Origin of the sequence: Pseudomonas sp. M1, assembly GCF_022760135.1 — a bacterium.
GTDB lineage: Bacteria > Pseudomonadota > Gammaproteobacteria > Pseudomonadales > Pseudomonadaceae > Pseudomonas > Pseudomonas citronellolis.
In genome coordinates, this window is the sequence record NZ_CP094343.1 from 6,341,637 (window position 1) to 6,396,602 (window position 54,966).

Annotated in this window: 52 protein-coding genes and 1 other RNA gene (2 of these 53 running past the window's edge); 23 read left to right on the top strand and 30 right to left on the bottom strand. The window is 68.5% G+C overall.

Translation table 11 applies throughout. The features are described from left to right. Nucleotides 1-451: the 5' portion of a TetR/AcrR family transcriptional regulator gene (locus PM1_RS28230; protein ID WP_009615187.1), read on the bottom strand. 221 nt of this gene lie to the left of the window's left edge; only the first 451 of its 672 coding nucleotides appear in the window; it begins with the start codon at nucleotides 449-451; its stop codon lies off the left edge, out of view. A gap of 244 nt (nucleotides 452-695) precedes the next feature. On the opposite strand from PM1_RS28230, the gene PM1_RS28235 reads away from it, so the two are divergent. From PM1_RS28235 to ggt, 6 genes are all read left to right on the top strand, one after another. Beyond that, nucleotides 696-2,126 (top strand): coniferyl aldehyde dehydrogenase, encoded by a 1,431-nt coding sequence (locus PM1_RS28235; RefSeq protein WP_009615184.1) that lies wholly within the window; start codon nucleotides 696-698, stop codon nucleotides 2,124-2,126. A 33-nt stretch (nucleotides 2,127-2,159) separates the two neighbouring features. After that, nucleotides 2,160-2,705: a twin-arginine translocation pathway signal protein gene (locus PM1_RS28240; RefSeq protein WP_009615182.1), complete on the top strand. Its 546-nt coding sequence runs from the start codon at nucleotides 2,160-2,162 to the stop codon at nucleotides 2,703-2,705. A gap of 42 nt (nucleotides 2,706-2,747) precedes the next feature. Next, nucleotides 2,748-4,343 carry a GMC family oxidoreductase gene (locus PM1_RS28245; RefSeq protein WP_009615181.1) on the top strand — a complete coding sequence of 532 codons (1,596 nt, stop codon included), beginning with the start codon at nucleotides 2,748-2,750 and terminating at the stop codon, nucleotides 4,341-4,343. A gap of 185 nt (nucleotides 4,344-4,528) precedes the next feature. Continuing rightward, complete coding sequence (gene coaD, locus PM1_RS28250) at nucleotides 4,529-5,008, top strand: pantetheine-phosphate adenylyltransferase (protein ID WP_009615178.1); 480 nt, start codon at nucleotides 4,529-4,531, stop codon at nucleotides 5,006-5,008. Nucleotides 5,009-5,131: 123 nt separating this feature from the next. Next, nucleotides 5,132-5,383 carry a YfhL family 4Fe-4S dicluster ferredoxin gene (locus PM1_RS28255; RefSeq protein WP_009615176.1) on the top strand — a complete coding sequence of 84 codons (252 nt, stop codon included), beginning with the start codon at nucleotides 5,132-5,134 and terminating at the stop codon, nucleotides 5,381-5,383. A gap of 144 nt (nucleotides 5,384-5,527) precedes the next feature. Then, a complete protein-coding gene (gene ggt / locus PM1_RS28260) occupies nucleotides 5,528-7,231 on the top strand; it encodes a gamma-glutamyltransferase (protein WP_009615174.1) in 1,704 nt (567 codons plus the stop codon). 1 nt (nucleotide 7,232) lies between these two features. Here ggt and PM1_RS28265 read toward each other — a convergent pair whose 3' ends face one another. From PM1_RS28265 to nudE, 7 genes are all read right to left on the bottom strand, one after another. Then, nucleotides 7,233-9,098 carry a Na/Pi cotransporter family protein gene (locus PM1_RS28265; protein WP_009615173.1) on the bottom strand — a complete coding sequence of 622 codons (1,866 nt, stop codon included), beginning with the start codon at nucleotides 9,096-9,098 and terminating at the stop codon, nucleotides 7,233-7,235. A gap of 42 nt (nucleotides 9,099-9,140) precedes the next feature. After that, complete coding sequence (locus PM1_RS28270; RefSeq protein ID WP_009615170.1) at nucleotides 9,141-9,482, bottom strand: hypothetical protein; 342 nt, start codon at nucleotides 9,480-9,482, stop codon at nucleotides 9,141-9,143. Nucleotides 9,483-9,567: 85 nt separating this feature from the next. Continuing rightward, nucleotides 9,568-10,146, bottom strand: coding sequence for a lysophospholipid acyltransferase family protein (locus PM1_RS28275; protein WP_009615168.1), 579 nt, complete (start codon nucleotides 10,144-10,146; stop codon nucleotides 9,568-9,570). Nucleotides 10,147-10,290: 144 nt separating this feature from the next. Next, nucleotides 10,291-11,103, bottom strand: a complete 813-nt coding sequence (gene mutM / locus PM1_RS28280) for a bifunctional DNA-formamidopyrimidine glycosylase/DNA-(apurinic or apyrimidinic site) lyase (RefSeq protein WP_009615165.1) — start codon at nucleotides 11,101-11,103, stop codon at nucleotides 10,291-10,293. Between the two features lie 756 nt (nucleotides 11,104-11,859). Then, nucleotides 11,860-12,918, bottom strand: a complete 1,059-nt coding sequence (locus PM1_RS28285) for an IS110 family transposase (protein ID WP_024128808.1) — start codon at nucleotides 12,916-12,918, stop codon at nucleotides 11,860-11,862. A 252-nt stretch (nucleotides 12,919-13,170) separates the two neighbouring features. Next, nucleotides 13,171-13,989: a 3'(2'),5'-bisphosphate nucleotidase CysQ gene (cysQ, locus tag PM1_RS28290; RefSeq protein ID WP_009615161.1), complete on the bottom strand. Its 819-nt coding sequence runs from the start codon at nucleotides 13,987-13,989 to the stop codon at nucleotides 13,171-13,173. Next, nucleotides 13,989-14,555, bottom strand: coding sequence for an ADP compounds hydrolase NudE (nudE, locus tag PM1_RS28295; protein WP_009615159.1), 567 nt, complete (start codon nucleotides 14,553-14,555; stop codon nucleotides 13,989-13,991). The genes cysQ and nudE overlap by 1 nt, the downstream gene beginning before the upstream one ends. 114 nt (nucleotides 14,556-14,669) lie before the next feature. Between nudE and yrfG the strand changes: the two genes are divergently transcribed. Then, nucleotides 14,670-15,332, top strand: a complete 663-nt coding sequence (gene yrfG / locus PM1_RS28300) for a GMP/IMP nucleotidase (RefSeq protein WP_009615157.1) — start codon at nucleotides 14,670-14,672, stop codon at nucleotides 15,330-15,332. A gap of 127 nt (nucleotides 15,333-15,459) precedes the next feature. Here yrfG and lysM read toward each other — a convergent pair whose 3' ends face one another. Continuing rightward, nucleotides 15,460-15,897: a peptidoglycan-binding protein LysM gene (gene lysM, locus PM1_RS28305; RefSeq protein WP_009615155.1), complete on the bottom strand. Its 438-nt coding sequence runs from the start codon at nucleotides 15,895-15,897 to the stop codon at nucleotides 15,460-15,462. Nucleotides 15,898-16,138: 241 nt separating this feature from the next. On the opposite strand from lysM, the gene fdhD reads away from it, so the two are divergent. The 4 genes from fdhD to PM1_RS28325 all read left to right on the top strand — a co-directional run bounded on the left by fdhD (nucleotide 16,139) and on the right by PM1_RS28325 (nucleotide 20,652). Next, nucleotides 16,139-16,981: a formate dehydrogenase accessory sulfurtransferase FdhD gene (fdhD, locus tag PM1_RS28310; RefSeq protein ID WP_009615153.1), complete on the top strand. Its 843-nt coding sequence runs from the start codon at nucleotides 16,139-16,141 to the stop codon at nucleotides 16,979-16,981. Continuing rightward, entirely contained in the window at nucleotides 16,978-19,299 is a 2,322-nt protein-coding gene (locus tag PM1_RS28315; RefSeq protein WP_009615151.1) for an FdhF/YdeP family oxidoreductase, read from the top strand. Before fdhD ends, PM1_RS28315 begins: the two co-directional genes overlap by 4 nt. A 333-nt stretch (nucleotides 19,300-19,632) precedes the next feature. Further along, nucleotides 19,633-20,121 carry a hypothetical protein gene (locus tag PM1_RS28320; protein ID WP_009615150.1) on the top strand — a complete coding sequence of 163 codons (489 nt, stop codon included), beginning with the start codon at nucleotides 19,633-19,635 and terminating at the stop codon, nucleotides 20,119-20,121. A gap of 111 nt (nucleotides 20,122-20,232) precedes the next feature. Further along, nucleotides 20,233-20,652 (top strand): glycine zipper domain-containing protein, encoded by a 420-nt coding sequence (locus tag PM1_RS28325; RefSeq protein ID WP_009615147.1) that lies wholly within the window; start codon nucleotides 20,233-20,235, stop codon nucleotides 20,650-20,652. A gap of 512 nt (nucleotides 20,653-21,164) precedes the next feature. Here the strand turns inward: PM1_RS28325 and PM1_RS28330 are convergent. The 4 genes from PM1_RS28330 to PM1_RS28345 form a co-directional block, all read right to left on the bottom strand. After that, nucleotides 21,165-21,992, bottom strand: a complete 828-nt coding sequence (locus PM1_RS28330; RefSeq protein ID WP_242935541.1) for a hypothetical protein — start codon at nucleotides 21,990-21,992, stop codon at nucleotides 21,165-21,167. A 136-nt stretch (nucleotides 21,993-22,128) separates the two neighbouring features. Further along, nucleotides 22,129-22,572, bottom strand: coding sequence for an acyl-CoA thioesterase (locus PM1_RS28335; RefSeq protein WP_009615144.1), 444 nt, complete (start codon nucleotides 22,570-22,572; stop codon nucleotides 22,129-22,131). Nucleotides 22,573-22,579: 7 nt separating this feature from the next. Next, complete coding sequence (locus tag PM1_RS28340) at nucleotides 22,580-23,743, bottom strand: iron-containing alcohol dehydrogenase (RefSeq protein ID WP_009615142.1); 1,164 nt, start codon at nucleotides 23,741-23,743, stop codon at nucleotides 22,580-22,582. A gap of 516 nt (nucleotides 23,744-24,259) precedes the next feature. After that, nucleotides 24,260-25,054 (bottom strand): thymidylate synthase, encoded by a 795-nt coding sequence (locus PM1_RS28345; protein ID WP_009615140.1) that lies wholly within the window; start codon nucleotides 25,052-25,054, stop codon nucleotides 24,260-24,262. A gap of 230 nt (nucleotides 25,055-25,284) precedes the next feature. On the opposite strand from PM1_RS28345, the gene PM1_RS28350 reads away from it, so the two are divergent. The 5 genes from PM1_RS28350 (at nucleotide 25,285) to PM1_RS28370 (ending at nucleotide 31,562) form a co-directional block, all read left to right on the top strand. Beyond that, on the top strand, nucleotides 25,285-25,785 hold the full coding sequence (locus PM1_RS28350; protein WP_009615138.1) for a sugar dehydrogenase complex small subunit: 501 nt from the start codon (nucleotides 25,285-25,287) through the stop codon (nucleotides 25,783-25,785). Between the two features lie 2 nt (nucleotides 25,786-25,787). Then, on the top strand, nucleotides 25,788-27,371 hold the full coding sequence (locus tag PM1_RS28355) for a GMC family oxidoreductase (protein WP_009615136.1): 1,584 nt from the start codon (nucleotides 25,788-25,790) through the stop codon (nucleotides 27,369-27,371). 2 nt (nucleotides 27,372-27,373) lie between these two features. Beyond that, nucleotides 27,374-28,654, top strand: a complete 1,281-nt coding sequence (locus PM1_RS28360) for a cytochrome c (protein ID WP_009615134.1) — start codon at nucleotides 27,374-27,376, stop codon at nucleotides 28,652-28,654. Between the two features lie 120 nt (nucleotides 28,655-28,774). Then, nucleotides 28,775-31,144, top strand: coding sequence for a tetratricopeptide repeat protein (locus tag PM1_RS28365; RefSeq protein WP_009615132.1), 2,370 nt, complete (start codon nucleotides 28,775-28,777; stop codon nucleotides 31,142-31,144). A gap of 100 nt (nucleotides 31,145-31,244) precedes the next feature. Beyond that, nucleotides 31,245-31,562, top strand: coding sequence for a DUF2388 domain-containing protein (locus tag PM1_RS28370; RefSeq protein WP_009615130.1), 318 nt, complete (start codon nucleotides 31,245-31,247; stop codon nucleotides 31,560-31,562). Nucleotides 31,563-31,631: 69 nt separating this feature from the next. Here PM1_RS28370 and PM1_RS28375 read toward each other — a convergent pair whose 3' ends face one another. Both PM1_RS28375 and PM1_RS28380 read right to left on the bottom strand, forming a co-directional pair. Beyond that, complete coding sequence (locus PM1_RS28375; RefSeq protein WP_009615128.1) at nucleotides 31,632-31,997, bottom strand: helix-turn-helix domain-containing protein; 366 nt, start codon at nucleotides 31,995-31,997, stop codon at nucleotides 31,632-31,634. Nucleotides 31,998-32,003: 6 nt separating this feature from the next. Beyond that, a complete protein-coding gene (locus PM1_RS28380) occupies nucleotides 32,004-32,306 on the bottom strand; it encodes a type II toxin-antitoxin system HigB family toxin (RefSeq protein ID WP_009615126.1) in 303 nt (100 codons plus the stop codon). A gap of 121 nt (nucleotides 32,307-32,427) precedes the next feature. On the opposite strand from PM1_RS28380, the gene PM1_RS28385 reads away from it, so the two are divergent. Continuing rightward, nucleotides 32,428-32,754, top strand: coding sequence for a DUF2388 domain-containing protein (locus tag PM1_RS28385; protein ID WP_009615124.1), 327 nt, complete (start codon nucleotides 32,428-32,430; stop codon nucleotides 32,752-32,754). Between the two features lie 732 nt (nucleotides 32,755-33,486). Here PM1_RS28385 and gcvP read toward each other — a convergent pair. From gcvP to PM1_RS28435, 10 genes are all read right to left on the bottom strand, one after another. Further along, a complete protein-coding gene (gene gcvP, locus PM1_RS28390) occupies nucleotides 33,487-36,363 on the bottom strand; it encodes an aminomethyl-transferring glycine dehydrogenase (protein ID WP_009615122.1) in 2,877 nt (958 codons plus the stop codon). Between the two features lie 100 nt (nucleotides 36,364-36,463). Then, the gene (gene gcvH / locus PM1_RS28395) at nucleotides 36,464-36,853 is read right to left on the bottom strand and encodes a glycine cleavage system protein GcvH (protein WP_009615120.1); all 390 of its coding nucleotides are present in this window, start codon (nucleotides 36,851-36,853) and stop codon (nucleotides 36,464-36,466) included. 51 nt (nucleotides 36,854-36,904) lie between these two features. Further along, nucleotides 36,905-37,987 (bottom strand): glycine cleavage system aminomethyltransferase GcvT, encoded by a 1,083-nt coding sequence (gcvT, locus tag PM1_RS28400; RefSeq protein WP_009615117.1) that lies wholly within the window; start codon nucleotides 37,985-37,987, stop codon nucleotides 36,905-36,907. Between the two features lie 73 nt (nucleotides 37,988-38,060). Then, nucleotides 38,061-39,701, bottom strand: a complete 1,641-nt coding sequence (locus PM1_RS28405) for an ABC transporter permease (RefSeq protein ID WP_009615114.1) — start codon at nucleotides 39,699-39,701, stop codon at nucleotides 38,061-38,063. A gap of 95 nt (nucleotides 39,702-39,796) precedes the next feature. Then, nucleotides 39,797-40,798, bottom strand: coding sequence for an extracellular solute-binding protein (locus PM1_RS28410; RefSeq protein ID WP_009615112.1), 1,002 nt, complete (start codon nucleotides 40,796-40,798; stop codon nucleotides 39,797-39,799). Nucleotides 40,799-40,915: 117 nt separating this feature from the next. Then, nucleotides 40,916-42,133: a 2-octaprenyl-3-methyl-6-methoxy-1,4-benzoquinol hydroxylase gene (locus tag PM1_RS28415; RefSeq protein ID WP_009615110.1), complete on the bottom strand. Its 1,218-nt coding sequence runs from the start codon at nucleotides 42,131-42,133 to the stop codon at nucleotides 40,916-40,918. Nucleotides 42,134-42,155: 22 nt separating this feature from the next. Continuing rightward, nucleotides 42,156-42,638 (bottom strand): DUF4442 domain-containing protein, encoded by a 483-nt coding sequence (locus PM1_RS28420; protein WP_009615108.1) that lies wholly within the window; start codon nucleotides 42,636-42,638, stop codon nucleotides 42,156-42,158. A 9-nt stretch (nucleotides 42,639-42,647) separates the two neighbouring features. Continuing rightward, nucleotides 42,648-43,832 (bottom strand): 2-octaprenyl-6-methoxyphenyl hydroxylase, encoded by a 1,185-nt coding sequence (gene ubiH, locus PM1_RS28425; RefSeq protein WP_009615106.1) that lies wholly within the window; start codon nucleotides 43,830-43,832, stop codon nucleotides 42,648-42,650. A gap of 1 nt (nucleotide 43,833) precedes the next feature. Continuing rightward, nucleotides 43,834-45,168, bottom strand: a complete 1,335-nt coding sequence (gene pepP, locus PM1_RS28430; RefSeq protein WP_009615104.1) for a Xaa-Pro aminopeptidase — start codon at nucleotides 45,166-45,168, stop codon at nucleotides 43,834-43,836. A gap of 9 nt (nucleotides 45,169-45,177) precedes the next feature. Beyond that, nucleotides 45,178-45,732: a UPF0149 family protein gene (locus tag PM1_RS28435; RefSeq protein ID WP_009615102.1), complete on the bottom strand. Its 555-nt coding sequence runs from the start codon at nucleotides 45,730-45,732 to the stop codon at nucleotides 45,178-45,180. A 172-nt stretch (nucleotides 45,733-45,904) separates the two neighbouring features. Between PM1_RS28435 and PM1_RS28440 the strand changes: the two genes are divergently transcribed. From PM1_RS28440 to PM1_RS28455, 4 genes are all read left to right on the top strand, one after another. Beyond that, on the top strand, nucleotides 45,905-46,114 hold the full coding sequence (locus PM1_RS28440) for a TIGR02449 family protein (RefSeq protein ID WP_009615100.1): 210 nt from the start codon (nucleotides 45,905-45,907) through the stop codon (nucleotides 46,112-46,114). After that, nucleotides 46,111-46,425: a cell division protein ZapA gene (locus PM1_RS28445; protein ID WP_009615099.1), complete on the top strand. Its 315-nt coding sequence runs from the start codon at nucleotides 46,111-46,113 to the stop codon at nucleotides 46,423-46,425. Before PM1_RS28440 ends, PM1_RS28445 begins: the two co-directional genes overlap by 4 nt. Before the next feature lie 31 nt (nucleotides 46,426-46,456). Then, nucleotides 46,457-46,635: non-coding RNA, 6S RNA (gene ssrS, locus PM1_RS28450), on the top strand. Nucleotides 46,636-46,645: 10 nt separating this feature from the next. Continuing rightward, a complete protein-coding gene (locus PM1_RS28455) occupies nucleotides 46,646-47,254 on the top strand; it encodes a 5-formyltetrahydrofolate cyclo-ligase (RefSeq protein WP_009615097.1) in 609 nt (202 codons plus the stop codon). Nucleotides 47,255-47,288: 34 nt separating this feature from the next. Here PM1_RS28455 and PM1_RS31195 read toward each other — a convergent pair whose 3' ends face one another. Beyond that, a complete protein-coding gene (locus PM1_RS31195) occupies nucleotides 47,289-47,420 on the bottom strand; it encodes a hypothetical protein (RefSeq protein ID WP_009615095.1) in 132 nt (43 codons plus the stop codon). A 186-nt stretch (nucleotides 47,421-47,606) separates the two neighbouring features. On the opposite strand from PM1_RS31195, the gene PM1_RS28460 reads away from it, so the two are divergent. After that, entirely contained in the window at nucleotides 47,607-48,062 is a 456-nt protein-coding gene (locus tag PM1_RS28460) for an EVE domain-containing protein (protein ID WP_009615093.1), read from the top strand. A 344-nt stretch (nucleotides 48,063-48,406) separates the two neighbouring features. On the opposite strand, the gene PM1_RS28465 is transcribed toward PM1_RS28460, so the two are convergent. From PM1_RS28465 to PM1_RS28480, 4 genes are all read right to left on the bottom strand, one after another. Then, entirely contained in the window at nucleotides 48,407-49,531 is a 1,125-nt protein-coding gene (locus tag PM1_RS28465; protein ID WP_009615090.1) for an ABC transporter permease, read from the bottom strand. Between the two features lie 3 nt (nucleotides 49,532-49,534). Continuing rightward, the gene (gene rbbA / locus PM1_RS28470; RefSeq protein WP_009615088.1) at nucleotides 49,535-52,279 is read right to left on the bottom strand and encodes a ribosome-associated ATPase/putative transporter RbbA; all 2,745 of its coding nucleotides are present in this window, start codon (nucleotides 52,277-52,279) and stop codon (nucleotides 49,535-49,537) included. Continuing rightward, nucleotides 52,276-53,349 carry an HlyD family secretion protein gene (locus PM1_RS28475; RefSeq protein WP_009615086.1) on the bottom strand — a complete coding sequence of 358 codons (1,074 nt, stop codon included), beginning with the start codon at nucleotides 53,347-53,349 and terminating at the stop codon, nucleotides 52,276-52,278. The genes rbbA and PM1_RS28475 overlap by 4 nt, the downstream gene beginning before the upstream one ends. Nucleotides 53,350-53,486: 137 nt before the next feature. Beyond that, a complete protein-coding gene (locus PM1_RS28480) occupies nucleotides 53,487-53,891 on the bottom strand; it encodes a flagellar basal body-associated protein FliL (RefSeq protein ID WP_009615084.1) in 405 nt (134 codons plus the stop codon). Between the two features lie 157 nt (nucleotides 53,892-54,048). On the opposite strand from PM1_RS28480, the gene PM1_RS28485 reads away from it, so the two are divergent. Continuing rightward, nucleotides 54,049-54,966: the 5' portion of an NADPH:quinone oxidoreductase family protein gene (locus tag PM1_RS28485; RefSeq protein WP_009615082.1), read on the top strand. Its footprint extends 63 nt past the window's final position; only the first 918 of its 981 coding nucleotides appear in the window; it begins with the start codon at nucleotides 54,049-54,051; the stop codon falls past the right edge of the window.

Genomic DNA, 54,966 nt, shown 5'->3' on the forward strand with positions numbered 1-54,966 from the left:
GGGCCTCCAGCTGGATTTCGTCCATCCGCAATATCCCGGCCTCGACGAAGCCGCGGTAGATGGCCTTGGCGTTCACCAGCGCGCGGCGGGCGAAGGCGCGGTAGGCCGCGGCCAGCTCCGCGTCGCTTTCCAGCAGGTGCTCCAGGTCGCGGTGCAGGAAGCGGTAGCGCCACATGGCCGCCAGCAGCGCCTCCAGGTAGAAGGTCTTGTCCTCGATGGTCAGCCCGCGGCCTTCGGGCAGGCGCAGGAAGTCGTCGACGCGCGCCTCGTACTCGGCGAACAGCTCGGCGATGATCGCCTGCTTGTTGCGGAAGTGGTAGTACAGGTTGCCCGGGGACATGCCCAGGTGCGCGGCGATGTGGTTGGTGGTGACGCTGCGCTCGCCCTGGGCGTTGAACAGCGCCAGGCTCTCCTGGACGATGCGGTCGCGGGTCTTGATGCGTGGGGCCATGCGGGGACTCGGAATCACTCTTCTACGGCAAGGGGCAAAGGTACACGGATTGCTACGTGCGATGCAGCCGGCGTAACACTCCGGGCGGCCGCCCAGCTTTTCGTTGGGTGGGCCGCGCAGCGCTGACGCGGCATGCTATTTGACACTTTAGAGTAATTGCTCTAAAAATCCAGCGACAAGCACAACGCGAAGCGCCCCACCCACTCGGAGCGCTTCCCCCAGCCGGTCCGCCGAGGAGCCCGCCATGGTCGCCGACATCGCCTACCTGCAGCAGACGCAGCAGGACATCAACCAGCTTCAGAGCCTGTTCGAGCGCCAGCGCCAGGCCTACCGCGCCAACCCGCAGCCCAGCGCCGGCCAGCGCCAGCAATGGCTCAAGAGCCTGGCCGACCTGCTGGTGCGCGAGCAGCAGCCGATCATCGAGGCCATTTCCCGCGACTTCAGCCACCGCTCCGCCGACGAGACCCTGCTCGCCGAGATCATGCCCAGCCTGCACGGCGTGCACTACGCGCGCAAACGCGTGGCGCGCTGGATGAAGCCCTCGCGGCGCAGCGTCGGCATCCAGTTCATGCCGGCCTCGGCCAAGGTGGTGTACCAGCCGCTGGGCGTGGCCGGGGTGATAGTGCCGTGGAACTACCCGCTGTTCCTTGCCATCGGCCCGCTGACCGCCGCGCTGGCCGCCGGCAACCGGGTGATGATCAAGATGAGCGAATCCACCCCGGCCACCGCCCAGGCGCTCAAGGAACTGCTGGCCAAGGTCTTCCCCGAGGACCTGGTGGCCGTGGTCCAGGGCGAGGTGGACGTCGGCGTGGCCTTCTCCAGGCTGCCCTTCGACCACCTGCTGTTCACCGGCGCCACCAGCGTCGGCAAGCACGTGATGCGCGCCGCGGCGGAGAACCTCACCCCGGTCACCCTGGAACTGGGCGGCAAGTCGCCGGCGCTGATCTCCGAGAACGTGCCGATGAAGGACGCCGCCGAGCGCATCGCCTTCGGCAAGTCGCTCAACGCCGGGCAGACCTGCGTGGCGCCGGACTACGTGCTGGTGCCGCAGCAGCGCGTCGAGGAGTTCGTCAGCGCCTACCGCGACGTGGTGCAGGGCTTCTTCCCGACGGTGGAGAACAACCCCGACTACACCGCCATCGTCAACGAACGCCAGCTGGCCCGCCTCAACGGCTACCTGAGCGATGCCCAGGCCAAGGGCGCGCAGGTCATCCGCCTGCTGCCGGAAGCCAGCGGGCGGCGCCTGCCCCAGGCGCTGCTGCTGAACGTCGACGACGACATGAAGGTGATGCAGGACGAGATCTTCGGCCCGCTGCTGCCGGTCGTCCCCTACCAGCGCCTGGACGAGGCCCTGGCCTACATCAACGACCGGCCGCGGCCGCTGGCCCTGTACTACTTCGGCTACGACAAGCGCGAGCAGGAGCAGGTGCTGGCGCAGACCCACTCCGGCGGCGTGTGCCTGAACGACACCCTGCTGCACGTCGCCCAGGACGACATGCCCTTCGGCGGCGTCGGCCCCTCCGGCATGGGCCACTACCACGGCCACGAAGGCTTCCTCACCTTCAGCAAGGCCAAGGCGGTGTTCAGCAAGCCGCGCTTCAACGCCGCCCGGGTGATCTACCCGCCCTACGGCAAGGCGCTGCAGAAACTGGTCTACAAGCTGTTCGTCCGCTGAAACCGCGTATTCCACCCAGGTGAAACAACAACAATGACAGACACCTCCCTGAGCGCGCCGGGACTCTCCCGGCGCGGCGTGCTCAAGATCGGCCTGCTCGGCGGGGCCTTCCTGGCCACCGCCGGCGTCACCGCCACCCTCAGCGGCTGCTCGGCCAGCACCCCGGCCAGCGGCATGAAGGTCATCCGCGAGTCCGACCTGCCCTTCCTGCGCGCCCTGATCCCGGTGATGCTGGCCGGCGCCGTGCCGGCCGAGCGCATGGCCGAGGCGGTGCAGGCCAGCCTCGCCGGCCTCGACCACACCCTCGACCACCTCTCGCCGGAAATGCTCAAGCTCACCGTGCAACTGTTCGACGTGCTGGCCCTGCCGATCACCCGCGGCCCGCTCACCGGCATCTGGGGCAGCTGGGAGAAGGCCGGCGCGGACGACGTGAGGCATTTCCTGGAGCGCTGGCAGAACAGCTCCATCGGCCTGCTGAAGATGGGCCACAGCTCGCTGCTGCAACTGGTGATGATGGCCTGGTACGGGCGCCCGGAATCCTGGGCGCACTGCGGCTACCCCGGGCCGCCGAAGGTCTGAGCCCCGCCACTCCCATAACAAGAATTCCCGAGAGTACCCCTGATGCCCGTACCCGATCTGTTCGCCGAGGGCCTGGCCCGCGGCTGGAAAGTCCACGATGGCTCGCGCCTGGACAACGACCTGACCCTGGAAGCCGACGTGGTCGTCATCGGCTCCGGCGCCGGCGGCGGCACCACCGCGGAAATCCTCAGCGGCGCCGGCTACAAGGTGCTGCTGGTGGAGGAAGGCCCGCTCAAGACCAGCTCCGACTTCAAGATGCAGGAGCCGGAGGCCTACTCCAGCCTGTACCAGGAAGGCATCGGGCGGATGAGCAAGGACGGCGCCATCACCATCCTCCAGGGCCGCGCCGTGGGCGGCACCACCCTGGTCAACTGGACCTCCAGCTTCCGCACCCCCGACGCCACCCTGGAGCACTGGGCCAAGGAACACGGCGTGAAGGGCCACAGCCCGGCGGAAATGGCCCCCTGGTTCGCGAAGATGGAAGAACGCCTGGGCGTGGCGCCCTGGATCATGCCGCCGAACTTCAACAACGACGTGATCCGCCGCGGCTGCGAGAAGCTCGGCTACCACTGGAAGGTCATCCCGCGCAACGTGCGCGGCTGCTGGAACCTCGGCTACTGCGGCATGGGCTGCCCGACCAACGCCAAGCAGTCGATGCTGGTCACCACCATCCCGGCCAGCCTGGACAAGGGCGGCGAGCTGCTGTTCCTGGCCCGCGCCAACCGCCTGTTGCACGACGGCGGCAAGGTCAGCGGCCTGGAATGCCTGGCCATGGACGCGCGCTGCGTGGCGCCCAGCGGCCGCAAGATCACCGTCAAGGCGCGCCACTACGTGCTCGCCGGCGGCGGCATCAACAGCCCGGCGGTGCTGCTGCGCTCCAAGGCGCCGGACCCCAACGGCCGCGTAGGCCAGCGCACCTTCCTGCACGTGGTGAACTTCAGCGCCGCGCAGTTCGACGAGGTGGTCAACCCCTTCTACGGCGCGCCGCAGTCGATCTACTCCGACCACTTCCAGTGGGACGACGGCACCGCCGGGCACATGTCCTACAAGCTGGAAGTGCCGCCGCTGCAGCCGGCCCTGGCGGCCACCCTGCTCGGCCGCTTCGGCATCGACAACGCCCTGCGCATGGAGCAGCTGCCGCACACCAACATGATCCTCGCCCTGATGCGCGACGGCTTCCACCCGGATAGCGCAGTGGGCACGGTGAGCCTGCGCGGCGACGACACCCCGGTGCTCGACTACCGCATGACCGACTACACCTGGGACGGCATCCGCCGCGCCTTCCACACCATGGCCGAGGTGCAGTTCGCCGCCGGCGCCAAGAGAGTGCTGCCGCTGCACGCCGACGCCGGCTACGTGAAGACGCCCGCCGAAGCCCGCGCGCTGATCGACGGCCTGAGCCTTGAGCTGTACCGCACCCGCCTGGGCAGCGCCCACGTGATGGGCGGCTGCGCCATGGGCGAGGACCCGCGGCAATCGGTGTGCGACAGCCTCGGCCGCCACCACCAGCTGGAGAACCTGTCGATCCACGACGGCTCGCTGTTCCCCACCAGCATCGGCGCCAACCCGCAGCTGTCGGTCTACGGCCTGACCGCGCAGCTGGCCAGCGGCCTCGCCGAGCGCCTGGCCAAGGCCTGAGCCCCGATCCCGGCGCGAAGGCTCTGCCACGGGCCTTGCGCGCCGGCCGGCGGCTTGCGCCGGGGAAAATCCGGTAGTCCGCGCCGGCGGGCACTACCAAGGTCGCTTGGCCCATCCGGGCTGCTGCGTTACCATCCAGCCCCGCCAATGCCCACGCCTGCCCCTTGAACCACCAGGACGCTGCGATGAACCGAGTGCTGTACCCGGGTACCTTCGACCCCATCACCAAAGGCCATGCCGACCTGGTCGAGCGGGCCTCGCGGCTGTTCGACCAGGTGATCATCGCCGTTGCCGCCAGCCCCAAGAAGAACCCCCTGTTCCCCCTGGAACAACGGGTCGAACTGGCGCGCCAGGTCACCTCGCACCTGCCCAACGTCGAAGTCGTCGGCTTCTCCACCCTGCTCGCGCACTTCGTCAAGGAACAGAACGCCAACATCCTGCTGCGCGGCCTGCGCGCGGTATCGGACTTCGAGTACGAGTTCCAGCTGGCCAACATGAACCGCCAGCTCGCCCCGGACGTGGAGAGCATGTTCCTCACCCCGTCGGAGAAGTATTCGTACATCTCCTCGACCCTGGTGCGCGAGATCGCCGCCCTGGGTGGCGACATCACCAAGTTCGTCCATCCCGCGGTGTCCAGCGCCCTGGCCGAGCGCTTCAAGCGCTGACCGGGCGCCGCCAGGGAAGGCGGCAATTGATCCGGCCGGCGTGCAACGCGCACGCCAATGCGGCAAAATTGCAGCATTCCTGTTGCTGACAGCCTGGCCATGGGCCAAGGCCGGAGTTTTTCGATGTCCCTGAAAATCACCGACGATTGCATCAACTGCGACGTCTGCGAACCCGAGTGCCCGAACGGCGCCATCTCCCAGGGCGAGGAGATCTACGTGATCGACCCCAACCTGTGCACCGAGTGCGTCGGCCACTACGACGAACCGCAGTGCCAGCAGGTCTGCCCGGTGGACTGCATCCCCCTCGACGATGCCCATGTCGAGAGCAAGGACGAGCTGATGCAGAAGTACCTCAAGATCACCGGCAAGGCCTGACCTCGCGGGCTTGACAGGCGGATCGCCGAAATCCCACAGGGCATTCGGCAACCGCGACGCGGCGGGATTGTCTATCCTCCCAATTCGCTCCCGTGGTTTTTCCCGGATGCCAGTCCGGGGCCACCCGACGATTCGTGAGATGCCATGTCCCTGCTGAACCACAGTTTCCGTTCCCTCGCCCTCGCCTGCGGCCTGCTGTTGCTCGACGCCGCCAGCGTCCATGCCGCCAGCCAGCCGGTCGCCCAGGCCACCGTCGCCAGCGCCCACCCGGCGGCCACCGTGGCCGGCCTGGAAACCCTCGCCGGCGGCGGCAACGCCTTCGACGCCGCGGTGGCCATCGCCGCCGCCCTGGCGGTGGCCGAACCCTACAGCTCGGGCCTGGGCGGTGGCGGCTTCTTCCTGCTGCGCCAGGCCGGGCCGACGCCCAGCTACCGCTTCATCGACGCCCGCGAGCGCGCGCCGCTGGCCGCCAGCGCGCAGATGTACGTGCGCAACGGCAAGGTGCAGCCGGAACTGTCGCTGAACGGCCCGCTGGCCGCCGCCATCCCCGGCCTGCCCGCGGCCCTGGTGGAGCTCACCAGCCGCTTCGGCCGCAAGCCGCTGGCCGACAACCTGGTGCCGGCGATCCGCCTGGCCACCGACGGCGTTTCCGTCGACCGCATCTACATCACCCGCGCCGCCGGCCGCCTGGAAGCCATGCGCAAGGACCGCGAGACCTCGCGCATCTTCCTGCAGCAGGGCAACCTGCCCGAGGAATGGGACCTGCTGCGCCAGCCGGAGCTGGCCAACACCCTGTCGCGCCTGGCGCGCTACGGCCGCAGCGGCTTCTACGAAGGCGAGACGGCGGAGCAACTGGTGCAGGGCGTGCGCGCCGCCGGCGGCGTCTGGAGCCTGGAAGACCTGCGCAGCTACCAGGTGGTGGAGCGCCAGCCGCTGCGCTACCCGCTGGGCGACGGCCGCGAGCTGGTCAGCGCCCCGCCGCCCTCGGCCGGCGGCGTGGCCATCGCCCAGAGTCTGGGCATGCTGGCCCAGCTGCCCTGGCAGAAGGCCGAGCCCATCCAGCGCGTGCACTACGTGGCCGAGGTCCTGCGCCGCGCCTACCACGACCGCAGCATGCTCGGCGACCCGGACCGCATCGCCAACCCGGTGCAGCAACTGCTCGCCCCCGACTACCTCAAGCGCCTGGCCGCCGGCATCGACCCGCGCCGCGCCACGCCCAGCGCGTCCCTGCCGCCGGCGCCGAGCTGGCGCGAAGGCGATCACACCACGCACTTCGTGGTGATCGACGAACAGGGCAATGCGGTGGCAGCCACCCTTTCGGTCAACCTGCCGTTCGGCTCCACCTTCACCCCGCCCGGCACCGGCGTGCTGCTCAACGACGAAATGGACGACTTCGCCGCCGACATCCAGGGCAGCAACGCCTACGGCCTGGCCGGCAGCGCGGCCAACGCCATCGCCCCCGGCAAGCGTCCGCTGTCGAGCATGAGCCCGAGCTTCATCGAAAGCCCCGAGGAACTGGCGGCCTTCGGCACCCCGGGCGGCAGCCGCATCCCCAGCATGGTGCTGCTGGCCATGCTGCAGTACCTGGACGGCCGCTCGGTGCAGAGCTGGGTGGGCGCGCCGCGTTACCACAACCAGTACCTGCCCGACGTGCTGGAGCACGAGCCGCGCACCTTCACCGAGGCGCAGAAAGCCGAGCTGAACGGCCGTGGCTACAGTCTCAAGGAAGTCGCCCCGTCCTACGGCAACCAGCAGGTGCTGCTGTGGCGCAAGAAGACCGGGAACGTGGATGCCGCCAGCGACCCGCGCGGCATCGGCCTGGCCGCCGGGACCACGGTGCACTACTGAGTCAGGGCACCAGCAGCGAGGGCGCCCCATCGGCGTCGCGCTCGGGCAGGGCGCCGTCCAGGCCCTGCTCGGCGCGCAGCTGCAGCACGTTGCGCAGGCTCTGCACGATACGGCTGGCGTAGCCCAGGTCGTTCATCAACGAGCTGGTCTGGGCGCCGTCCAGCTCGTGGCGGCGCACCGCGGCGAACAGGCGGTTGCGGAAGGCGCCGTCGAACTCCGCGGCCTGTTCGTCGAACAGCGCCAGGCGCGCGGCCCAGGCGCCTTCCGGCAGCTGGCGGGGGTCGAGGGCGCCGATGGCGCGCACCTCGCGCAACGCGCCCAGCAGGTGGCGGCGCAGCTCCAGATAGCATTCCCGCGCCACCGAAGGCTCGCCCTGCAGCGCCCTCCCCAGGTTCTTCTGCAGGTGCTTGGCGTCCTTCACCGCGTCCACCAGTTGCAGCGCCGCCACCTGGCAGGCCATCCAGAAATGCTGGTGCGCCTCGTCCAGCGGCGTTTCCAGGCGCCCCATGAAGCTCAACAGGTCGCCGTACACGCCCTTGATGTGCTGCTGGTAGAGCGCCTGGGCGTCCATGGCGAAGCGCTCCGGCCCGGCGTGCAGGGCGGCCTCGTCCACCTTCGGCTGGTTGAGCAGGTCCACCGGCAGGTAGAGCGCGTGGCAGATCACCTCGATGCTCAGGCGCCCCAGGTGCTGCAGCTCCTGGGTCACCGCGCTGGCGGCGGCGTCCGCCGAATCCAGGGCGCGCTCGCTGAGGTAGCGCGCATGGGTGCGCTCCGGCAGTTGCACCGCGGTCGCCGGGGCCAGGTCGGTGATCAGCACCGAAGGCTCCTCGACGTCCGGCAGCCAGCGGATCAGCCACTGCGCCAGGCGCGTCTGCAACGGCCAGAACAGCAGCACGCCCATGCCGTTGAACAGGGTGTGGAAGGCCGCCAGCTGGATCAACAGGTTGTCGCCCAGGCCGACCTGGGCGGTCAGCCAGCGCACCAGCCAGGTCAGCGGCGCCAGCAGGACGAAGGCGAGCACCCCGCTGACTACGTTGAACAGCACGTGGGCCAGGGCCAGGCGCTGGCCGTTGCGGTTGCCGCCCAGGGAGCCGACGAAAGCGGTGGTCACGCTGCTGCCGACGTTGGAGCCGATGGCGATGGCCAGGCTCTGGCCCAGCTCCAGTTGGCCGCCGGCCAGCGCGGCGAGGGTCAGCATCAGGGTGGCGTGGCTGGACTGCAGCACCACGGTGACCAGGGTGCCGATGCCGACGAACAGCAGGGCCCCCAGCACGCCTTCGGCCTGCAGGCCGGTCATGTCCATGGCGTCGCCGAAGCTGGAGAAACCTTCCTTGATCTGGTCGATGCCGAGGAAGATGAAGGCGATGCCCATGAGGATGCGCCCGGCGGCCTTGCTCTTGGGCCCGTTGAAGCTGGCCAGCACGCCGAACACCAGCAGCGGCAGGGCCAGCGGGCTCAGGCTGAGGTTCTGCCCGGCCAGGGCCAGCAGCCAGATGCCGCTGGTGGCGCCGAGGTTGGCGCCGAAGAGGATGGCGATGCCGCTGGCCAGCTGGATCAGCCCGGTGCTGATGAAGGCGATGGTGAGCAGCGAGACCAGGGTGCTGGACTGCAGCACGAAGGTGCCGCACAGGCCGAACAGCAGGCTCTTGGACGGCGTCGAGGTGCTGCGTTCGAGCCACAGCTCCAGCTGGCTGCCGGCCAGGTCGCGCAGGCCCTCCTCCAGGCACTGCATGCCGAACAGGAACAGCGCCAGGCCCGCGCCCAGCTGCAGCAGCCCGGCGCTGGACCAGAAGGCGTAGCCGAGCCCGCCCGCCGCCAGCAGCAGGAGCAGCGGGCGCAGGTGCTTCTTCAATTCGCTACGGGCCATGGCCCCCTCGGGAAGGGCGCGCCGGCGTACCGGCGCGCAGGGTCAGTCCTGCTTGTAGCCGCTTTCGGTGCAGCCCAGGCAGCGCACGAAGGTGGCCTTGCCCGGGTCCACCACCAGCGCCTGGCCGGCTTCCTTGACGTTGCCGCCCAGGGCGGTGAACGGCAGGCTGACGACGAAGGCCGCGGTGCCGATCACGGTAGCGCCCAGCAGCAGCGGGCGGGCGATGATCAGGTCGCCGAGCATCTTGTAGAACGGCGGCGAATCGGTGCTGTAGATCGGGTCCCCGCTGGAGGTGTTGCTGATCGCGTCGGAGGCCTGGGCGGTAACGGCCGACAGACCGAAGGTCAGGGCCAGAACGACGGCCAGGGCGCGGAACAGGTTCATGGCGTAAATCCTTTTTTATGCTGGGTTGGCAGGCAGACTGCCATTAACTATATCAGCGCGACAGGGCTTGTCAGCGTGATGGCCATCAACCGCCGAGGAAGGCGTGCTCCGGCTTCCTCGGCACGAAGGGGCGGTAGAAGGCCAGCATCCGCTGCAGGTCGGCCGCCTCGTCGCCGCTCGGCCAGAACGGCTCGCCGATGACGATGCGGCGGTTGCCATAGTCCAGCGCCGCCAGCACCACCGGCACGCCGGCGCCGCGGGCGATGTGGTAGAAGCCCATCTTCCAGCGCTCGACCTTCTTGCGCGTGCCCTCGGGGGAGATGATCAGGATCATCTCGCGGCTGTCGCGGAAGGCCTGCACCGCCTGCTCCACGGTGTTCAGCTTGAGGTGGCGCTGGATCGGGATGCCGCCCCAGCGCCGCAGCAGGCCGCCGAACGGCCAACGGAACAGGGTGTGCTTGGCGAACCAGCGGGCGTTCAGGCGCAGCACGAACTTGGCCGCCAGGAACAGCATGAAATCCCAGTTGGACGTGTGGTGCGCGCCTATCACCACGAACTTGTCGAGGGGCGGCAGCGCGCCTTCTATACGCCAGCCGGCGGCCTTGAGCATGCCGTGGCCGAGCCATTCGGCGAAAGGGTTGCGGGGCAGGTAGTTGCCGGACATCGATGGACCTTCTTGTTGTTATGGGTGCAGGGCAGGGTTCGCGAGCAAGCTCGCTCCTACAGGCGGCCGCTCTTCGTAGGAGCGAGGGGGACGCCTAGTTCTTTCTCGCGAACCGCCCAATAGCAATAGCGGAAAAGCGCCCGCTCAGCGTTGGCAGCGCGGACAGTAGACGCTGGCGCGCTGGCCCAGGCGCACCTCGCGCAGGGTACTGCCGCAGACCTTGCAGAACTCCCCGCCGCGGCCGTAGACGAACAGTTCCTGCTGGAAGTAGCCGGGCTGGCCGTCGCCGCCGACGAAGTCGCGCAGGGTGGTGCCGCCGCGCTCGATGGCGATGGCCAGGATGCGCTTGATCTCCTCGGCAAGCTTCAGGTAGCGCGCCCGCGAAATGCTCCCGGCCTCGCGGCGCGGATCGATGCCGGCGGCGAACAGCGCCTCGTTGGCGTAGATGTTGCCCACCCCGACCACCACGGCGTTGTCCATGATGAACGGCTTGACCGCCATGCTGCGCCCGCGGGACAGCTGGTACAGGCGCTCGCCCTCGAAGGCGTCGGTGAGCGGTTCCGGGCCCAGGTGGCGCAGCAGCTCGTGCTCCAGCGGCGCCTGGCTCCAGAGCAGCGCGCCGAAGCGCCGCGGGTCGGTGTAGCGCAGCGCCAGGCCCGACTCCAGCTCGATGTCCACGTGCTCGTGCTTGGCCGGCGCCAGGCCGCACTCCACCAGGCGCAGGCTGCCGGACATGCCCAGGTGGCTGATCAGCGTGCCCGCCTCGGCCTCCAGCAGCAGGTACTTGGCCCGCCGCGTGACCTGCAGGATGCGCTGCCCGGACAGGCGCACGTCCAGGTCCTCGGGCACCGGCCAGCGCAGGCGCCGGTCACGGATCACCACGCGGCTGACGCGCTGGCCTTCGAGGTAGGGCGCGATGCCCCGGCGGGTGGTTTCGACTTCGGGTAATTCAGGCATGGAAAGTCACGGCGATGATGATCTGTCTGTAGGCGCAAGCTTGCTCGCGAACCGCTTCGCTTGCCAGGGGCAGCTGTCTTGCCGGCTGCGCCGAGATGCTCTTCGTAGGATGGGTTGAGCCTGCGAAACCCATGCGGTTGCGCTGATGGGTATCGCTTCGCTCAACACCATCCTACGGGTGTTTCCCTTGCAGCCCCGTAGGAGCGGATCTTATCCGCGAACCACGCCGGTGTATCCGGCTATCGCGGACAAGGTCCTACGGGAAGCACCATGCCTTATGTTGAACTGTAGGAGCGGGCCCTGCCCGCGATTTCGCGCGCAGGGCGCGCTCCTACATGGGAATGGCGCGGAGGCGTGGCGTAGGAGCAAGCGGATCTTATCCGCGAATCGCGCCGGTGTGTCCGGCTATCGCGGACAAGGTCCGCTCCTACGGGAAGCACCATGCCTCAGTTGAACTGTAGGAGCGGGCCCTGCCCGCGATTTCGCGCGCAGGGCGCGCTCCTATGTATGGACTCACCCCCACCGTCAACCCGCTTTTGAACATGAAAACCCGACTGCATCTATGTATTAGGCCTGTTCGAGGAAGCCACGTCGGGCTTCTGGCCAACATTGGGTAAGCCCGCGGAATGCCGATTACAAAGAGGCCTCGAAGGCCGGTAGGAGCGTAGGCATCGATCCGCGACGGTCTGACCAGGGGTCAATGTTCTTCAGCAAGGGTTGGAGCGACTTGGCGCCCCGTTGGCGGGAACTCGTTGATCAATGGCTCATTTCCATCTCCCGGCAAGCATTCGGCTTGCGCTGGTAGGTTTGTTCGCTGCACAGCAGCACCCAGGCGATACGCAGGTTACGGTTGGCCAGTCGCACTGCCGCGCCCTTGCGCCCCAGGCGTTGTAGCCAGCGCTGCAGGCGCCGATCGTCCGGGTGTTCGGAATCGGGCCGCAGTTGCTTCAACACCGCATGCGAGCCTACGACCATCAGGCTGCGCACATAGGCGTCGCCACGTTTGGTCATCTTGCCCAGCCTTACCTTCTGCCCGCTGCTGTGCTGGTCGGGCACGATGCCGAAGTAGGCAGCGAACTGACGCGCATTGGCGAAACGTTCCGGCTCGACCTGTTTGGCCAGCAAGGCCGTGGCCGTGATCGGACCGATACCACGTACCGTCATCAGCCGTTTCGCTGTCGGGTCGGCGGCGGCACAGGCTTCCAGACGCCCGGTCAGCGCGGCGATACGCTCGCCCAGCCGTTGCCATTCGTTCAGCATCTCGTCGATCAGCTCGCGCAGCAGCGCCGGCAACGGCTGTCTAGCGTCTTCCAGCACCCGGGTGACACCTTGCTTCAAGCCCACATCCCCCTGCGCCAGGGCGATGCCCTGCTCCAGCAGCAGCCCGCGGATCTGATTACCCATGGCGGTGCGCCGCCGCACATAGCCCCGCCGGACACGGTGCCAGGCCTGCATCGCCAGTGCCGCGACGCTCTTCACCGGTACCGACGCGATACTGCTATCCCGGCCCGCCCGCAGAATGGCGTGGGCATCATTGCGATCATTCTTCGCTCCGCTCCGGTGCTCGGCCACCCGCTGGGCCGGCAGGATACGCACCGGGTTGCCCTGCGCCTGCAGCAGCCGGGCCCAGGCTTGTGCTCCAGGACCGGTCTCCATCAGCACCGTCACGCCCTCCGGCAGCTTCTGCAGAAACACCTGGAACGCTTCACGCGACTTGATTCGCTGTTCGTACGCCAGTTGACCCAGGGCGTCTTCCCCCGCCACCTGGAAGACCTTTTTCGCCAGATCCACGGCGACTGTCGTGCACACCGACACATCGGTTGCAGACACCGGCTTATTCATCGTCGTATGCTTTTTCATGGACTCACCCTCACTGTCGGTGGCTTCTTAGACCGCCACCGTGGCGCCTCGACGCCTCGGTGAGGGTGAGTCCATCCAATTACATGGGAATGGCGCGGAGGCGTGGCGTAGGAGCGGATCTTATCCGCGAACCACGCCGGTGTGTCCGGCTATCGCGGGCAAGGTCCGCTCCTACGGGAAGCGATTCCGCGCGCAGGGCGCGGGAAATCAATCCAGCGCGCGGGCCAGCTGGATCAGCTCGTCGCGCCAGGCCGCCGCCTTCGGCAGGGCCAGGAAGGAGCCGTTCAGGTAATCCTCGCGGGCCTCGTAGGTGAAGGCTTCGCCGCGCAGGTCCAGCACTTCGCCGCCGGCGCCTTCCAGCACGCCCTGGGCCGCCGCGGTGTCCCACTGCGAGGTGGGCGCCAGGCGCGGGTAGCAGTCGGCCGAGCCTTCGGCCAGCAGGCAGAATTTCAGCGAGCTGCCGATATTGGCCAGCTCCAGGTCGCCGAAGCGCTCGCCCAGGCCGGCCAGCAGGCGTTCCTGGGCCGGGCTGGAGTGGCGCTTGCTGGCCACCACGGTGAAGGCTTCGGCGGGCGCGGTGCGCACGCTGATCGGTTCGACCGCGCCGCTCGCATCCCGGCGCCAGGCGCCCAGGCCGGCGCCGCCGTAGTAGCAGCGGCCGGTGGCCGGAATGCCGACCACGCCGAACAGCACCTTGCCGTGCTCGATGAGGGCGACGTTGACGGTGAATTCCTCGCTGCCGGCGATGAATTCCTTGGTGCCGTCCAGCGGGTCGACCAGCCACCAGCGTGACCACTGGCTGCGCTCGGCCAGGGCGATGGCGCAATCCTCCTCGGACAGCACCGGCACCTCCGGCGCCAGCGCCCGCAGGCCTTCTTCCAGCACGCGGTGGGCGGCCAGGTCGGCGGCGGTCACCGGCGAGGCGTCGGCCTTCTCGTCCACTTTCAGTTCGCTGCGCCAGAACGGCAGTATGACTTCGCCGGCGCGCTGCGCCAGCGCCACGACGGATGGAATCAGGTCTTGCATCAGAGCTGCAGCTCCCCACGCTGGATCAGGATGTCGCGCACCAGGTACAGCGCGGCCAGGGCGCGGCCTTCGCTGAAGGCGGCGTTCTGCGCCAGGCTGGACAGCTCGCGCAGGTTGATGCGGTCCACCCGCAGCGGCTCGGGTTCGTCGCCCGGCAGGCTTTCGGCGTAGAGGTCGCGGGCCAGGACCACCTGGATGCGCTGGCTCATGTAGCCCGGCGACAACGACAGCTCGGTGATGTACTCCAGTTGCCCGGCGCCGTAGCCGGCTTCTTCCTTCAGCTCGCGGTTGGCCGCGGCCAGCACGTCCTCGCCCGGCTCCACCAGGCCCTTGGGCAGCGACAGCTGGTATTCGTCGACGCCGGCGCAGTATTCCTCCACCAGCACGGCGTGCTCGGCGTCCAGCAGCGCCACCACCATCACCGCGCCATAACCCTGGCCTTTGCCCACCAGGCGCTCGTAGGTCCGCTCGACGCCGTTGGCGAAGCGCAACTGCAGCTCTTCGACTGCGAACAGGCGGCTCTTGGCGACGATCTCGCGGGCGAGCACCTCGGGTTTCTGACGCATGGGACGACTCCTGGGGCGGGTCCGGGTGGGCTATGATACCCGCCTTTTCCGACAATCCGTGCCGATCCTTGCGCCCCGATGGCGACAGGACGGCACTTCGCGACAGGGCAGAATATGCCACGCCTGGACTGGGCCGGGATCGACAGCGTCTTGCTGGACATGGACGGCACCCTTCTCGACCTGCACTTCGACAACCATTTCTGGCTCGAGCACCTGCCGCAGCGCTACGCCGAGCACCACGGCATCGACCGCGAGCAGGCCGACGCCGAGCTGCTGCCGCTGTTCCGCGACAACGCCGGGCAGCTCAACTGGTATTGCCTGGACTTCTGGAGCCGCGAACTGAAGCTGCCGGTCCGCGACCTCAAGCGCGAGGTGGCGCACCTGATCGCCCTGCGCCCGGACGCCGACACCTTCCTCGCCGCCCTGCGCGGCGCCGGCAAGCGCGTGGCGCTGATCACCAACGCGCACCGCGATTCGCTGTCGCTGAAGCTGGAGCGGGTGGAGCTGGCGCCCTGGTTCGACCGCCTGATCAGCTCCCACGACTACGGCTTCCCCAAGGAAGACCAGCAGTTCTGGCAGGCCCTGCACGCCGACTTCGGCTTCGAGCCGGCGCGCAGCCTGTTCATCGACGACAGCCTGCCGATCCTGCGCAGCGCCCGCGCCTTCGGTGTCGGCCACCTGCTGGCGGTACGCCAGCCGGACAGCCGCCAGGGGGCGAAGGACACGGCGGAATTCGCGGCGGTGGAGGATTACCGCGCATTGATCGAGGGCCTGTAGGAAGAACACCGTCGTAGGATGGTGTTGAGCGAAGCGATACCCATCACCACCGCCGCATGGGTTTCGCAAGCTCAACCCATCCTACGAAGAGCGCCGTTACAGGGTATCGATCCCCCGCCTGCCCGCCTTACTCCGGAATCCGCAGCACCTGCCCCGGGTAGATCTTGTCCGGGTGGCTGAGCATCGGCTTGTTGGCCTCGAAAATCTTCATGTAGGCGTTGGCGTTGCCGTACTCGGCCTTGGCGATGGCGCTCAGGGTGTCGCCCTTCTTCACCGTCACGAAGCGCGCCGCCGGCGCCGCCTGGGGCACGCTGATGCTGTCCTCGACGCCGGCCACGCCTTCGACGTTGCCCAGGGCCAGGAGAATCTTCTCCTTCTCTTCCTGGCTGGCCGCCTCGCCGCTGACGATCACCTTGTCGCCCTCGACGCTGACCTGGATGTTCGGGTTGCCCAGGCCGACCTTGGCCACGTGCTCCTTCAGCGACTCGGCGGCCTGCGCCTTGTCGCCCAGCAGGCCGCCCAGCAGCTTCTCGCCGGCTTCCTTAACGAATGACAGAATGCCCATGTCCTTTCTCCTTGCGGTTACGGTTCCAGCGGCCGGCTCCAGGCCGCCCGCGCCGCCAGGAAGTCTAGACGCCACCCGGGGAGACAACGATAGGAGTCGTCCGAAAGCCGGCGGCACCCGACGGAACGCCCCGCCCAGCTTGGTGATAGATGTCATCGATCACGGCATAGGCGCTGCCGATTAGACACCCTCGGCCCCCAGGCTTAGGCTGGGGCCATTATTCGAATACAGTGCCCACCCCATGCCTTGCCAGCCAGATCGCCCGGTGCCTGCGGATGCCGCAGCCGAGGGCGCCTACGCCTATGCCGAACTGGGCAGCGGGCCCGCTTCCGGCAGCGCCGTGCTGGCCGAGGAAGTGGCCCTGGCCATCGCCTACAACGGCCTGAGCCAGGCCGTGATGATGGCCTCGCCCGGCGACCTCGAGGATTTCGTCCGCGGCTTCAGCCTGAGCGCCGGCCTGGTCGAGTCCATCGACGACATCTATGACATCCGCCTGAAGCGCCTCGCCGACGCCGTCAGCGTCGACGTGCAGATCACCAACCGCGCCTTCTGGGCGCTCAAGCGCCTGCGCCGGCGCTTGGCCGGCACCAGCGGCTGCGGCCTGTGCGGCGTGGAAGCGCTGGAACAGGCGCTGCCCGAACTGCGCCCGCTGGAACCGGCGCCGCTGCCGCCTGCGGCCCATCTGCAGGGCCTGCGCCAGCGCATCGAGCAGGCGCAGAGCCTGGCGCAGCGCAGCGGCGCGCTGCACGCGGCGCTGTATGTCGACGGCAGCGGCAGCATCGTCCTGTGCCGCGAGGACATCGGCCGGCACAACGCCCTGGACAAACTGATAGGCGCGCTCAAGCAGCAACGCCTGGACTGCCGCGAGGGCTTCGCGGTGGTCACCAGCCGCTGCAGCCTGGAGCTGATCCAAAAGGCCGTGCGCGCCGGCATCGCCACCCTGGTCAGCCTGTCCGCGCCCAGCGCGCTCACCGTCGAGTGGGCGCGCGGGCACCGGCTGAACCTGGTCCACCTCCCCCACCACAACGCGCCGCGGGTCTACAGCCCGGCGCCGGCCTCCCACCGACACCCGACATCCCGATGAGCCTGCAACCAATCAACCCCCGTTACCAACCCTACAAGGGCCCGGCAGCCGGCTGGGGCGCGCTGATCAGCGTCACGCGCTTCTGGCTGGATAGCAAGCAGCCGCTGAAGAACCTGCGCGCGCTGCTCAAGACCAACCAGAACGGCGGCTTCGACTGCCCCGGCTGCGCCTGGGGCGACTCCCCCGAGGACGGCCGGGTGAAGTTCTGCGAGAACGGCGCCAAGGCGGTGAACTGGGAAGCCACCAAGCGCCGCGTGGACGCCGCCTTCTTCGCCCGCCACAGCGTCAGCGCGCTGCGCGAGCAGAGCGACTACTGGCTGGAGTACCAGGGCCGGCTGACCGAGCCGATGCGCTACGACCGCGCCAGCGACCGCTACGTGCCGGTGAGCTGGGACGAGGCCTTCGCCCTGGTGGCCAAGCACCTGAACAGCCTGGAAAGCCCCGACCAGGCCGAGTTCTACACCTCCGGCCGGGCCAGCAACGAGGCGGCCTTCCTCTACCAGCTGTTCGTCCGCGCCTTCGGCACCAACAACTTCCCGGACTGCTCGAACATGTGCCACGAGGCCAGCGGCGTGGCCCTGGGGCAAAGCGTCGGGGTCGGCAAGGGCACCGTCACCTTCGACGACTTCGAGCACGCCGACGCCATCTTCGTGTTCGGCCAGAACCCCGGCACCAACCACCCGCGCATGCTCGAACCACTGCGCGAGGCGGTGAAGCGCGGCGCCCAGGTGGTGGCCTTCAACCCGCTCAAGGAGCGCGGCCTGGAGCGCTTCCAGCACCCGCAGCACGCCCTGGAGATGCTGACCAACGGCTCCGAGCCGCTGAACACCGCGTTCTTCCGCCCCGCCCTGGGCGGCGACATGGCCGCCGTGCGCGGCATAGCCAAGTTCCTCCTGCAGTGGGAGCGCGAGGCCCAGGCCAAGGGCGAGCCGGCGGTGTTCGACCACGCCTTCATCGCCGAACACACCCATGGCGTCGAGGCCTACCTGGCCGAGCTGGACGCCACCGCCTGGGACGCCATCGAGCGCCAGTCGGGCCTGAGCCTGGCCGAGATCGAGACGGCGGCGACCATGTACCGCCGCGCCGAGCGCGTGATCATGTGCTGGGCCATGGGCCTGACGCAGCACCGCCATTCGGTGCCGACCCTCCAGGAAGTGGTCAACCTGCAGCTGCTGCGCGGCAACATCGGCCGGCCCGGCGCCGGCCTGTGCCCGGTGCGCGGCCACAGCAACGTGCAGGGCGACCGCACCATGGGCATCAACGACCGGCCGCCGGCGGCGCTGCTCGATGCCCTGGAGAAACGCTTCGCCTTCCAGGTGCCGCGGCACAACGGCCACAACACCGTGGAAGCCATCAACGCCATGCTCGAAGGCAAGGCGCGGGTGTTCATCGGCCTGGGCGGCAACTTCGCCCAGGCCACGCCGGACAGCCCGCGCACCCACCGCGCCCTGGCGAGCTGCGCGCTGACCGTGCACATCAGCACCAAGCTCAACCGCAGCCACCTGACCTGCGGCGAAGACGCGCTGATCCTGCCCTGCCTCGGCCGCACCGACGTCGACCGCCAGGCCGGCGGCCCGCAGGCGGTGACCGTGGAAGATTCCTTCAGCATGCTCCACGCCTCCTACGGCCAGCTGGAGCCGCTGTCGACGCAGATGCGCTCGGAACCGGCGATCATCGCCGGCATGGCCAAGGCCACCCTGGGCAACCGCCCGGTGGACTGGGACGCGCTGATCGCCGACTACGACCGCATCCGCGAGCTGATCGCCGACACCATCCCCGGCTTCGCCGGCTTCAACCAGCGGGTCAAGCACCCGGGCGGCTTCTACCTGGGCAACGCGGCCCGGGAACGGCGCTGGAACACCGCCAGCGGCCTGGCCAACTTCAGCGCCGCGCCCCTGCCCGAGGACCTGCTGCCGGAGCAGGTGCGGCGCACCGGCCAGCGCCCCGACCTGATCCTCCAGACGCTGCGCTCCCACGACCAGTACAACACCACCATCTACGGCCTGGACGACCGCTACCGCGGCGTGCGCGGCCAGCGCGAGGTGGTCTTCGCCAACGAGGCGGACATCCGCCGGCTGGGCTTCGAACCCGGGCAGAAGGTGGACATGGTTTCCCTGTGGGACGACGGCGTGGAACGGCGGGTCAGCGGCTTCACCCTGCTGGCGTTCGACATCCCCGCGGGCCAGGCGGCGGCCTATTACCCGGAGACCAACCCACTGGTGCCGCTGGAAAGCCACGGCGAAGGCAGCTTCACCCCCACCTCGAAGTTCGTCGCGGTGCGCCTGGAAAACGCCCGGGGCGACGGCCGCATCTTCTGACGGTCTCGGGCGTGCGACCCCGCACGGTTGTACGCCCGAGTCATTCATCCGGAAAATTCGACGGGAAAGAGCCGAGGCTGGTCTACGGAATCGGCTTTCGCCTTTTCTCCCCATCGCGTGAAATGCCATCATTGCAACAGCATTTTGTGAGAAAAACACGCGAATTCCGTACCCTCGGAATGTCATTCTGACAGCCCGAAATAGAAAAAGTTCTGTTCTTAAATCATATACTTGCGTTTTTTGATGAAAGTCGCGTCACTCGTCGGCAGAGGCTTGTAAGCGCCTTCGCACAACAGCAGCATCGGCGCCAACATCCACACAGAGAACCTCTCTATGAAGTACTCCTCGATGCTCCTGTTGTCTCTTGCGCTGGTCGGTGGTTCCGCCTTCGCGGACGGCGACACCCGTGCCGGCGTCGGTGGCGCCCTGGGCGGGGTATTGGGTACCGTCGTCGGCCAGGCGGTCGGCGGCAGCACCGGCGCAGCCATTGGCGCCGGTGTCGGTGGCGCGGCCGGCGGTGCGGTCGGCGCCCGCCACGGCAACAAGACCGAAGCGGCCATCGGCGGCGGCCTCGGCGCAGCCGGCGGCCAGGTCATCGGCAACAAGATCGGCGGCAGCACCGGCGGCCTGATCGGCGCGGCCCTGGGCGGCGGCGGCGGTGGCGCCCTGGGCAACCACTATGCCGACAGCAACCGCCACGACGATGACGACGACTACCGCGGCTACCGCCGCGCCCGCTACGACGACCGCCACCACTGGCACGACCGTGGCCGTCATCGCGGCTGGTACAAGCACCATCGCCACCACAAGCACTGGGATTGACCCAGGGCAGGCGCCCCGCGATAAACCCCGCAGCTCAGCCGGACACCCTTGTCCGGCTGTTTTGCGTTCGGAACAATGCTTCCACCCCCTTCCCTCCTGAAAGGTTCGAACATGCGCAAGACTCTCTCGGCCCTGGCCCTTGGCCTGGTCGCCAGCCAGTACGCCCTGGCCGGCGACAACACCAACGCGGCGGTCGGTAGCGGCCTGGGCGGCGCCCTGGGCAACGTCGTCGGCGGCGCCCTGGGCGGCAGCACCGGCGCGGCCATCGGCGCCGGCGTCGGCGGTGCGGCCGGCGGCGCCATGAGCGCCAAGGACGGCAAGAAGACCGAGGCCGCCATCGGCGGCGGCCTGGGCGCGGCCGGCGGCTCGGTGCTGGGCAACAAGGTCGGCGGCTCCACCGGCGCAGCCATCGGCGCCGGCCTGGGCGGCGCGGCCGGCGGCGCGGTGGGCAGCTCGCTGGCCGATGACAAGGATCATCACGACAGCGGCCACAAGCATAAGCACAAGCGCCGGCACAAACACCGCGACTGAGCCTTCAGTCGCACAGGCCACGCAAAACGCCGTTTCCTCCCTGAGAGGAAACGGCGTTTTTCATGGTGGCTGGAGCCCCTGGCCGTAGGTGAAACGGCGGATAACCGCGAACGGTTATCCGCCCTACGCCGAGGGTGGGCCGGGTGTAGGGCGCATAACGCCTACGGCGTTATCCGCCGTTTGACCTCGATCCCAGCCGCGCTTCGGGTTCGGTCACGGAGCACCTCTTCCGGGCGCTCCGAGTTCAACCACGAAACCAGGCATGAGCCAAGTGAAACGGCGGATAACCGCGAACGGTTATCCGCCCTACGCCGAGGGTGGGCCGGATGTAGGGCGCATAACGCCTACGGCGTTATCCGCCGTTTGACCTTAATCCCAACCGCGCTTCGAGTTCGGTCACGGAGCACTTGCTTCCGGGCGCTCCAAGCTCGACCGCGACACCGGCATGAGCTCGGTGTAACGGCGGATAACCGCGAACGGTTATTCGCCCTACGGTTTTTCTTCTCAGGCGCTCAGCGAACAAAAAACATTGAGCGTCCCTGGCTAAATAGCACTCTGGGGGTGCCGTTGCGCTCGTCCTGCGCAACGTAGATGGCAACCCACTCCGGCAACTCGGCACTGACCCTCTGTAGCACTTGCATCTTGCGCGGCTTGATCCCGGAATCGCCCGCCGTCAACGAAAGATTCACCCTCACCCGGTTACCGTCAAAGTCTCCCCAGTTGGAGAACAGGTAGCTCTGCCCTGAAGGATTGGCCTGGAGGAAGTCCGGCGTCGGGTAAAGCCCGGCGGCCTTGTGGACGCTAAAGCTGATGCTGCACAGGCGCTTGAAGTTTTCCTCTACCAGGGGCGCACCGGCGAGATCGCACCCCATCTCGTGAGACTCGAAGAGGATCACCTTGTTGATGTTCGGATCACCGATGCCAAAGATCTCCCCATCGGACTCGTAGGTGCCGCGGTCAACATAGCGCATCCCCGCCCGATCGAAGGCCTCGGTGAACCCACGAGTGATTGTATCGACCAACTTGCGCTGAGCCTCTTGCGGAGTCGCGGCAAGTTCACTGGGCACCCATGCCAGGATGGCATCACGCTGGTAATTCTCCACGTGAAAGCCGTAACCCATGCCGATCAATAGCGGGGTCAAGTCGAGCATCGCATAGTTCGGCCATGCCTGGGCACCATCGATTGCCCCCCAGTCCAGGCCCGGGCCATCGATGAACGGACGTAGCGCTGGCGGCACTTCTGCGTCCTTGAGAACGGTCATCTTGCCCGCATCGGTGATGTTGGCAGCCTTGCTGCGAGTAGGGTCGTAGCTATAGTTCCCGAGGATGACATCCTGCACGGCCATGCAGCCGGAAAGGCCCAGTATCCCGGCAAGCAAGACACCCCGGGTCGATCTCCATTGTCGAAGCCGCTTCACGTTTCATCCCTGTCTGTAGATTTCGCCACAGCGTTTTAACCGGCAACGCCGTCGCGAATCAACCTGCCCCTCGATCCACCAGCAACGCCTGCATCGCCTCGCGCAGGCCGTCAGGAATCGCCACCGGCCGGTTGCCCGCGCGTTCGACGAAGACGTGCACGAAGCGCCCGGCGGCGCAGGCCAGGTCCTCGCCCAGACGGAACACCGCCAGCTCGTACTGCACCGAGCTGTTGCCCAGCTTGCCGACGCGCAGGCCGACCTCGATGCGCTCGGGGAAGGCCACGGGGGCGAAGTAGTCGCAGCTGGAGCTGACCACGAAGCCGACCACCTCGCCGTCGTGGATGTCCAGTCCGCCCTGCTCGATCAGGTAGGTGTTCACCGCGGTATCGAAGAAGCCGTAGTAGGTCACGTTGTTCACGTGGCCGTAGATGTCGTTGTCGTGCCAGCGCGTGGTGATCGGCTGGAAGTGCCGGTAGTCGGCGCGGCTGGGGTGTTCGCTCATGTCGTCCTCAGTAGGCGGCGCGGTAGATCGCCAGGGCGTCGGCCTCGTCGACCTCGCGCGGGTTGTTGACCAGCAGGCGCTGCTGCTGCATGGCGTCGCTGGCCAACAGCCGCAGCATGTGCTCCGGCACCCCGGCGTCGCGCAGGCGCGAAGGCAGGCCGCAGCGTGGGCTGAGGTCCGCCAGCTCGTCGATGAACTGCCCGACCAGGCCGTCGCGGTCGCCGGGGCGCAGGCGCTCGCCGAGCAACAGCGGCGCCAGCTCCGCATACAGCGCGGCGGCGGCCGGCGCATTGAAGCGCATCACCTCCGGCAGCACCAGCGCGTTGGACAGGCCGTGGGGAATGTGGAAATGCCCGCCCAGCGGGTAGGCCAGGGCGTGCACCGCCGCCACCGGCGCGTTGGCGAAGGCCTGGCCGGCCAGGCAGGCGCCCAGCAGCATGGCCTGGCGCGCCTCGCGGTTGGCGCCGTCGTGCACCACTGCATCGAGGTTTCGTGCCAGCAGGCGCAGGGCCTCGCGGGCCAGCAGGTCGGACAGCGGGTTCTTCTTCAGCTTGCTGGTATAGGCCTCGATGGCGTGGACCATGGCGTCGATGCCGGTGGCCGCGGTCACCGCCGGCGGCAGGCCGAGGGTCAGGTCGGCGTCGAGCAGGGCCAGGTCCGGCAGCAGGTGCGGGCTGACCACCCCGCTCTTGGTGGTGGCGCCGGTGGTGACGATGGCGATGGGGGTGACTTCCGAGCCGGTGCCGGCGGTGGTCGGCACCTGGATCAGCGGCAGCCGCGGGCCGCGGGCATTGCCCACGCCGAACAGCTCCGGCAGCGCCTGGTTGGCCTGCGGGTGGGCCAGCAGGGCGACCAGCTTGGCCACGTCCATGGAACTGCCGCCGCCGAAGCCGACGACCAACTGCGCGCCCATCTCCAGCGCCTGCATGGCGGCCTGCAGGACCACCGCTTCCGGCGGGTCGGCCAGCACCTGGTCGAACACCTGCACCGCCACCCCGGCGGCGGCGAAGCCCGGCAGCACGCCGTCGAGCAGGCCCAGGCGGGTGATGCCGGGGTCGCTGACGATGAGCACGCGGGCGGCGCCGCGCTCCTGGCAAAGCGCGCCGAGGCGGACGGCGGAACCGCTCTCGCAAAGGATCTGCGCGGTGGTGGCGAAGCTGAAAGGCTGCATGACATTTCCCCGTCGTTATCGTTGTTCGGCGCAAGCGCAGTGGGGCCGTCCGGACAGCGACGGGCGATCGGGGCAGCATAGCAAGCCGCCACGATCAGGCGGAACCTTGTATCGCTATGCGAAATGAAGCACTACCAATCGAATGGATAGCGCAGCGGCGGGCAGAGCCCAGCACCTTGGCGCGATTGAAAACAACGTAGGAGCAACTGTCTGCGTCGAGGTGCTTTTCGTAGGATGGGTTGAGCTTGCGATACCCATGCAGTTGCGCTGATGGGTATCGCTTCGCTCAACGCCATCCTACGAAAAGCCGTGCTTCCTGGAACCGTAGGAGACCTTGTCCGCGATAGCCGGACGTCCCGGCGCGGTTCGCGGATAAGATCCGCTTACGCTACGCCCCCACGCCATTCCCATGAGGAGCGCGCCCTGCGCGCGAAATCGCGGACGGAGTCCGCTCCTGGGCAAGGGCGGAACGGGAGGAAGACCCCCGCCACGTGGCAGGGGCGAAGAGACGGGCGGTCAGACGGCGACAGGCGCCTTGATATGCGGGTGGGATTCGTAGCCGACCAGCTCGAAGTCCTCGAAGCGGAAGTCGAACAGGTCCTTCACCTCGGGGTTGAGCTTCATGGTCGGCAGCGGCAGCGGCTCGCGGCTCAGCTGCAGGTCGGCCTGTTCCAGGTGGTTGGCGTACAGGTGGCAGTCGCCGCCGGTCCAGATGAAGTCGCCCGGCTGCAGGCCGGCCACCTGCGCCACCATCAGCGTCAGCAGGGCGTAGCTGGCGATGTTAAAGGGCACGCCGAGGAAGATGTCCGCCGAGCGCTGGTACAGCTGGCAGCTGAGCTTGCCGTCGGCGACGTAGAACTGGAACAGCGCGTGGCACGGCGGCAGGGCCATCTCGTCGATCAGCGCGGGGTTCCAGGCCGAGACGATCAGGCGGCGCGAGTCCGGGTTGTTCTTCAGCATCGTCATCAGATTGGCAATCTGGTCGATGTGGCGACCGTCCGGCGCCGGCCAGGAGCGCCACTGGTAGCCGTAGACCGGGCCGAGGTCGCCGTTCTCGTCGGCCCATTCGTCCCAGATGGAGACGCCGTTTTCCTTCAGGTAGGCGATGTTGGTGGAACCTTTGAGGAACCACAGCAGCTCGTGGATGATCGATTTCAGGTGGCACTTCTTGGTGGTCACCAGGGGGAAGCCTTCGCCTAGGTCGAAGCGCATCTGGTAGCCGAATACGCTGTAGGTGCCGGTGCCGGTACGGTCGCTCTTGAAGGTGCCGTGCTCGCGCACGTGGCGCATCAGGTCGAGGTACTGTTTCATGGAAAACCCGTGTCGTAGAGAGGTCCGCGAGGCACGCCGAAGGTTCGGCGCGGGCACTTTCGCCCTGCAGAATCGCGAGATGCCGCAATACTAAGGGGCAGGCCCGCGTACCGCCACCCTTGGTTGGAGCGCGCCGACGATAAGCCAGAAGGCCGGGCCCGACCCGGCCCATAACCCCGTGATCCCGCCGCGGCCCCGGGCCGCCGCTGCCTGTTGAACGAGAGGTCCGCATGCCAGACCAGCCACGCTTTTCCCTGTCCCGCCGGCGCCTGCTGGCCATGGCCTGCGGCGGCGCCGTGGCCGGTGGCCTGCTGCTGGGCCCGGCGGCCCTGGCCTGGGCCGCGCTGACGCCCCAGGCCGAGGCGGAACTGGCGATCTTCATGACGCTGTCGCAGCGCCTGACCGGGCGCAGCAACCTCGACCCACGCATCGGCCAGCGCCTGTACCTGGCCCTGGCGCAGCGCGACACCGCCCTCGCCCAGAGCCTGGGCGAGCTGCAGGCGCGCCTGGGCGACGGCCCGCAGCGCTGGAGCGAGCGCCAGCAGTGGCTGGCGCGGCAGATGCTCGCCGCCTGGTACCTGGGCTACGTGGGCGAGGACGACCACCCCAGCGTGGTTGCCTATGAAAGCGCGCTGATGTTCCGCGCGGTGGACGACGTGCTGCTGCCGCGCAGCTACTGCAGCAACCAGCCGGGCTTCTGGGCCGCGCAACCGGTCGAGCGGGGGGCCTGAGCATGGCCGACACGCAAAGCGCCGACTACGTGGTGGTCGGCTCCGGCGTCGCCGGCGCCCTGGTCGCCCACCAGTTGGCCCTGGCCGGCAAGGACGTGCTGATCCTCGAGGCCGGCCCGCGGCTGTCGCGCTGGGAGATCGTCGAGCGCTTCCGCAACCAGGCCGACAAGTCCGACAACCAGGCGCCCTACCCGTCCATGGCCCACGCGCCGCACCCGCAGTACCACCCGGACAACCACTACCTGGTGCAGAAGGGCGAACACCCCTACGACGTGCAGTACCTGCGCGTGGTAGGCGGCACCACCTGGCACTGGGCAGCCTCGGCCTGGCGCTTCCTGCCCAGCGACTTCAAGCTCCAGAGCCTGTACGGCGTCGGCCGCGACTGGCCGTTCGAGTACGCGGAGCTGGAGCCCTGGTACCAGCGCGCCGAAGAGGCCCTCGGCGTCTGGGGCCCGGCCGACGAGGAGCTGGGCTCGCCGCGCAGCCAGGCTTACCCCATGGCGCCGCTGCCGCTGTCGTGGAACGAGCAGCGGGTGAAGGACGTGCTCAACGCCAACGGCTACCGCGTGGTCACCGAGCCGGTGGCGCGCAACAGCCGCCCCTTCGACGGCCGGCCGACCTGCTGCGGCAACAACAACTGCATGCCGATCTGCCCGGTGGGCGCCATGTACAACGGCATCGTCCACGTCGAGAAGGCCGAAGCCGCCGGCGCCCGGCTGCTGGACAACAGCGTGGTGTTCAAGCTGGAGAAGGGCAATGGCGGACGCATAGTCGCCGCCCTCTGCAAGGACCCGCAGGGCGAGGAGACGCGGGTCGAGGGCAAGGTCTTCGTGCTCGCCGCCAATGGCGTGGAAACGCCCAAGCTGATGCTGATGTCCGAGGTCGGCAACGCCTCCGGCATGGTCGGCCGCAACCTCATGGACCACCCCGGCACCGCGGTGCGCTTCTACGCCAGCGAGAAGCTCTGGCCTGGGCGCGGGCCGCAGGAGATGACCTCGATGGTCGGCTTCCGCGACGGCGCCTTCCGCAGCCAGTACGCGGCGAAGAAAATCCACCTGTCCAACCTCTCGCGGGTCGACCAGGTGGCCGCCGAGCTGATCCGCCAGGGCCCGCTGCTGCTCGGCCGCGAGCTGGAAGCGCAGATCCGCGACCGCGCCGCGCGCTTCGTGCGTTTCGACAGCTTCCACGAAATCCTCCCGCGCCCTGAGAACCGCATCGTGCCCAGCGCCAGCGAGCGCGACGCCCTGGGCATCCCCAAGCCGGAATTCACCTACGCCATGGACGACTACGTGCGCCGCAGCGCGGTGCACACCCGAGAAGTCTATGCCCACGCTGCCAGGTTGCTCGGCGGCAGCGAGGTGCAGTTCGAGGACAGCTTCGCCAACAACAACCACATCGCCGGCACCACGCTGATGGGCGACGACCCCGGCGACTCGGTGGTGGACCGCGACTGCCGCAGCCACGACCATCCCAACCTGTTCATCGCCGGCAGCGCGGTGATGCCCACGGTGGGCTCGGTGAACTGCACCCTGAGCCTCGCCGCCCTCGCCCTGCGCCTGGCCGAGCGCCTGAAAGGGGAGGCCTGAGCATGTCCACCCGCCTGCTGGCCGCCCTCCTGCTGCTGCCCTGCCTGGCCCAGGCCGCCCCGGCCCTGGACCCGGCGCCGGCCGAACTGCTGCAGCGCGGCGAATACCTGGCCCGCGCCGGCGACTGCGCAGCCTGCCACACCGCGCCCGGCGGCCAGCCCTTCGCCGGCGGCCTGGCGCTGACCACCCCGCTGGGCGCGGTCTACTCCACCAATATCACCCCCGATCCACGCACCGGCATCGGCAGCTACAGCTACGAAGACTTCGCCCGCGCCCTGCGCGAAGGCGTGGCCAGGGGCGGCCTGCACCTCTACCCGGCGATGCCCTACACCGCCTACGCCAAGATCGGCGACGCGGACATGCAGGCCCTCTACGCCTACTTCCTGCGCGGTGGCGTCGAGGCAGTGGCCCAGGCCAACCGCGACAGCGACATCCCCTGGCCGCTGAACATGCGCTGGCCGCTGGCTATCTGGAACGCGCTGTTCCACGACGACCGGCCCTTCCAGCCCAACCCGAAACAGAGCGCGGCCTGGAACCGCGGCGCCTACCTGGTGCAGGGCCTGGCCCACTGCGGCACCTGCCATACCCCGCGCGGCCTGGCCTTCCAGGAGAAGGCCCTGGACGAGAAGGGCAGCGGCTACCTCGCCGGCGCCGCCCTGGGCGGCTGGTACGCCTACAACATCACCAGCGACACCCACGCCGGCATCGGCGGCTGGAGCGACGCCGAACTGGTGCAGTACCTGCGCAGCGGCCGCCTGCCCGGCAAGGCCCAGGCCGCAGGGCCCATGGCCGAGGCCGTGGAGCACAGCTTCCAGTACCTGCGGCCCGACGACCTGCAGGCCATCGCCAGCTACCTGCGCAGCGTCAGGGCGGTCGGCGACGGCGAGCGCAAGCCGCGCTTCGCCTGGGGCGGCCCCGCCGACGACGTGGTGACGCTGCGCGGCGAGGACTTCGATGCCCGGAGCCGCGACGACGGCGCCCGGCTGTTCCTCGGCAACTGCGCCAGCTGCCACGGCTGGAACGGCCAGGGCACGCAGGACGCCTACTACCCCATGCTCAGCCGCAACACCACGGTGGGCGCGCAGCAGCCGGACAACCTGGTGCAGGTCGTGCTCACCGGCGTGCACCGCGAAAGCGCCGGGCAGCAGGTGTTCATGCCAGGCTTCGCCGGCGCGCTCGACGACCAGCAGATCGCCACCCTGGTCAACTACCTCACGGCGCAGTTCGGCAACCCGGCGGTGAAGGTGGACAGCGCCCGGGTCGCCGCCATCCGCCGGCCCTGACCGCGCCTCATCCTTTCGAGGGGCCGCCGCCACTGCGGCGGAACCGGGTTTGACATACCCCCGGCAGTCACTGAAGCTGCTGCCACCGTGATACATGGCTGCCCGAACAACGGACGTCGCATGCAGAAGCCTGCCCATAAGAAAGACCGCAAAGGGGCCGCACCGGCCCGCCCCGCTTCCTCTCCCCGCCTGGCGCGGCGCCTGGCTGCCGCGCTGGTGGCCGTGCTGTTGCTGGCCAGCGCGGGCGCCTGGTGGTACGTCGAGCACAGCGCCCCGTCGCTGCCCGTCGCGAGCCCGCCCGCGCCCCCGGCGAAACCCGTGGTGGCCGAGGCGCCGAAGGCCGGCTTCGTCGACGAGCAGCAATGCCAGGGCTGCCACCAGGGCCAGTTCCAGGACTGGCAGGGCTCGCATCACCACAAGGCGATGCAGGTGGCCAACGAAGCCAACGTGCTGGGCGACTTCGCCGACGCCAGGTTCAAGGGCGAGGCCGAAAGCACCCGCTTCTTCCGCAAGGGCGAGGAATTCTGGGTGAACACCCCGGGCGCCGACGGCAAGCCGGCGGACTTCAAGGTGGCCTACACCTTCGGCGTGGCGCCGCTGCAGCAGTACCTGCTGGAATACCCCGGCGGCCGCCTGCAGGCCCTCGGCGTCGCCTGGGATACCCAGAAGCAGCGCTGGTTCGAACTCAACCCCGGGCAGCGCATCGACTTCAAGGACGAGCTGCACTGGACGCGCCCGACGCAGAACGCCAACTTCATGTGCATCGAGTGCCACACCACCGAGTTCAAGCGCAACTTCGACGCCGACAAGAACGCCTTCGCCAGCCACTGGCAGAGCCTGGGCGTCGGCTGCCAGGCCTGCCACGGCCCGGCCTCGCGCCACCTGGAATGGGCGAAGAAACCCGACGGCAACGCCAGCCGCGGCTTCGACAAGCCGCTGGCCGCCAGCACCGCCGCCAGCGAGCTGGTGGAGAACTGCGCGCGCTGCCACGCCCGCCGCGCGCCGCTGGGCGACGGCTTCCAGCACCGCCACCGGTTCATGGACGACTACCTGCCGAGCCTGCTGACCCGCGAGCTGTACCAGATCGACGGCAAGATCAAGGACGAGGTCTTCGAGTGGGGCTCCTTCACCCAGAGCAAGATGTTCGAGAAGGGCGTGAAGTGCACCGACTGCCACAACCCCCACAGCGGCCAGGTGAAGATCGCCGGCAACGGCCTCTGCCTGCAGTGCCACAACCCGGCCGGCAAGCCGGTGCGCCCGGGCATCGACGGCAAGGGCCTGCTGGCGAAGAACTACGACTCGCCCGAACATCACCACCACCAGAGCGGCACGCCTGGCGCGCAGTGCACGTCCTGCCACATGCCGGGCAAGTACTACATGGTCAACCACTACCGGCATGACCACAGCTTCAGCATCCCCGACCCGCAGCACGCGCAGAAGATAGGCGCGCCGGACGCCTGCATGGGCTGCCACCGCGACAGCGCCTCCAAGGTCAGCGAGCAGTTCCGCCTGTGGTACGCCAGCGACGCCAAGCCGGCCGGCGCCGTGCCGCGCTACGACGACACCCTGTGGAAGGCCCGCAACGGCCAGCCCGGCGCCTCGCGGGCGCTGCACCTGCTGCTGGCCAGCAGCGACCTGCCGGCGATCCGCCGCGCCACCCTGCTCGCCGAACTGCCCGCCTATCCCAGCCCGCGCTCCCTGGAACTGGCCGCCCAGGGCCTGAAGGACAACGACCCGCTGGTGCGCAACGCCGCCATAGGCGCGGTCGCCGCCCTGGCCAGCCCACCGCGCCAGGCACTGCTGCTGGCGCCGCTGCTGGACGACCCGCTGCGCGCCGTGCGCCTCTCCGCCACCTGGCAACTGGCGCAACTGCCGCCGGAGGTGCGCGCCGGGTTGCAGGCGCCGCTGGCCAAGGGCCTGAAGGAATACGAGGAGGTCCAGTTGAGCCTGGCCGAGCGCGCCGAGTCCAACCTCAACCGCGCCATGCTCTACCAGGTCACCGGCCGCGACGCCGAAGTGGAACCGGCGCTGCGCGCGGCCCTGGTGCGCGACCCCGACTTCCTCCCGGCGCTGGTCAGCCTCTACCAGTGGCTGGAAGCCCGCCAGCGCCCCGACGAAGCCCGCCAGCTGCTGGACGGCGCGCTCAAGCGCCACCCGCAGTCCGGCCTGCTGCACCACGCCCAGGGCCTGGCGCTGATCCGCCAGGGCCAGCGCGACGCGGCGCTCAAGGAGCTGCAGGAAGCGGTGCGCCTGGCCCCGGACAGCGCCCAGTTCCGCTACATCCTGGCCATCGGCCTGCACGACAGCGGCCAGGCCGACGCCGCCTGCCGCCAGTTGGAGCAACTGCTGCAACGCCACCCGGCCAACCGCGACGCGCGCCTGGCGCTGATCGCCTACCTGCGCGAGATCGGCCAGCTGGAGAAGGTGCAGATGCAACTGGCCGAGCTGGAACAGCAGAACCCCGACGACCCGGCGCTGAAGGGAGAATGACGGCGCCGTCCGGAAGCGCCTGATTCCACCAGGCGCTCCGGAACTCGCCGGCGGGCACGCACTCTGAGGGGACGCGAACGCAGTCACCCAAGGAGCACCCATGCGTATCCCCGGAGCGGCCCTGGCCGTCGCCCTGTCCACCCTCCCCTTCGCCGCCGCCCAGGCCGAAGACGCCGGCTTCTGGCGCGGCGTGCTGTCCACCGGCGCCACCACCGCCTCCAGCTACCTCACCAGCCACGACGACCACAAACTGGTCGGCCCGCTGGCCGAGGACGCCGGCAGCTTCGTCGCCAGCGCCGGCGCCATCCGCGGCCCCTGGCTGGAAGCCGAGCTGCAGCGGCTGCGCAGCGACTATCCGCAGTTGCAGCAGCGCAGCGATATGGAGCTGGCCAGTGCATTGCTGGCCGGCGAACGCTGAACGGCACTCCCCGGACACGCAAAAGCCCGCAGCTCCTCACGGGGCAGCGGGCTTTTCGATGCGCTCGCCTCAGGCGTACTCGGCGATCAGACTCTCGGCGGGAATCCCCAGGTTGCGATGCAGCTTGCGGATCATCGGCAGCGTCAGGCTGCGCTTGCCGGACAGCACCTCATAGACGCGGTTGGGCTGGCCAATCGAGGGCACCAGGTCCTTAACGGTCAGGCCGCCCTGCTCCATGCGGAACTTGATGGCCTCGATGGGGTGCGGCGCCTCGACCGGGTAGTGCTTGGCCTCGTAGGCCTCGACCAGCGTCAACAGCACTTCGAAACGATCCCCCTCGGGAGTGCCGGGCTCCGGCTCGTCGTCGAAGTAGGCGGACAGTTCCTTGAGGCTGGCCTTGTAGTCCTCGTGCGTATGGATAGGTCGAATGTGCATGCTCTCTCACTCCATCTCGACGATATTCGCGTCGACGGCATCGTACTGCGCGTGCGTGCCGATGAACTTGATGTAGACCGCGCCGAACCGGTAGGTAACCGCGACGATCAGTCGATAGTCGTTGCCCTTGATGTTGAACACCACCCGGCGGCTCTTGAGGATGCTCGCGCTGGCATACCTGGCCTTGATGTCGCCCAGCTGACTCCAGGTCGCGGCCTTGGCTTCATCGATACAGGCCTTGAGTGGTTGCTCCGCGTCCGGATGGGCCAGCCAGAAATCGCGCAGGTTGCCGATGGCGATGATTTTCATCGGCACATGCCAGTCCCAAGATGGGACCAACGCAACCGCGAACCGGTCATCCAGATAACCGGAACCCCTGGCAGCGCCGAGCGCTCAGAAAGGTATGCGGACCTACGGAGGAGAAACTCCCATGCGCATGTTCAAACTGACCGGCATCCTCGCTGTCTTCACCCTGCTGCCCCTGGCCCCGGCCATGGCCGACGGCTTCTGGCGCGACATCATCTCCTCCGGGGCCACCACCGCCTCGACCTACCTGACCTTCAAGCACGACCACAAGCTGATCCTCGCCGCCCGCGACGACGCCGGCAGCTACGTGGCCAGCGACGGCGCCATCCGCGGCCCGTACCTGGAGGCCGCACTGCAACGCCTGCGCAGCGATCATCCGGAGCTGCAGCAACGCAGCGACATGGAGCTGGCCAATGCCATCCTGATGAGCCAGGACGGCGTGGCGCAGTGAGGGCGCTTCGTAGGATGGGTTGAGCTTGCGATACCCATGCGGCCGTGGCGATGGGTATCGCTGCGCTCAACGCCATCCTACGGTTGCCTCCACACCGTGCCCTTGTAGGAGCGCGCCCTGCGCGCGAATCGCGGGCAGGGCCCGCTCCTACAGGGGCTCCGCATTTCGTAGAAGCGGATCTCATCCAGACCGTAGGATGGATCGAGCCTGCGAAACCCATGCGGCCGCGGCGATGGGTATCGCTGCGCTCAACGCCATCCTACGGTTGCCTCCACACCGTGCCCTTGTAGGAGCGCGCCCTGCGCGCGAATCGCGGGCAGGGCCCGCTCCTACAGGGGCTCGGCATTTCGTAGAAGCGGATCTCATCCAGACCGTAGGATGGGTCGAGCTTGCGAAACCCATGCGGTTGTGGCGATGGGTATCGCTGCGCTCAACACCATCCTACGGTTGCCTCCACACCGTGCCTTTGTAGGAGCGCGCCCTGCGCGCGAATCGCGGGCAGGGCCCGCTCCTACAGGGGGCTCGGCATTTCGTAGAAGCGGATCTCATCCAGACCGTAGGATGGGTTGAGCCTGCGAAACCCATGCGGCCGCGGCGATGGGTATCGCTGCGCTCAACGCCATCCTACGGTTTGCCTCCACACCGTGCCCTTGTAGGAGCGCGCCCTGCGCGCGAATCGCGGGCAGGGCCCGCTCCTACAGGGGGCTCGGTATTTCGTAGGCGCGGATTTTCTCACTCCCGGTACTCGTCCACCGGCACGCAGGCGCAGAACAGGTTGCGGTCGCCGAACACGTTGTCCACCCGGTTCACCGCCGGCCAGTACTTGAAGGCGCGGGTGTGTTCGCTGGGGGTCACCGCTTCGGCGATGCCGTAGGGCCGCTCCCAGGGACCGGTGACGTCGGCCAGGGTGTGCGGGGCGCGCTTGAGCGGGTTGTCCTCGGCCGGCCATTCGCCGGTTTCCACCTTGGCGATTTCCGCGCGGATGCTCAGCATGGCCTCGACGAAGCGGTCCAGCTCGTGCAGCGATTCGCTCTCGGTGGGCTCCACCATCAGCGTACCGGGCACCGGGAAGGACATGGTCGGGGCGTGGAAGCCGTAGTCCATCAGGCGCTTGGCCACGTCCTCCTCGCTGATCCCGGTCTGCGCCTTGAGCGGGCGCAGGTCGAGGATGCATTCGTGGGCCACGCGCTCGTTGCGCCCGCGGTAGAGCACCGGGAAGGCGCCGTCCAGGCGTTGGGCCAGGTAGTTGGCGCTGAGGATGGCCACCTCGGTGGCGTCGGCCAGCTGCGGGCCCATCATGGCGATGTACATCCAGCTGATCGGCAGGATGCTGGCGCTGCCCCAGGGCGCGGCGCTGACCGCGTCGTTCAGCGGATTGGGGCCTTCGACGCGGATCACCGGGTGGTTGGCGACGAACGGCGCCAGGTGCTTCTTCACGCCGATCGGGCCCATGCCCGGGCCGCCGCCGCCGTGGGGGATGCAGAAGGTCTTGTGCAGGTTCATATGCGACACGTCGGCGCCGATGTCCGCCGGCCGCCCCAGGCCGACCTGGGCGTTGAGGTTGGCGCCGTCCATGTAGACCTGGCCGCCGTGGCTGTGGATAACCTCGCAGATCTCGCGGATGCCCTCCTCGTACACGCCGTGGGTCGAGGGGTAGGTGATCATCAGGCAGGCCAGCTGGGCGCCGGCCTCGGCGGCCTTGAGTTTGAGGTCTTCCAGGTCGACGTTGCCGCCCTTGTCGCACTCGACTATCACCACGCGCATGCTCGCCATGATCGCCGAAGCCGGGTTGGTGCCGTGGGCCGAGGACGGGATCAGGCAGACGTTGCGGTGCCCCTCGCCGCGGCTCTCGTGGTACTTGCGGATGGCCAGCAGCCCGGCGTACTCGCCCTGGGCCCCGGAGTTGGGCTGCATGCAGATGGCGTCGAAGCCGGTGATGGCGCGCAGCCAGCTCTCCAGCTCGTCGATCATCAGCCGGTAGCCCTCGGCCTGCTCGCGCGGCACGAAGGGGTGCAGGTTGGCGAATTCCGGCCAGGTGATGGGGATCATCTCGCTGGTGGCGTTGAGCTTCATGGTGCAGGAGCCCAGCGGGATCATCGCCTGGTTCAGCGCCAGGTCCTTGCCTTCGAGCTGGCGCAGGTAGCGCAGCATCTCGGTTTCGCTGTGGTGGCGGTTGAACACCGGGTGGCCCAGGTAGCCGGAGCGGCGCTGCAGGGTGCCGGGGATGCCGTCGGAGAGGTCGCCGGCGTCCAGCACGGCGATGCTCAGGCCGTGGCCGGCGCCGAGGAAGATGTCGAACAGCGTGGCGACGGTTTCGGCGTTGCAGGTTTCGTCCAGGCTGACGCCCAGGCGGTCCTCGCCGACGATGCGCAGGTTGTAGCGCGCCGCGCGGGCGCGTTCGAGGATGGCCGCCTGTTGCGCGCCCACTTCCAGGGTCAGGGTGTCGAAGAAGTGCGCGTTGACGCGCTTGAGGCCCTTGGCGAACAGCCCGGCGGCGAGGATGGCGGTGAGCCGGTGCACGCGCTGGGCGATGCGCTTGAGGCCCTCGGGGCCGTGGTAGACGGCGTAGAGGCTGGCGATGTTGGCCAGCAGCACCTGCGAGGTGCAGACGTTGGAGTTGGCCTTCTCGCGGCGGATGTGCTGCTCGCGGGTCTGCAGCGCCATGCGCAGCGCGGTGTTGCCGCGGGCATCACGGGATACGCCGATGATCCGCCCCGGCATGGCCCGCTTGAATTCGTCGCGGGTGGCGAAGAAGGCCGCGTGGGGCCCGCCGTAGCCCATGGGCACGCCGAAGCGCTGGGCGCTGCCGAGCACCACATCGGCGCCCAGCTCGCCCGGCGGCGTCAGCAGCAGCAGGCTGAGCAGGTCGGCGGCGACGCAGGCGATGGCCTGCCGGGCGTGCAGGGCATCGATCAGCGGGCGCAGGTCGCGGACCTCGCCGCGGCTGTCCGGGTACTGCAGCAGCGCGCCAAATACGGTGTGCTGGCCCAACGTGTCCAGCTCGTCCACCACCAGGTCGAAGCCGAAGGCCTGGGCGCGGGTGCGCACCACGGAAATGGTCTGCGGGTGGCAGTTCACGTCGACGAAGAACAGGTTGCTCTTGGCCTTGGCCACGCGCTTGGCCAGGGCCATGGCCTCGGCGGCGGCGGTGGCCTCGTCGAGCAGCGAGGCACTGGCCAGGTCCAGGCCGGTGAGGTCGATGGTCAGCTGCTGGAAGTTCAGCAGCGCCTCCAGGCGGCCCTGGGCGATCTCCGGCTGGTAGGGGGTGTAGGCGGTGTACCAGCCGGGGTTCTCCAGCACGTTGCGGAGGATCACCGTGGGCGTGACGGTGCCGTAGTAGCCGGTGCCGATCAGGCTGGTCCACAGCTGGTTCTGCTGCGCATAGCCCCTGAGCTTCTCCAGGGCGCCCTGCTCGTCCAGCGCCGGCGGCAGCTCCAGCGGGCGGTTCAGGCGGATGGCCGGCGGCACCGTCTGCACGATCAGGTCGTCGAGGCTGGCAACGCCCAGGGCCTCGAGCATGGTCCGTCGCTCCGTCTCGTCGGGGCCGAGATGGCGGCGCAGGAAGGCATCGGGCTGGTTCAGCTGGGACAGCGAAGGGCTTTTCGACATGGCCTGGACCTCGATCGGGAATGCACGATCAAGACAGGATAGGCCAGGCGGGAAGAACAAGGCCCCGACTGAGCGGGGCCTTGGGGGTTCGGCGCGGCGATCAGGCGTCCGCGTCGCAGGCGGCCTGGTAGCCGGCGGCGTCGAGCAGCTTGTCCAGCTCGGCCGGGTTGCTCGGCTTGAGCTTGAAGAACCAGGAGCCGTAGGGGTCGTTGTTAACTTCCTCGGGGGTGTCGGCCAGGACCTCGTTGATGGCGATCACCTCGCCACCGACCGGGGCGTAGATGTCGGAGGCGGCCTTGACCGATTCCACCACGCCGGCTTCCTGGCCAGCGTTGAGTTGCTTGCCGAGCTCCGGCAGCTCGACGAAGACCACGTCGCCCAGGGCTTCCTGGGCATGGTCGGAGATGCCCACGGTGACGGTACCGTCGGCTTCCAGGCGCGCCCACTCGTGGCTGGCGGCGTAACGCAGGTCGGCGGGAATGTTGCTCATCTTGTTTTCCTCGGGGACGGGGCAGCGGCGACGACGGGTCGCCTATGCAATTTAGATCAGGGCCTTGCCATGACGCACGAAATTCGGCTGAACGACGCGCACCGGGTACCACTTGCCACGGATTTCCACCTCGGCGCGGTCGCCGGTGGCCGCCGGCAGGCGGGCCAGGGCGATGGACTTGCCGAGGGTCGGGGAGAAGCTGCCACTGGTGATCTCGCCCTCGCCGATGCCGGCCACCCGCACCACCTGGTGGGCACGCAGCACGCCGCGCTCCTCCAGCACCAGGCCGACCAGCTTCGGCTGGTCGCCGGCGGCGCGCTGGGCTTCCAGGGCCTGGCGGCCGATGAAATCGCGCCCGGCCGGTTCCCAGGCGATGGTCCAGCCCATGTTGGCGGCCAGGGGCGAAATCTCTTCGTCCATGTCCTGGCCGTAGAGGTTCATCCCGGCTTCCAGGCGCAGGGTGTCGCGCGCGCCCAGGCCGGCGGGGGAAATGCCGGCGCCGACCAGTTCGTTGAGGAAGCCCGGCGCCTCGGCGGCGGGCAGCATGATCTCCAGGCCGTCCTCGCCGGTATAGCCGGTGCGGGCGATGAACCAGTCGCCGTCGGCCTTGCCCTGGAACGGCTTGAGTTCGCGGATCAGGGTGGCGCGGGAGGGGCTCACCAGATCGGCGGTCTTGTCCCGCGCGTTGGGGCCCTGGACGGCCAGCATGGCCAGATCCGGGCGCGCCTGCAACTGGACCTCGAAGCCCTCGGTGTGGGCCTGCATCCAGGCCAGGTCCTTCTCGCGGGTGGCGGCGTTGACCACCACGCGGTAGCCGTACACGCCCAGGTAGACGATGAGGTCGTCGACCACCCCGCCGCGCTCGTTGAGCATGGCGCTGTACAGCGCCTTGCCGGGCACCTGCAGGCGCTCGACGTCGTTGGCGAGCAGGCGTTGCAGGTATTCCCTGGACTGCGGGCCGGTGACGTCGACCACGGTCATGTGGGAGACGTCGAACACGCCGCAGTCACGGCGGACCTGGTGGTGCTCTTCGACCTGCGAACCATAGTGCAGGGGCATGTCCCAACCGCCGAAATCGACGATTTTCGCGCCGAGGGCGACATGCAGGTCGTAGAGCGGGGTGCGCTGTCCCATGGGTGTTCTCCTTCCGGGAATGGCGGATGCGGAGCGCGAGGGCGGCCCGCACGAAACCGGCGCATTGTAGCCGCTAGGCCGGTGCCTGGACACCTCGGCCGACGGTCGAGTCGCGCCCCGCCGCGCTGGCCGCGGAACGGCGGATCAGCAGCACCACCGGCAGCAGCCCGGCCAGCACCAGGCTCAGCGCCGGCAGCGCGGCGCGGGCCCATTCGCCCTCGCTGGTCATCTCGAAGATGCGCACCGCCAGGGTGTCCCAGCCGAAGGGACGCATCAGCAGGGTAGCCGGCATTTCCTTCAATACGTCGACGAACACCAGCAGCGCGGCGCTCATCAGCCCCGGCGCCAGCAGCGGCAGGTAGACGCGGGCGAACAGCGCCGGCCCGGCCACGCCGAGGCTGCGCGAAGCCTCGGCGAAGGACGGGCGGATGCGCATCAGGGTGCTTTCCAGCGGCCCCTCGGCCACCGCCAGGAAGCGGATCAGGTAGGCCAGCAGCAGCGCCCCCAGGCTGCCCAGCAGCAACGGCTTGCCGGCGCCGCCCAAGGCGCTGGAGAGCGGGATCACCCAGTGGTTGTCGAGCCAGCTGAAGGCCAGCATGATCGCCACCGCCAGCACCGAGCCGGGCACCGCGTAGCCGAGGTTGGCCAGGCCCACCGCGGCGCGCACCGGCCTCGCCGGCGTCTGCCGGCGGGCGAAGGCCAGCAGCAGGCCGACCGCCACGCACAGCGCCGCCGCCGTGGCGCCCAGACCAAGGCTGTGCCAGAGCAGGCCCCAGTAGCGCTCGTCGAGGTCGAAGCGGCCGCGCTGCCAGCACCAGGCCAGCAGCTGCGCCAGGGGAATGGCGAAGGCACAGGCGAACACCAGGCCGCACCAGGCGCTGGCGGCGAAGGCCTTGAACCCGCGCAGGCGGTACAACGGCGCGGTGCGCGGCTTCTCGCTGCCGGCCACGACACGGCCGCGGCTGTGGCGCTCGCCGAGCACCACCAGGAACACTCCGAGCAGCAGCAGGCTGGCCAGCTGGGTGGCGCTGGACAGGCTGTAGAAGCCGTACCAGGTCTTGTAGATGGCGGTGGTGAAGGTGTCGAAGTTGAACACCGAGACGGCGCCGAAGTCGGCCAGGGTCTCCATGATCGCCAGGGCCAGGCCGGCGCCGATGGCCGGCCGCGCCATGGGCAGCGCCACGCGCCAGAAGGCCTGCCAGGGCGACAGCCCGAGCACCCGCGCCGCCTCGGTGAGGCCGCGGCCCTGGGCCAGGAAGGCGCCGCGCGCCAGCAGGTAGACGTAGGGGTAGAAGACCAGCACCAGGACCAGGATCACCCCGCCGGTGGAACGCACCCGGGGCAGCCGCAGGCCGCTGCCGAACCATTCGCGCAGCAGCGTCTGCAAGGGCCCGGCGAAGTCCAGCAGGCCGACGAAGACGAACGCCAGCACGTAGGCCGGGATGGCGAAGGGCAGCATCAGCGCCCAGTCCAGCCAGCGCCGCCCGGGGAACTCGCAGAGCGCGGTGAGCCAGGCCAGGCTGGTGCCCAGCAGGGTCACGCCGATGCCGACGCCGAACACCAGCACCAGGCTGTTGCCCAGCAGGCGCGGCAGCTGGGTGTCCCACAGGTGCGCCCAGATTTCCGTGTCGATCTCGCCCCAGCTCAGCGCCAGCACGACGAGCGGCAACGCCACCAGGGCGGCGATGGAGAAGGTGATGGGGTACCAGCGCATAAGTGATTAGCTGGAAGCTAGAAGCCGGAAGCTGGAAGCTGGAAGCCAGGTCCACGCCGACCTCCAGCCTCCAGCTTCCGGCTTCCGGCTCCTGGTCAATTCCAACCGGCCCGGTCCATCAGCTTGATGGCTTCGGCCTGGCGCTTGCCGGCGACTTCCACCGGGATGCTGTCGGCCTTGAAGTTGCCCCAGGCCGCCACTTCCTCCGAGGGCGCGACCTTCGGGTTGGCCGGGAACTCCTGGTTCAGCGAGGCGAACAGCGCCTGGGCGTCGGGGCCGGTCATCCACTCCACCAAGGCCTTGGCCTGCTCGGGGTGCGGCGCGTGCCTGGTCAGGCCGATGCCCGAGAGGTTGACGTGCACGCCGCGGTCGCCCTGGTTCGGCCAGAACAGCTTCACCGGCAGGTCCGGCTTCTGCTTGTGCAGGCGCCCGTAGTAGTAGGTGTTGACGATACCGACGTCGCACTGGCCAGCGGCGATGGCCTGGAGCAGCGCGGTGTCGTCGGAGAACACGTCGGTGGCCAGGTTGCCCACCCAGCCCTTGAGGATCTGCTCGGTCTTCTGCTCGCCGTGGGTCTCGATCAGGGTGGCGGTCAGCGACTGGTTGTAGACCTTCTTCGCCGTGCGCAGGCACAGGCGGCCTTCCCACTGCTTGTCGGCCAGGGCCTCGTAGGTGCTCAGTTCCTCCGGCTTCACCCGCTGGGTGGAGTAGGCGATGGTCCGCGCGCGCAGCGACAGGCCGGTCCAGCTGTCGGTGCCGGAGCGGTACTGCGGGGGAATGTTGGCGTCGAGGGTCGGCGAATCGAACGGCTGCAGGATGCCCATCTTCTCGGCCTGCCAGAGGTTGCCGGCGTCCACGGTGAGCAGCAGGTCGGCCGGGGTGTTGGCGCCCTCGGCCTTGATCCGCGCCATCAGCGGCGCTTCCTTGTCGGTGATGAACTTGACCTGCACGCCGGTTTTCTTGGTGTAGGCGTCGAACACCGGCTTGATCAGCTCGTCGATGCGCGAGGAGTAGACCACCACCTCGTCGGCGGCCTGGGCGGTGCCGGCCAGTGCGGTGAGGGCGAGGGAAGCGAGAAGGCCTTTGCGTACCGACATGCTGGCGGCTCCTGGGTAGCGGAATGAGGTTCCAGATGATAAGGAACCTCATTTAGCCCCGGAGCCGACCTTTGTGACCGGGTGTTTCACCACGCCGCGACACGGAGTCGCGGCGCCTCAGACCCGCGCCAGCGTCGGCAGGTCGCCGGACAGGCCCAGGGCCTGGCGGACGAACAGGCCCTTGGCCTCGTGGTGGCGGTCGACCAGGCGCAGGCCGGCGTTGCGCAGCCAGCGCACCGGCAGCGGGTCGGCCTGGAACAGGCGCTGGAAGCCTTCCATCGCCGCCATCATCGCCAGGTTGTGCGGCATCCGCCGGCGTTCGAAGCGGCTCAGCACGCGCTCGTCGGCGATGCGCTCGCCACGGGCGTGGGCGTGCATCAGCACCTCGGCCAGCACCGCGGCGTCGAGGAAGCCCAGGTTGACGCCCTGCCCGGCCAGCGGGTGGATGGTGTGCGCGGCATCGCCGATCAGCGCCAGGCCCGGTTCCACGTAGCGCTTGGCGTGGCGCTGGCGCAGCGGGATGCACAGGCGCGGGTCGACCTGCTCGATGCCGCCCAGGCAATGCTCGAAGGCCCGGCCGAGGGCTTCGCGGAAGCCGTCGTCGTCCAGCGCCATCAGGCGTTCGGCCTGCTCCGGGGTGGTCGACCAGACGATCGAGCACCAGTGCCTGTCGCCCTCGCGGGACAGCGGCAGGAAGGCCAGCGGGCCATCGTCGGTGAAGCGCTGCCAGGCGGTGGCCTGGTGCGGTTTTGCGCAGCGCACGCTGGTGACGATGGCGTGGTGCAGGTAGTCCCACTCGCGGGTGGCGCAGCCGGCCAGGCGGCGCACGGCGGAGTTGGCGCCGTCGGCGGCGACCACCAGCGGCGTGCGGATCTGCCGGCCGTCGGCCAGGGTCAGCAACCAGTCGTCGCCGGAGTGGCGCAGCTGCTCCAGGCGCGCGCCGGGCAGCAGGCCGAGGGTGGTGTCGTGCAGGCGCTCCAGCAGGGCGTCCTGCACCACGCGGTTCTCGACGATGTGGCCGAGCACCTCGGCGTGCACGCTGGCCGCGCTGAAGTGCACCTGCCCGGTGCCGGAGCCGTCCCACACGTGCATCTCGCGATAGGGCTCGGCGCGCCGCGCGACTATGCCATCCCAGGCGTGCAGGCGCTGGAGGATGCGCCGGCTGGCCTCGGACAGGGCGCTGACCCGCGGCTCGAAGCGCGCCGTGCGGTCGAAGGGTTTCACGCTCAGCGGCGAGCCGTCGAGCAGGAGGATTTCCAGGCCGCTGCCCTGCAACGCCAGGGCCAGCGCGCTGCCGACCATCCCCGCCCCGACAATCACCAGATCCGCGTGCATCTGCATTCCTTTTTCCATGTCGTCAGCCGGCCTTGCGCAGGCGCGGCTTGAGCCTGATGTAGAGGGTCTTCTGCACCCGCGCGACCAGCGTGCCCTCGCCGTCGCGCACCTCGGCGTGCAGCTTGGGCAGGTACTTGCCGCCGTCGGCGGTCTGCGCCCGGACTTCGTCCAGCAGTTGCTGGTCGATGCGGAACTCGGCGTACACCGGCCCCTTGCCCGGGGTGATGAATTCGATGTTGGCGGCCTTGTCCCAGACGATGTAGTCGCGCCCCAGGTTCTCCATCAGCATGAGCATGAAGAAGGGGTCGGTCATGCTGTACAGGCTGCCGCCGAACTGGGTGCCGACGTAGTTGCGGTTGAACCAGGACAGCACCATCTTCACCCGCACCTCGCGAAAATCCGGGGCGATGTGGCGCACCCGCACGCCGGCGCCGAGGTAGGGCGGGTAGAGGTTGAGGCCGAAGCGCAGCAGGCGGGCGCGGCGGGCCATCTTGCCTGAGGACATCGCCGCTCCCTAGACCGGCCGCGCGCCCAGGCCCATGGCCTGGCGGGCGAACCAGCGCTTGGCCGGCGGCAGCAGGTCGAGGCCGAGCAGGCCCAGGTTGCGCCCGGTGGCCAGCACCGGCTGGGCGTTGGAGAACAGGCGGGTGACGCGGTCGGAGAAGCCGACGGTCATCTGCTGGTCCAGGCGCTGGCCTTCCAGGTAGCGCTGCAGCACGGCGAAGTCGCCGGGCGCGGCGTCGGCGCCGAGCAACTGGTCGGCCAGAGCCTGGGCATCGCGCAGCGACAGGTTGAAGCCCTGCCCGGCGATGGGGTGCAGGCTGTGCGCGGCGTTGCCGAGCACCACCAGGTGCGGGCGCACCTGTTCCTCGGCCTCGCTGAGGGTCAGCGGGTAGCAATAGCGCGCGCCGACCTGGCGGAAGCCGCCCAGGCGGTAGCCGAAGGCCGCCTGCAACTCGTCGAGGAACTGCCGCTCGGGCAGCTCGCGCAGGCGCTCGGCGTCGCGCGGCGGGCGCGTCCAGACCAGCGCGCAGCGGTTGTCCGGCAGCGGCAGCAGGGCCATGGGCCCCTGTTCGGTGAAGCGTTCGAAGGCCTGGCCGCGGTGTTCCTCGCTGGGGCTGACGTTGGCGATCAGCGCGGTCTGCCCGTAGGGCGCCTCGCGCACGCCGATGCCCAGCTGCTCGCGCAGGCCGGAGCGGCCGCCGTCGGCGAGCACGGCGAGGTCGCAGTCCAGGATAGAGTCGTCGTCCAGGGTCAGCCGGTAGCCGTCGTCCAGCGCCTGCATACGGCGCACCTCGGCCGGGCAGCGCCAGCTCACCACTTCGTGGTCCAGGGCCTGCCACAGGCACTGGCCGAGCCAGGCGTTCTCCACCACGTAGCCCAGCGCCGGCACACCCTCCTCCATTGCGGTCAGGCGTGCGGAGCCGAAGCGCCCGCGGTCGGACACGTGAATCTGGCTGATCGGCTCGCCGCGCTGGGCGATGCGCTGCCACAGGCCGAGGCGTTCGTAGATCTGCCGGCTGCCGAAGGACAGCGCCGAGGAGCGGGCGTCATAGCTGGGCTGGTAGGCGTCGCCGGGGGCGAACGGCTCGATAAGCACGATGCGCCAGCCACGCTCGCGAGCGCCGGCCTGCAGGATCAGCGCCAGGCTGGCGCCGACCAGGCCGCCGCCGATGATCGCCAGGTTCGCGCGTTGCATCTCAGGCCGCCCGGGCCTTGGCTTCGGCCATCAGCGCCTCGATGGCGGCGACGGTCTTGGGCACGCCGTTGGTCAGCACTTCGCAGCCGCTCCTGGTCACCACCACGTCGTCCTCGATGCGCACGCCGATACCGCGCCATTTCTTCGGCACGTCGGTGTTGTCCGGCGCGATGTAGATGCCCGGCTCGACGGTCATCGCCATGCCCGGCTCGAGCACGCGCCATTCGCCGCCGACGCGGTACTCGCCGACGTCGTGCACGTCCATGCCCAGCCAGTGGCCGGCGCGGTGCATGTAGAAGGCCTTGTAGGCTTCGCTGGCGATCAGTTCGTCGACGTCGCCCTTGAGCAGGCCGAGCTTCACCAGGCCGGCGGTGATGACGTGCACGGTGGCCTCGTGGGCTTCGTTCCAGTGGCGGCCGGGGGCGATGTAGTCGAAGGCGGCCATGTTGGCCTCCAGCACCAGCTCGTAGACGGCCTTCTGCTCGGGGCTGAACACGCCGTTGGCCGGGAAGGTGCGGGTGATGTCGCTGGCGTAGCAGTCGATCTCGCAGCCGGCGTCGATCAGGATCAGGTCGCCGTCCTTGATCTGCGCGTCGTTCTCCCGGTAGTGCAGGATGCAGGCGTTGCGCCCGGTGGCGACGATCGAGCCGTAGGCCGGCATCTTCGCCCCGCCCAGGCGGAAGGCGTATTCCAGCTCCGCCTCCAGGTGGTATTCGTACAACCCCGGCCGGCAAGCCTGCATGGCGCGGATGTGGGCGCCGCAGGAAACCTCGGCGGCGTAGCGCATCACCTTCACTTCGCCGGCGCTCTTGTACAGGCGCAGGTCGTGCAGCAGGTGGTCGAGGGCGACGAACTCGTTCGGCGGCTGCGCGCCCTGGCGGGCCTTGGAGCGGATCACGTTGATCCAGTCCATCAGCCGGCGGTCGAACTCGGGGTTGGCGCCCAGCGCGTAGTAGACGCGGTCGCGGCCCTCGATCAGGCCGGGGAGGATGTCGTCGATGTCGCCGATGGGGAAGGCATCGTCGGCGCCGAAGTCCTTGATCGCACCGTCCTGGCCGGCGCGCAGGCCGTCCCACAGCTCACGCTCGGGGTCGCGTTCGCGGCAGAACAGCACGTATTCGCCATGCTCGCGGCCGGGGATCAGCGCCATCACCGCTTCCGGCTCGGGGAAGCCGGTGAGGTACTGGAAGTCGCTGTCCTGGCGGTAGACGTGCTCGACGTCGCGGTTGCGGATGTACATCGGCGCCGCGGGCAGGATGGCGATGCTGTTGGGCTCCATCTGCGCCATCAGCGCCTTGCGCCGACGGGCGTATTCCGGTTTGGCGATATGGATCATGCAGCTACCTCAGTGCAGGGAGGGTTTGTCGGCCGGCGCCGGCACCTTGCCGAATTCGGAGAACAGCAGCAGCGGGGCGACCCGCAGGTATTCCTGGACTTCCATGTAGTCCGTCTCGCCGTCCTCGGACTCTTCCAACTGGCCCTGGACCTGGGCGATGGCGGCGATGTCCTGGAGCACTTCGTCGGCCTCGTCGGACAGGCTGGCCTGGCGCAGCGCAAGGCCGAAGCCGGCGAGGAAGCCCTGGCACCACTGGCCCAGGGCCTGGGCGCGCTCGGCCAGCGGGGCGTCGTCGTTGGGCAGCATCAGCACCACGGCCATTTCGCCGGCGCTCAGGTCCTGCTGGACCATGCCCAGCAGGCCGCCCAGGGCAGCCTGCAGGCGTTCGCTGAGTTCGCCGCCGAGCAGTTCGGAAGCGGCCTGCAGCCACTCGCCCTGGTCGAAGCCGGCGCCGGCGCAGACGCGCCCGAGCAGGTGGCCGTGCAGTTCCGCCGGGGAGATCGGCAGGGTCGCCTCGGCGAGCAGGTTGGCGAAAGCGGTGTAGGCGGAATTTACTGTGGACATGCGCGGGACCTGAATATCGACGCTAGGCGCCACCAGGCGCTATGCATAGAATGAGAGTGGCTATCCTAGCACCGCCGGGCGCGCTCAGACCATGCGACGGCATGTCGGGCAACCCCGTGCGGTGCCGTACCTTGTATAGTTTCCGGTCATCCCCTTGCCCAAGCGAGAGCCCATGGAAGACGCCGACCTGCAAACGCTGATCGCCAAATTCGACCTCCTGCTCCAGCGCCTGGAACAGCTCAAGGCGGAGAACCGGCTGCTGCGGGCCAACGAGAAAAGTTGGCGCGAAGAGCGCGCTCATCTGATCGAGAAGAACGAATTGGCGCGCCACAAGGTCGAAGCGATGATTTTGCGCCTGAAAGCCCTGGAGCAGGACTCATGAGCCAGACGAACACCCTGAACGTGCAGATTCTCGACAAGGAATACTGCATCACCTGCCCCGCCGAGGAGCGCGTCAACCTGGAAAGCGCCGCGCGCTACCTGGACAGCAAGATGCGCGAGATCCGCTCGAGCGGGAAGGTCATCGGCGCCGACCGCGTCGCCGTGATGGCCGCGCTGAACATCACCCACGACCTGCTGCACAAGCAGGAGCGCATGGACAACGAGCACAGCAGCACCCGCGAACGCGTGCGCGAACTGCTCGAGCGCGTGGACCGCGCCCTTACCACCGATCAGCCCGGGCGGGAAGACTGACCCCGGAGAAAACCCTGGGGTATACTGGCCACGCTCCCTGGTGTGTTGGCCAGTCGGTGATGTCCCTGAGCCGATAATCGCAACAACGGAGGTTGCCAGTTGGGCTGGTGTGCATGTCCGCACGACGGAAAGCCTTAAAGCCTACTGCAACCGCCACCTTGAACTTTCGGGTTCAAGGGCTAACCCGACAGCGGCATGTCCGGGGAGCTTTCCTCCTACCATGATCCACGCCCAAGACCTTTCCCGCGCCGCCCTGCGCCGCCTGCTGCGCCAGGCCCGCCGCAAGCTTACCGCGCAACAGCAACGCCAGGCCGCCCGCGACCTGCAGCGCCGCATGGCGCAACACCCGCTGTTCCGCCGCGCCCGCCACATCGCCCTGTACCTGCCCGCCGACGGCGAGATCGACCCGCGCCCGCTGCTCAAGGCCGCGCAGAAACGCGGCAAGGCCACCTACCTGCCGGTGCTCAGCCGCTGGCCGCACACCCACATGACCTTCCAGCGCGTCGGCAACGGCGAGCGCTGGCGGAAAAACCGCTACGGCATCGCCGAGCCGCTGCCGGACCGCGGCCGCCAGCGCGAGCCCTGGGCATTGGACCTGGTGCTGCTGCCGCTGGTGGGTTTCGACGAACGGGGTGGGCGCCTGGGGATGGGCAAGGGTTTCTACGACCGCACCCTGGCGTACCTGGGCAGGCGCAAAATCTGGCGCAAACCGACACTTTTGGGCCTGGCGCACGAGTGCCAGAAGGTGGACAGGCTGGACCTGGCCAGCTGGGATGTGCCGCTGCAGGGCATCGTCAGCGACGCCGGCTGGTACGGCGCGCTCGCCTAGGCGCCGCGTTCCCTGCGGCGCCAGGCGGGGTGGATCAGGGCTGTTTGGTCACCTGGACCGGAACCTCGCCCTGGCGATCCCACAGGCTCTGGGTGTAACCGGTGGTGACAACGCCCAGGCCGAAAAGAATCACCAGCACCCACAACAGATCGGGCTTACGCTTCATCGATTGCCTCCCCCTTCCAGGCAAACTGTCAACGATGGCCGGCGGTGGTTTTTGGTCCGTCCGGCGCGTGCCAAGCTGAAAACGGCGGCATTCTCCGACAATGGAAAGCGTCTCGCAATTCCATGCCTGGTCCAGTCGTCGGAGTCAGTCGCTTCCCACAAAAACGGCGAAACTGGAGCAAGGATCATGCCGCACTGGCTGATGAAATCCGAACCCGACGAACTGTCGATCCATGACCTGCAGCGCCTGGGCAAGGCGCGCTGGGACGGCGTGCGCAACTACCAGGCGCGCAACTTCGTGCGCAGCATGCAGCCCGGCGACCTGTTCTTCTTCTACCACTCCAGCTGCCCGCAGCCGGGCGTGGCCGGTATCGCCCGCATCGAGGGCGAGGCCTACCCCGACCCCACGGCGCTGGACCCGCAGAGCCCCTACCACGACGCCAAGGCCAGCGCCGAGAAGAACCCCTGGAGCGCGCGGGACGTGAGTTTCGTGGAGGCGTTCAGGGAAGTGCTGCCGCTGGCCACCATCCGCGCCGCTGCCGGGCTGGAGGAGCTGGCCCTGGTGCAGCGCGGCAGCCGTTTGTCGGTGATGCCGGTGAGCGAGGAGCAGTGGAAGATCATTCTTGGGTTGGCGCGACGCTAGGACGCAGGCCGGTTGTCGGGTGGATTGGAGATGATGGCTCGGTGGGGATGCTCTTCGTAGGAGCGAGGGGGACGCCTAGTTCTTGCTCGCGAACGGGCGTCTGTCGGGGGTGCTTGGTGTTCATCCCAAGAGCGCCCTCTCCCCAGCCCTCTCCCTGAAGGGAGAGGGGGCTTGTCCGTGCCAAGAGAAGTAATGGTTTCTGCCGGAAACACCATGGCTGTCGGCTAACTCCAAAACGCCCGCCTCTGCCCAACGGTCCCCTCTCCCTTCAGGGAGAGGGTTAGGGAGAGGGAACGGAGCTCAACCTCGCACCGAAGCAACCGGCAGCCCCCCGTTCACGAGCATCAAGCCATCTGCGAAATAGTCCTGCGGAACCGCCACAACGCCCCGCAGAAAAACGCCGCGCCGATACCAATGATCGCCAGCAGTTGCGGCCAGACGATGGCCAGCCCGGCGCCGCGGAACAGGATGGCCTGGGCCAGGCTGACGAAGTGGGTGGTCGGGGCGAACAGCATGATGTTCTGCACCAGCTCCGGCATGCTCTCGCGCGGCGTGGTGCCGCCGGAGAGGATCTGCAGCGGCATCAGCGTGAGGATCACCAACAGCCCCAGCTGCGGCATCGAGCGCGCCACCGTGCCGAGGAAGATGCCCATCGAGGTGGTGGCGAACAGGTGCAGCGCCGCGCCCAGCAGGAACAGCGCCAGCGAGCCGCTGATCGGCACGTCCAGCCAGCCGCGCACCACCAGCTGCAGCGACAGCGCGGCCGCCGCCAGCACCACCACGCCCATGGACCAGACCTTGGCCAGCATGATCTCGAAGGCGGTCAGCGGCATCACCAGCAGGTGCTCGACGGTGCCGTGCTCGCGCTCGCGGATCAGCGCCGCGCCGGTGAGGATGATCGACAGCATGGTGATCTGGTTGATCACCTCCATCACCGCGCCGAACCAGGCCTGGGTCAGGTTGGGGTTGAACTCCATGCGCACCGCCAGCTCCGCCGGCATGCCCGGCTCGCTGCGGTAGCGGCTGACGAACTCGCGCACCTCGGTGGCGACGATGTTCTGGATGTAGCCGGCGCCGGAGAAGGCCTGGGCGGTCTGGGTGGCGTCGACGTTGACCTGCACCGCCGGTTGGCGGCCGGCCAGCACGTCGCGCTGGAAGTCCGGCGGGATGTCCAGGGTGAAGGTGTACAGGCCGGTGTCCATGCCGCGGTCCATCTGCGCGTGGCCGATCATTTCCGGCGTGCGGAAGTACGGTGCCTGGAAGGCGTTGACGATGCGCGAGGAGAGCTGCGACTGGTCCTCGTCGACCACCGCGATGGGCGCGTGGTGCAGGGTTTCCGGCACGCCGGTGGCGGAGCTGTAGACGCCCAGGGTGAAGGCCCAGGCGATCAGGATCAGCATCGCGTAGTCGCGGCCGAGGCTGCGGAACTCCTTGACGCCCAGGTTGAAGATGTTCGCCAGTTTCTTCATCGCTCAGTCCTCCTGCTTCTTCAACAGGAGCACGCTGAGCAGCGTCAGCACGCCGATGGCCGCCAGCAGCGGCAGGTAGTAGAGCCACAGGTCGCTCAGGCCCAGGGCCTTGGAGAAGGTGCCGCGGCTGATGATCAGGAAGTGCGAGGTCGGGTAGAGCTTGCCGATCAGCGCCGCTGCGCCCTCCAGCGAAGACACCGGGTGGATCAGCCCGGCGAACTGGATGGCCGGGATCATGGTGGCGATGGCGGTGCCGAACACCGCGGCGATCTGGCTCTTCATGAAGGTCGACAGCAGCAGGCCGAGGCCGGTGCTGGTGATCACGTACAGCAACGCGCCTAGGCTCAGCGCCAGCAGGCTGCCCTTGAGCGGCACCTGGAACAGCAGCACCGCCATGGCCAGCATCAGCACGAAGTTGACCATGCCCATGCCGATGTAGGGCAGCTGCTTGCCGAGCAGGAATTCCAGGCGCGTCACCGGGGTGACGTAAAGGTTGGTGATCGAGCCCAGCTCCTTCTCGCGCACCACGCCCAGGGCGGTGAGCATCGCCGGGATCATGATCAGCAGCAGCGGGATCACCGCCGGGACCATGGCCTTGAGGCTCTCCACGTCGGGGTTGTAGCGGTAGCGCACCTCGGTGCTGGCCGCCGCGCTGGCCTCGGCGTTGCCGCTCTGCCGGGCCAGCTCGGCCAGGTAGCTGCTGTGCAGGCCCTGCACGTAGCCCTGCACGGTGTTGGCGCGGGTGGGCATGGCGCCGTCGATCCACACGCCGATGGCCGGGTCGTCGCCGCGCTTGAGGTCGCGGCCGAAGTGCGGCGGGATTTCCAGCGCCAGGCTCAGCTCGCCGCTGCGCAGGCGCCGGTCGAGGTCGTCGGGGTCGCGGATCGCCGGGTGCTCGACGAAGTAGCGCGAGCCGGCGATGTTCAGCGCGTAGGCCTGGCTGGTGGTGGTCTGGTCGCGGTCGAGCACGGCGTAGGACAGGTCCTCGACGTCCATGTTGATGCCGTAGCCGATGATGAACATCAGCAGCGCCGTGCCCAGCAGCGCCAGGGTCAGGCGGATGGGGTCGCGGCGCAGTTCCATGGATTCGCGCCGCGCATAGCTGAACAGGCGCAGCGGGCTGAAACGCTGGCGCTGCGGCTTGTGCGGCGCCTGTTCGTCGACGGTGCTGGCCGGCGCCTGCGGCTCGGGCGGCGGCGCAGCGCTGCCGGCGGCCTCTTCCAGGTAGGCGATGAAGGTCGCCTCCAGGGTCGGCAGACCGCGCTTGTCGATCAGGCCCTGCGGGGTGTCGCTGTCGAGCACCTTGCCGGCGTGCATCAGCGAGATGCGGTCGCAGCGCTGGGCCTCGTTCATGAAGTGGGTGGAGATGAAGATGGTTACCCCGTCGCGCCGCGACAGCTCGACCATCAGCTGCCAGAAGCCGTCGCGGGCCACCGGGTCGACGCCCGAGGTGGGCTCGTCGAGGATGAGGATTTCCGGCTTGTGGATCACCGCCACGGCCAGCGACAGGCGCTGGCGGATGCCCAGCGGCAGGCTGTCGGGCAACTCGTCGCGGACCTTGCCGAGGTCGAAGCGCGCGAGCATTTCCTCCACCCGCGGGCCTATCTGCTCGCTCGGCAGGTGGAACAGCTTGGCGTGCAGTTCCAGGTTCTGCAGCACCGTCAGCTCGGCGTACAGCGAGAAGGCCTGGGACATGTAGCCCACGCGGCGGCGCGTGGCCATGTCCTTGGCGTTCACCGGCTGGCCGAACAGCGCGCAGCTGCCCTCGCTGGCCGGCAGCAGGCCGGTGAGCATCTTCATGGTGGTGGACTTGCCGCAGCCGTTGGAGCCGAGGAAGCCGAAGATTTCCCCGCGCTCGATGCGGAAGCTGACGTGGTCCACCGCGACGAAGTCGCCGAAGCGGCAGGTCAGCCCCTCGGCCTCGATGGCGATCTGCGGCGCGCCCTCGCTGTGCTGGCGCGGCGGGATCACCAGTTGATGGTGGCCGGCGCGTTTGCGCTCGGGCAACAGCGCGACGAAGGCCGCCTCCAGGCTTTGCGTGCCGGTGTGCTCGCGCAGCTCGGCGGGGGTGCCGGTGGCCAGCACCTTGCCCTCGTCCATCGCCACCAGGGTGTCGAAGCGCTCGGCCTCCTCCATGTAGGCGGTGGCCACCAGCACGCTCATGCCCTGGCGGCCGGCGCGGATGCGCCCGATCAGCTCCCAGAACTGGTTGCGCGACAGCGGGTCGACGCCGGTGGTGGGCTCGTCGAGGATCAGCAGGTCGGGGTCGTGGATCAGCGCGCAGCACAGCCCGAGCTTCTGCTTCATGCCGCCGGAGAGCTTGCCCGCCGGGCGCTCGGCGAAGGGCGCAAGGCCGGTGCTGTGCAGCAGGTCGGCGATGCGCCGCTCGCGCTCGGCCTTGTCGTGGCCGAACAGGCGGCCGAAGAAGTCGACGTTCTCGAACACCGAGAGCGTCGGGTAGAGGTTCTTGCCCAGGCCCTGGGGCATGTAGGCGATGCGCGGGCACACCGCGCGGCGGTGGCGGGCGTCGCGCATGTCGCCGCCGAGCACGTGCACCTGGCCGTCCTGCAGCTTGCGCGCGCCGGCGATCAGCGCCAGCAGGCTGGACTTGCCGACGCCGTCCGGGCCGATCAGGCCGACCATGCGGTTGGCCGGGATGTCCAGCGTCACGTCGTCCACCGCGCGGGTCTGCCCGTAGCGCAGCGACACGCCGGCCAGGCTGGCCACCGCGGCGTGCGGGGCGCTCATTGCGGAACCTTGATCTGCAGGTTGTCCGGCCATTGCGCCTCAGGGTCCAGGCGCAGGTAGGCCATGCCGGGCACGCCGGTCTTCACGTAGGTGATGTACTTCTCCAGCAGCGCCGGGTCCAGGCGCGCCTTGACGCGGAACATCAGCTTCTCGCGCTCGTTGGCGGTTTCCACGGTCTTGGGCGTGAACTGGGCGACGCTGGCGACGTAGGAGACCTTGGCCGGGATCACGTATTGCGGCACCGCGTCTATCACCAGGTGCACTTCCTGGCCAAGCTCCACGCGGCCAGCCTGGGCCGAGGGCAGGAAGAAGGTCATGTAGACGTCGGTCAGGTCGACCATGTTGAGCAGCTTGCCGCCGGCGGCCAGCACCTCGCCGGGCTGCGCCACGCGGTACTGCACGCGGCCGTCGCGGGGCGCGCGCAGCAGGCTGTCGTCGATGTCGGCCTGCAGCCGGGCGACGCTGGCGGTGGCCGCCTCGATGGCCGATTGCGCCTCGATCACCTGGGAACGCCCGGCCTCGATGGCGGCCTGGGCCGAGATCACCTGGGAGCGCGCGGCGGACAGCGCGGCCTGGGCGCTCTGCAGCACGGCGCGGTCGTCGTCCAATTGCTGTTGCGGCAGGGCGTTGCGCCTGACCAGTTGTTCGGTGCGGGTGAAGCGCTTCTGCGCGGCGGTGAGTTCGGCCTGGCGCTGGGCCACCACTGCCTCGGCGGTGCTCTTCTCGCTGTTGCGCTGGGTCACCACGGATTCGGCGGTGAGCTTGGCATTCTGCGCCCGGCGCACCTCGGCCTGGGCCTGGGCCAGCTGCGCTTCCAGCACCTGGGTGTCCATGCGCGCGACCACTTCGCCGGTCTTGACGAAGTCGCCCTCGTCCACCTTGATCTCGGCCACGCGGCCGGGCAGCTTGGTGGCTACGTCCACCTCGGTGGCCTCGATGCGCCCGTTGCCGCTGGCGAAGCCTTCGCCCAGGCCGTTGGGCTTCAGCGTCTGCCAGGCCAGCGCGGCGACCACGGCGCAGGCCGCGAGCACGCCGCCACGGAACAGCCAGCGTTTCGAATTTCCCTTCATCGTACCCCCTGGTCAACGCTCATCAGAGCGATCTTGTAGGGATCTTCAGCGAAGGGAGGGGAAAAGGCCTTGATACAGGTCAGAGCCGCCCGAAAAGACCTGGATAGCGGGCGAAAACGCGCGAAACCTGTGCCTTGTCAGGGCTGCACGATCAGGTTGTTGAACAGCAGATCGTCCACCAGCGGCTTCCCTTCCTCTTCTTTGAGGACCGTCTGTACCTGCTTGAGCGCCTCCTGGCGCAGTTTTTCCTTGGCCTCGACGCTGCCGAGGCTCTCGTCGGTCTGCTGGGCGAACAGCATGATCAGCTGGTTGCGGATCAGCGGCTCGTGGTGCTCGACCTTCTCCTCGGCCTCCTTGCCGGTGACCTTCAGGGCGATGTCGGCCTTGTAGTACTTCAGTTTCGGGCCGCTGCCGTAGTTGCCCACCAGGGCCGGGGTGAGGTCGACGAACAGCGGTTTGTTGGCGTCTTCCGGCTTGGCCTCCTCGGAAGCCATCAGGGGGCTGAGGAACAGGGCCAGCGACAGGGCGATCAGGGCTTTCAAGGCGACTTCTCCATGCACGATGCCGGCAAGCATAGCCATACCGGGCGCGCGGCCCAAGCCCGGCGGTTATGCACGGGCATAAGCCGGGACCATACTGATTTGCCCCCCGCCCCGTCACTCCTACACTGCCGGGCATTACACGAAAGGAGTACCTCCGATGAAAGCCTTGCTGTGCAAAGCCTTCGGCCCCGCCGAAACCCTGGTGCTGGAAGAAGTCGCCAGCCCCGAGCCGAAGAAAAACGAAGTGCTGCTGGACGTCCACGCCGCCGGAGTGAACTTCCCCGACACCCTGATCATCGAGGGCAAGTACCAGTTCAAGCCGCCCTTCCCCTTCGCCCCGGGCGGCGAGGCCGCCGGCGTGGTCGCTGCGGTGGGCGAGAAGGTCAGCCACGTGAAGCCCGGCGACCGCGTCATCGCCCTGACCGGCTGGGGCAGCTTCGCCGAGCAGGTGGCGGTGGGCGCCTACAACGTGCTGCCGATCCCGGCGGGCATGGACTTCACCACCGCGGCCGCCTTCGGCATGACCTACGGCACCTCGATGCACGCGCTCAAGCAGCGCGGCAACCTGCAGCCGGGCGAAACCCTGCTGGTGCTCGGCGCCTCCGGCGGCGTGGGCCTGGCGGCGGTGGAGATCGGCAAGGCCATGGGCGCGAAAGTGATAGCCGCGGCCAGCAGCGACGCCAAGCTGGAAGTGGCCAAGGCCGCCGGCGCGGATGTGCTGGTCAACTACAGCGAAGGCAGCCTGAAGGACAAGCTCAAGGAAATCACCGGCGGCCAGGGCGTGGACGTGATCTACGACCCGGTAGGCGGCGAGCTGTTCGAGGAAGCCTTCCGCAGCATCGCCTGGAACGGCCGCCTGCTGGTGGTGGGCTTCGCCAGCGGCACCATCCCGTCGCTGCCGGCCAACCTGCCGCTGCTCAAGGGCGCCTCGCTGGTGGGCGTGTTCTGGGGCGCCTTCGCCCAGCGCCAGCCGCAGGACAATGCGGCGAACTTCCAGCAGTTGTTCCAGTGGTTTGCGGAGGGCAAGTTGAAGCCGTTGGTTTCGCAGACTTATCCGTTGGAGAAGGCTGGGGAG

What these genes read in the sequence shown, in the direction of transcription:
- PM1_RS28245 (WP_009615181.1), top strand. Translation starts at nt 2,748, where the DNA reads ATGCCCGTACCCGATCTGTTCGCCGAGGGCCTGGCCCGCGGCTGGAAA.
- PM1_RS28445 (WP_009615099.1), top strand. Translation starts at nt 46,111, where the DNA reads ATGAGCCAGACGAACACCCTGAACGTGCAGATTCTCGACAAGGAATAC.
- PM1_RS28345 (WP_009615140.1), bottom strand. Translation starts at nt 25,054, where the DNA reads ATGAAACAGTACCTCGACCTGATGCGCCACGTGCGCGAGCACGGCACC.
- fdhD (WP_009615153.1), top strand. Translation starts at nt 16,139, where the DNA reads ATGCCTTGCCAGCCAGATCGCCCGGTGCCTGCGGATGCCGCAGCCGAG.
- pepP (WP_009615104.1), bottom strand. Translation starts at nt 45,168, where the DNA reads ATGATCCATATCGCCAAACCGGAATACGCCCGTCGGCGCAAGGCGCTG.
- PM1_RS28320 (WP_009615150.1), top strand. Translation starts at nt 19,633, where the DNA reads ATGAAGTACTCCTCGATGCTCCTGTTGTCTCTTGCGCTGGTCGGTGGT.
- nudE (WP_009615159.1), bottom strand. Translation starts at nt 14,555, where the DNA reads ATGCGTCAGAAACCCGAGGTGCTCGCCCGCGAGATCGTCGCCAAGAGC.
- gcvT (WP_009615117.1), bottom strand. Translation starts at nt 37,987, where the DNA reads ATGGGACAGCGCACCCCGCTCTACGACCTGCATGTCGCCCTCGGCGCG.
- PM1_RS28375 (WP_009615128.1), bottom strand. Translation starts at nt 31,997, where the DNA reads ATGCACATTCGACCTATCCATACGCACGAGGACTACAAGGCCAGCCTC.
- rbbA (WP_009615088.1), bottom strand. Translation starts at nt 52,279, where the DNA reads ATGAGCGCCCCGCACGCCGCGGTGGCCAGCCTGGCCGGCGTGTCGCTG.
- PM1_RS28360 (WP_009615134.1), top strand. Translation starts at nt 27,374, where the DNA reads ATGTCCACCCGCCTGCTGGCCGCCCTCCTGCTGCTGCCCTGCCTGGCC.
- PM1_RS28340 (WP_009615142.1), bottom strand. Translation starts at nt 23,743, where the DNA reads ATGCAGCCTTTCAGCTTCGCCACCACCGCGCAGATCCTTTGCGAGAGC.
- lysM (WP_009615155.1), bottom strand. Translation starts at nt 15,897, where the DNA reads ATGGGCATTCTGTCATTCGTTAAGGAAGCCGGCGAGAAGCTGCTGGGC.
- PM1_RS28435 (WP_009615102.1), bottom strand. Translation starts at nt 45,732, where the DNA reads ATGTCCACAGTAAATTCCGCCTACACCGCTTTCGCCAACCTGCTCGCC.
- mutM (WP_009615165.1), bottom strand. Translation starts at nt 11,103, where the DNA reads ATGCCTGAATTACCCGAAGTCGAAACCACCCGCCGGGGCATCGCGCCC.
- PM1_RS28355 (WP_009615136.1), top strand. Translation starts at nt 25,788, where the DNA reads ATGGCCGACACGCAAAGCGCCGACTACGTGGTGGTCGGCTCCGGCGTC.
- PM1_RS28465 (WP_009615090.1), bottom strand. Translation starts at nt 49,531, where the DNA reads ATGAAGAAACTGGCGAACATCTTCAACCTGGGCGTCAAGGAGTTCCGC.
- PM1_RS28335 (WP_009615144.1), bottom strand. Translation starts at nt 22,572, where the DNA reads ATGAGCGAACACCCCAGCCGCGCCGACTACCGGCACTTCCAGCCGATC.
- PM1_RS28235 (WP_009615184.1), top strand. Translation starts at nt 696, where the DNA reads ATGGTCGCCGACATCGCCTACCTGCAGCAGACGCAGCAGGACATCAAC.
- PM1_RS28315 (WP_009615151.1), top strand. Translation starts at nt 16,978, where the DNA reads ATGAGCCTGCAACCAATCAACCCCCGTTACCAACCCTACAAGGGCCCG.
- PM1_RS28275 (WP_009615168.1), bottom strand. Translation starts at nt 10,146, where the DNA reads ATGTCCGGCAACTACCTGCCCCGCAACCCTTTCGCCGAATGGCTCGGC.
- PM1_RS28410 (WP_009615112.1), bottom strand. Translation starts at nt 40,798, where the DNA reads ATGTCGGTACGCAAAGGCCTTCTCGCTTCCCTCGCCCTCACCGCACTG.
- PM1_RS28325 (WP_009615147.1), top strand. Translation starts at nt 20,233, where the DNA reads ATGCGCAAGACTCTCTCGGCCCTGGCCCTTGGCCTGGTCGCCAGCCAG.
- PM1_RS28370 (WP_009615130.1), top strand. Translation starts at nt 31,245, where the DNA reads ATGCGTATCCCCGGAGCGGCCCTGGCCGTCGCCCTGTCCACCCTCCCC.
- PM1_RS28255 (WP_009615176.1), top strand. Translation starts at nt 5,132, where the DNA reads ATGTCCCTGAAAATCACCGACGATTGCATCAACTGCGACGTCTGCGAA.
- PM1_RS28265 (WP_009615173.1), bottom strand. Translation starts at nt 9,098, where the DNA reads ATGGCCCGTAGCGAATTGAAGAAGCACCTGCGCCCGCTGCTCCTGCTG.
- PM1_RS28420 (WP_009615108.1), bottom strand. Translation starts at nt 42,638, where the DNA reads ATGTCCTCAGGCAAGATGGCCCGCCGCGCCCGCCTGCTGCGCTTCGGC.
- PM1_RS28475 (WP_009615086.1), bottom strand. Translation starts at nt 53,349, where the DNA reads ATGAAGGGAAATTCGAAACGCTGGCTGTTCCGTGGCGGCGTGCTCGCG.
- PM1_RS28350 (WP_009615138.1), top strand. Translation starts at nt 25,285, where the DNA reads ATGCCAGACCAGCCACGCTTTTCCCTGTCCCGCCGGCGCCTGCTGGCC.
- ubiH (WP_009615106.1), bottom strand. Translation starts at nt 43,832, where the DNA reads ATGCAACGCGCGAACCTGGCGATCATCGGCGGCGGCCTGGTCGGCGCC.
- PM1_RS28385 (WP_009615124.1), top strand. Translation starts at nt 32,428, where the DNA reads ATGCGCATGTTCAAACTGACCGGCATCCTCGCTGTCTTCACCCTGCTG.
- gcvH (WP_009615120.1), bottom strand. Translation starts at nt 36,853, where the DNA reads ATGAGCAACATTCCCGCCGACCTGCGTTACGCCGCCAGCCACGAGTGG.
- cysQ (WP_009615161.1), bottom strand. Translation starts at nt 13,989, where the DNA reads ATGCAAGACCTGATTCCATCCGTCGTGGCGCTGGCGCAGCGCGCCGGC.
- gcvP (WP_009615122.1), bottom strand. Translation starts at nt 36,363, where the DNA reads ATGTCGAAAAGCCCTTCGCTGTCCCAGCTGAACCAGCCCGATGCCTTC.
- yrfG (WP_009615157.1), top strand. Translation starts at nt 14,670, where the DNA reads ATGCCACGCCTGGACTGGGCCGGGATCGACAGCGTCTTGCTGGACATG.
- PM1_RS31195 (WP_009615095.1), bottom strand. Translation starts at nt 47,420, where the DNA reads ATGAAGCGTAAGCCCGATCTGTTGTGGGTGCTGGTGATTCTTTTCGGC.
- ggt (WP_009615174.1), top strand. Translation starts at nt 5,528, where the DNA reads ATGTCCCTGCTGAACCACAGTTTCCGTTCCCTCGCCCTCGCCTGCGGC.
- PM1_RS28405 (WP_009615114.1), bottom strand. Translation starts at nt 39,701, where the DNA reads ATGCGCTGGTACCCCATCACCTTCTCCATCGCCGCCCTGGTGGCGTTG.
- PM1_RS28415 (WP_009615110.1), bottom strand. Translation starts at nt 42,133, where the DNA reads ATGCACGCGGATCTGGTGATTGTCGGGGCGGGGATGGTCGGCAGCGCG.
- PM1_RS28455 (WP_009615097.1), top strand. Translation starts at nt 46,646, where the DNA reads ATGATCCACGCCCAAGACCTTTCCCGCGCCGCCCTGCGCCGCCTGCTG.
- PM1_RS28380 (WP_009615126.1), bottom strand. Translation starts at nt 32,306, where the DNA reads ATGAAAATCATCGCCATCGGCAACCTGCGCGATTTCTGGCTGGCCCAT.
- PM1_RS28270 (WP_009615170.1), bottom strand. Translation starts at nt 9,482, where the DNA reads ATGAACCTGTTCCGCGCCCTGGCCGTCGTTCTGGCCCTGACCTTCGGT.
- coaD (WP_009615178.1), top strand. Translation starts at nt 4,529, where the DNA reads ATGAACCGAGTGCTGTACCCGGGTACCTTCGACCCCATCACCAAAGGC.
- PM1_RS28440 (WP_009615100.1), top strand. Translation starts at nt 45,905, where the DNA reads ATGGAAGACGCCGACCTGCAAACGCTGATCGCCAAATTCGACCTCCTG.
- PM1_RS28240 (WP_009615182.1), top strand. Translation starts at nt 2,160, where the DNA reads ATGACAGACACCTCCCTGAGCGCGCCGGGACTCTCCCGGCGCGGCGTG.
- PM1_RS28365 (WP_009615132.1), top strand. Translation starts at nt 28,775, where the DNA reads ATGCAGAAGCCTGCCCATAAGAAAGACCGCAAAGGGGCCGCACCGGCC.
- PM1_RS28460 (WP_009615093.1), top strand. Translation starts at nt 47,607, where the DNA reads ATGCCGCACTGGCTGATGAAATCCGAACCCGACGAACTGTCGATCCAT.